Annotated in this window: 47 protein-coding genes and 1 pseudogene (1 of these 48 running past the window's edge); 12 read left to right on the top strand and 36 right to left on the bottom strand. The window is 50.6% G+C overall.

All coding sequences use genetic code 11. The features are described from left to right. Positions 1–771, top strand: partial view of a glutamate-1-semialdehyde 2,1-aminomutase gene (locus ACFORK_RS27275; protein WP_379205089.1) — the 3' portion only. 549 nt of this gene lie to the left of the window's left edge; the window shows 771 of its 1,320 coding nt (coding positions 550–1,320); the start codon falls outside the window, past its left edge; its stop codon occupies positions 769–771. 241 nt (positions 772–1,012) lie between these two features. On the opposite strand, the gene ACFORK_RS27270 is transcribed toward ACFORK_RS27275, so the two are convergent. From ACFORK_RS27270 to ACFORK_RS27230, 9 genes are all read right to left on the bottom strand, one after another. Next, entirely contained in the window at positions 1,013–1,630 is a 618-nt protein-coding gene (locus ACFORK_RS27270; RefSeq protein ID WP_379205087.1) for a hypothetical protein, read from the bottom strand. Between the two features lie 166 nt (positions 1,631–1,796). Continuing rightward, positions 1,797–2,348 (bottom strand): peptide deformylase, encoded by a 552-nt coding sequence (gene def, locus ACFORK_RS27265; protein WP_379205131.1) that lies wholly within the window; start codon positions 2,346–2,348, stop codon positions 1,797–1,799. A 101-nt stretch (positions 2,349–2,449) separates the two neighbouring features. Continuing rightward, positions 2,450–3,742 carry a stalk domain-containing protein gene (locus ACFORK_RS27260; RefSeq protein ID WP_379205085.1) on the bottom strand — a complete coding sequence of 431 codons (1,293 nt, stop codon included), beginning with the start codon at positions 3,740–3,742 and terminating at the stop codon, positions 2,450–2,452. 110 nt (positions 3,743–3,852) lie between these two features. After that, on the bottom strand, positions 3,853–4,143 hold the full coding sequence (locus ACFORK_RS27255; protein ID WP_379205083.1) for a hypothetical protein: 291 nt from the start codon (positions 4,141–4,143) through the stop codon (positions 3,853–3,855). Between the two features lie 19 nt (positions 4,144–4,162). Beyond that, entirely contained in the window at positions 4,163–5,047 is an 885-nt protein-coding gene (locus ACFORK_RS27250) for an inositol monophosphatase family protein (protein WP_379205129.1), read from the bottom strand. Positions 5,048–5,230: 183 nt separating this feature from the next. Continuing rightward, positions 5,231–6,238, bottom strand: a complete 1,008-nt coding sequence (uvsE, locus tag ACFORK_RS27245) for a UV DNA damage repair endonuclease UvsE (RefSeq protein WP_379205081.1) — start codon at positions 6,236–6,238, stop codon at positions 5,231–5,233. Further along, positions 6,235–6,552 (bottom strand): hypothetical protein, encoded by a 318-nt coding sequence (locus tag ACFORK_RS27240; protein WP_066374462.1) that lies wholly within the window; start codon positions 6,550–6,552, stop codon positions 6,235–6,237. The genes uvsE and ACFORK_RS27240 overlap by 4 nt, the downstream gene beginning before the upstream one ends. Before the next feature lie 55 nt (positions 6,553–6,607). Further along, on the bottom strand, positions 6,608–7,699 hold the full coding sequence (locus ACFORK_RS27235; RefSeq protein ID WP_379205078.1) for a D-alanine--D-alanine ligase: 1,092 nt from the start codon (positions 7,697–7,699) through the stop codon (positions 6,608–6,610). A 22-nt stretch (positions 7,700–7,721) separates the two neighbouring features. Next, a complete protein-coding gene (locus ACFORK_RS27230) occupies positions 7,722–8,744 on the bottom strand; it encodes an amidase domain-containing protein (protein WP_379205076.1) in 1,023 nt (340 codons plus the stop codon). A 234-nt stretch (positions 8,745–8,978) separates the two neighbouring features. Here ACFORK_RS27230 and acnA point away from each other — a divergent pair, with 234 nt between their 5' ends. Then, positions 8,979–11,720 carry an aconitate hydratase AcnA gene (gene acnA / locus ACFORK_RS27225; protein ID WP_379205074.1) on the top strand — a complete coding sequence of 914 codons (2,742 nt, stop codon included), beginning with the start codon at positions 8,979–8,981 and terminating at the stop codon, positions 11,718–11,720. 120 nt (positions 11,721–11,840) lie between these two features. Continuing rightward, complete coding sequence (locus tag ACFORK_RS27220) at positions 11,841–12,116, top strand: pentapeptide repeat-containing protein (RefSeq protein ID WP_379205072.1); 276 nt, start codon at positions 11,841–11,843, stop codon at positions 12,114–12,116. 837 nt (positions 12,117–12,953) lie between these two features. Here ACFORK_RS27220 and ACFORK_RS27215 read toward each other — a convergent pair. Continuing rightward, positions 12,954–13,697: an IclR family transcriptional regulator gene (locus ACFORK_RS27215; protein WP_379205069.1), complete on the bottom strand. Its 744-nt coding sequence runs from the start codon at positions 13,695–13,697 to the stop codon at positions 12,954–12,956. 263 nt (positions 13,698–13,960) lie between these two features. Between ACFORK_RS27215 and ACFORK_RS27210 the strand changes: the two genes are divergently transcribed. Next, complete coding sequence (locus ACFORK_RS27210) at positions 13,961–15,001, top strand: alpha/beta hydrolase (RefSeq protein WP_379205067.1); 1,041 nt, start codon at positions 13,961–13,963, stop codon at positions 14,999–15,001. Between the two features lie 655 nt (positions 15,002–15,656). Beyond that, positions 15,657–17,054: a Fe-Mn family superoxide dismutase gene (locus ACFORK_RS27205; RefSeq protein WP_379205064.1), complete on the top strand. Its 1,398-nt coding sequence runs from the start codon at positions 15,657–15,659 to the stop codon at positions 17,052–17,054. A 443-nt stretch (positions 17,055–17,497) separates the two neighbouring features. On the opposite strand, the gene folE is transcribed toward ACFORK_RS27205, so the two are convergent. The 4 genes and pseudogenes from folE to ACFORK_RS27185 all read right to left on the bottom strand — a co-directional run bounded on the left by folE (position 17,498) and on the right by ACFORK_RS27185 (position 20,366). Beyond that, entirely contained in the window at positions 17,498–18,091 is a 594-nt protein-coding gene (folE, locus tag ACFORK_RS27200) for a GTP cyclohydrolase I FolE (RefSeq protein WP_379205059.1), read from the bottom strand. Positions 18,092–18,145: 54 nt separating this feature from the next. Continuing rightward, positions 18,146–18,400, bottom strand: coding sequence for a YneF family protein (locus tag ACFORK_RS27195; RefSeq protein ID WP_379205057.1), 255 nt, complete (start codon positions 18,398–18,400; stop codon positions 18,146–18,148). A 129-nt stretch (positions 18,401–18,529) separates the two neighbouring features. Further along, a pseudogene (gene queG / locus ACFORK_RS27190) lies at positions 18,530–19,699 on the bottom strand (tRNA epoxyqueuosine(34) reductase QueG); the annotation flags it as partial. Between the two features lie 247 nt (positions 19,700–19,946). Beyond that, positions 19,947–20,366 carry a GNAT family N-acetyltransferase gene (locus tag ACFORK_RS27185; RefSeq protein WP_379205054.1) on the bottom strand — a complete coding sequence of 140 codons (420 nt, stop codon included), beginning with the start codon at positions 20,364–20,366 and terminating at the stop codon, positions 19,947–19,949. A gap of 446 nt (positions 20,367–20,812) precedes the next feature. On the opposite strand from ACFORK_RS27185, the gene ACFORK_RS27180 reads away from it, so the two are divergent. Beyond that, positions 20,813–21,421, top strand: coding sequence for a superoxide dismutase (locus ACFORK_RS27180; RefSeq protein WP_175372152.1), 609 nt, complete (start codon positions 20,813–20,815; stop codon positions 21,419–21,421). A 308-nt stretch (positions 21,422–21,729) separates the two neighbouring features. Here the strand turns inward: ACFORK_RS27180 and mutY are convergent, their stop codons facing one another. Together mutY and acpS are read right to left on the bottom strand one after the other, a co-directional pair. Continuing rightward, positions 21,730–22,998: an A/G-specific adenine glycosylase gene (mutY, locus tag ACFORK_RS27175; RefSeq protein WP_379205051.1), complete on the bottom strand. Its 1,269-nt coding sequence runs from the start codon at positions 22,996–22,998 to the stop codon at positions 21,730–21,732. Positions 22,999–23,035: 37 nt separating this feature from the next. Next, complete coding sequence (acpS, locus tag ACFORK_RS27170) at positions 23,036–23,428, bottom strand: holo-ACP synthase (RefSeq protein ID WP_379205049.1); 393 nt, start codon at positions 23,426–23,428, stop codon at positions 23,036–23,038. 262 nt (positions 23,429–23,690) lie between these two features. Between acpS and ACFORK_RS27165 the strand changes: the two genes are divergently transcribed. After that, positions 23,691–24,524, top strand: coding sequence for an alpha/beta hydrolase (locus ACFORK_RS27165; RefSeq protein WP_379205047.1), 834 nt, complete (start codon positions 23,691–23,693; stop codon positions 24,522–24,524). Between the two features lie 160 nt (positions 24,525–24,684). Here the strand turns inward: ACFORK_RS27165 and nadE are convergent, their stop codons facing one another. From nadE to ACFORK_RS27150, 3 genes are all read right to left on the bottom strand, one after another. Further along, on the bottom strand, positions 24,685–25,494 hold the full coding sequence (gene nadE, locus ACFORK_RS27160) for an ammonia-dependent NAD(+) synthetase (RefSeq protein WP_379205045.1): 810 nt from the start codon (positions 25,492–25,494) through the stop codon (positions 24,685–24,687). 249 nt (positions 25,495–25,743) lie between these two features. Further along, on the bottom strand, positions 25,744–26,178 hold the full coding sequence (locus tag ACFORK_RS27155; RefSeq protein WP_379205042.1) for a BrxA/BrxB family bacilliredoxin: 435 nt from the start codon (positions 26,176–26,178) through the stop codon (positions 25,744–25,746). A 122-nt stretch (positions 26,179–26,300) separates the two neighbouring features. Further along, on the bottom strand, positions 26,301–28,061 hold the full coding sequence (locus tag ACFORK_RS27150; RefSeq protein WP_379205040.1) for a two-component system sensor histidine kinase NtrB: 1,761 nt from the start codon (positions 28,059–28,061) through the stop codon (positions 26,301–26,303). A 176-nt stretch (positions 28,062–28,237) separates the two neighbouring features. Here ACFORK_RS27150 and ACFORK_RS27145 point away from each other — a divergent pair, with 176 nt between their 5' ends. Next, positions 28,238–29,506: a BaiN/RdsA family NAD(P)/FAD-dependent oxidoreductase gene (locus tag ACFORK_RS27145; protein ID WP_379205038.1), complete on the top strand. Its 1,269-nt coding sequence runs from the start codon at positions 28,238–28,240 to the stop codon at positions 29,504–29,506. A gap of 182 nt (positions 29,507–29,688) precedes the next feature. Here the strand turns inward: ACFORK_RS27145 and ACFORK_RS27140 are convergent, their stop codons facing one another. The 8 genes from ACFORK_RS27140 to ACFORK_RS27105 form a co-directional block, all read right to left on the bottom strand. After that, positions 29,689–30,948, bottom strand: coding sequence for an ABC transporter permease (locus ACFORK_RS27140; RefSeq protein ID WP_379205036.1), 1,260 nt, complete (start codon positions 30,946–30,948; stop codon positions 29,689–29,691). After that, positions 30,945–31,703: an ABC transporter ATP-binding protein gene (locus tag ACFORK_RS27135; RefSeq protein WP_379205034.1), complete on the bottom strand. Its 759-nt coding sequence runs from the start codon at positions 31,701–31,703 to the stop codon at positions 30,945–30,947. Before ACFORK_RS27135 ends, ACFORK_RS27140 begins: the two co-directional genes overlap by 4 nt. A 229-nt stretch (positions 31,704–31,932) precedes the next feature. Then, positions 31,933–33,231 (bottom strand): alpha-glucosidase/alpha-galactosidase, encoded by a 1,299-nt coding sequence (melA, locus tag ACFORK_RS27130; RefSeq protein ID WP_379205032.1) that lies wholly within the window; start codon positions 33,229–33,231, stop codon positions 31,933–31,935. Between the two features lie 76 nt (positions 33,232–33,307). After that, positions 33,308–34,192: a carbohydrate ABC transporter permease gene (locus ACFORK_RS27125; protein ID WP_379205029.1), complete on the bottom strand. Its 885-nt coding sequence runs from the start codon at positions 34,190–34,192 to the stop codon at positions 33,308–33,310. 16 nt (positions 34,193–34,208) lie between these two features. Further along, complete coding sequence (locus ACFORK_RS27120) at positions 34,209–35,159, bottom strand: ABC transporter permease (protein WP_379205027.1); 951 nt, start codon at positions 35,157–35,159, stop codon at positions 34,209–34,211. Then, positions 35,141–36,820 (bottom strand): extracellular solute-binding protein, encoded by a 1,680-nt coding sequence (locus ACFORK_RS27115; RefSeq protein WP_379205025.1) that lies wholly within the window; start codon positions 36,818–36,820, stop codon positions 35,141–35,143. Before ACFORK_RS27115 ends, ACFORK_RS27120 begins: the two co-directional genes overlap by 19 nt. A gap of 205 nt (positions 36,821–37,025) precedes the next feature. Then, positions 37,026–38,051 (bottom strand): response regulator transcription factor, encoded by a 1,026-nt coding sequence (locus ACFORK_RS27110; protein ID WP_379205023.1) that lies wholly within the window; start codon positions 38,049–38,051, stop codon positions 37,026–37,028. After that, a complete protein-coding gene (locus ACFORK_RS27105; RefSeq protein ID WP_379205021.1) occupies positions 38,044–39,840 on the bottom strand; it encodes a sensor histidine kinase in 1,797 nt (598 codons plus the stop codon). Before ACFORK_RS27105 ends, ACFORK_RS27110 begins: the two co-directional genes overlap by 8 nt. Before the next feature lie 291 nt (positions 39,841–40,131). Here ACFORK_RS27105 and ACFORK_RS27100 point away from each other — a divergent pair, with 291 nt between their 5' ends. After that, positions 40,132–40,599 (top strand): MarR family winged helix-turn-helix transcriptional regulator, encoded by a 468-nt coding sequence (locus ACFORK_RS27100; RefSeq protein ID WP_066374506.1) that lies wholly within the window; start codon positions 40,132–40,134, stop codon positions 40,597–40,599. A gap of 729 nt (positions 40,600–41,328) precedes the next feature. Here ACFORK_RS27100 and ACFORK_RS27095 read toward each other — a convergent pair. From ACFORK_RS27095 to ACFORK_RS27085, 3 genes are all read right to left on the bottom strand, one after another. Then, positions 41,329–42,828, bottom strand: a complete 1,500-nt coding sequence (locus ACFORK_RS27095) for an MDR family MFS transporter (protein ID WP_379205127.1) — start codon at positions 42,826–42,828, stop codon at positions 41,329–41,331. A gap of 29 nt (positions 42,829–42,857) precedes the next feature. Beyond that, on the bottom strand, positions 42,858–43,421 hold the full coding sequence (locus ACFORK_RS27090) for a GNAT family N-acetyltransferase (protein ID WP_379205018.1): 564 nt from the start codon (positions 43,419–43,421) through the stop codon (positions 42,858–42,860). Positions 43,422–43,588: 167 nt separating this feature from the next. Further along, complete coding sequence (locus ACFORK_RS27085; RefSeq protein ID WP_379205015.1) at positions 43,589–43,888, bottom strand: hypothetical protein; 300 nt, start codon at positions 43,886–43,888, stop codon at positions 43,589–43,591. Positions 43,889–44,111: 223 nt separating this feature from the next. Between ACFORK_RS27085 and ACFORK_RS27080 the strand changes: the two genes are divergently transcribed. After that, positions 44,112–44,591 (top strand): GAF domain-containing protein, encoded by a 480-nt coding sequence (locus tag ACFORK_RS27080; protein ID WP_379205013.1) that lies wholly within the window; start codon positions 44,112–44,114, stop codon positions 44,589–44,591. Positions 44,592–44,686: 95 nt separating this feature from the next. On the opposite strand, the gene ACFORK_RS27075 is transcribed toward ACFORK_RS27080, so the two are convergent. The 3 genes from ACFORK_RS27075 to ACFORK_RS27065 form a co-directional block, all read right to left on the bottom strand. Then, a complete protein-coding gene (locus ACFORK_RS27075; protein ID WP_379205011.1) occupies positions 44,687–47,119 on the bottom strand; it encodes a glycogen/starch/alpha-glucan phosphorylase in 2,433 nt (810 codons plus the stop codon). Between the two features lie 76 nt (positions 47,120–47,195). After that, a complete protein-coding gene (gene glgD / locus ACFORK_RS27070) occupies positions 47,196–48,299 on the bottom strand; it encodes a glucose-1-phosphate adenylyltransferase subunit GlgD (RefSeq protein ID WP_379205009.1) in 1,104 nt (367 codons plus the stop codon). A gap of 24 nt (positions 48,300–48,323) precedes the next feature. Further along, positions 48,324–49,487 carry a glucose-1-phosphate adenylyltransferase gene (locus ACFORK_RS27065; protein WP_379205007.1) on the bottom strand — a complete coding sequence of 388 codons (1,164 nt, stop codon included), beginning with the start codon at positions 49,485–49,487 and terminating at the stop codon, positions 48,324–48,326. Positions 49,488–49,951: 464 nt separating this feature from the next. Between ACFORK_RS27065 and ACFORK_RS27060 the strand changes: the two genes are divergently transcribed. After that, the gene (locus ACFORK_RS27060; RefSeq protein ID WP_379205005.1) at positions 49,952–50,638 is read left to right on the top strand and encodes a response regulator transcription factor; all 687 of its coding nucleotides are present in this window, start codon (positions 49,952–49,954) and stop codon (positions 50,636–50,638) included. Then, complete coding sequence (locus ACFORK_RS27055) at positions 50,635–52,269, top strand: sensor histidine kinase (RefSeq protein ID WP_379205003.1); 1,635 nt, start codon at positions 50,635–50,637, stop codon at positions 52,267–52,269. Before ACFORK_RS27060 ends, ACFORK_RS27055 begins: the two co-directional genes overlap by 4 nt. A gap of 1,008 nt (positions 52,270–53,277) precedes the next feature. On the opposite strand, the gene ACFORK_RS27050 is transcribed toward ACFORK_RS27055, so the two are convergent. From ACFORK_RS27050 to ACFORK_RS27040, 3 genes are all read right to left on the bottom strand, one after another. Then, complete coding sequence (locus tag ACFORK_RS27050; protein ID WP_379205001.1) at positions 53,278–54,258, bottom strand: glycosyltransferase family 2 protein; 981 nt, start codon at positions 54,256–54,258, stop codon at positions 53,278–53,280. 93 nt (positions 54,259–54,351) lie between these two features. After that, a complete protein-coding gene (locus tag ACFORK_RS27045; protein WP_379204999.1) occupies positions 54,352–56,631 on the bottom strand; it encodes an ArnT family glycosyltransferase in 2,280 nt (759 codons plus the stop codon). Positions 56,632–57,306: 675 nt separating this feature from the next. Further along, on the bottom strand, positions 57,307–57,671 hold a 365-nt coding region (locus ACFORK_RS27040; protein ID WP_379204997.1), incomplete at its 5' end, for an IS3 family transposase.

The raw sequence follows: 57,671 nt of genomic DNA, 5'->3' as shown, positions 1-57,671 counted from the left end.
TTCAATGATCTGGACGGACTGCGCGAAGCCCTTGCGACCTGGGGTGACGATGTGGCCGCCGTTATGGTCGAACCGATTGTCGGCAATTTCGGTATGGTCATGCCGAAGCCAGGCTTCCTGGAAGGACTGTGCAAGCAGGCCCATGACAATGGCTCGCTCGTCATCTACGACGAAGTAATCACGGCTTTCCGCTTCCATTACGGCTCTACCCAAACCTATGCCGGCCTCGATAATCATGAAGAGATCACACCTGACTTGACGGCGCTTGGCAAAATCATCGGCGGTGGCCTGCCAATCGGTGCTTATGGTGGACGCAAGCATATCATGGAGCAGGTAGCTCCACTCGGTCCTGCTTACCAAGCAGGGACAATGGCGGGGAATCCAGCTTCCATCTCAGCTGGCATCGCCTGTCTTGAAGTGTTAAGCGCGGAAGGCGTCTATGAAGAAATGGAGCGCCTTGCCATCCGTCTAACTGAGGGCCTGCAGGCTTCGGCGGACCGCCATGGTATTCCGCTGACGATTAACCGTATCCGTGGTGCGTTCTCGACTCATTTTTGCAATCACCCGGTCACCGATTACGAAGAAGCGCAAGATACGGACGGAGAAATGTTCGCCAGCTTCTTCCGGCACATGCTGAACCGCGGCATTAATCTCGCGCCATCCAAGTATGAGGCCTGGTTCCTGACCACCGCCCATACCGATGCCGATATCGATGCTACCCTGGAAGCTGCCGAAGCCTCCTTTGCCGCCATGGCAGCGGGTGATCTGTAAGAAGCTTCATCAGTACGTGAAACTCATATAAGCCATAATATTAAAAGCCGCTGGGAACATTTCGTTCCCCAGCGGCTTTTTTAAAATATAAGAATTTATGTATTCCACGCTATAAATTATCCTTCTATTCCTCGCTGAAACGGATACCGTCCCTTAGAGGACGGCAAAGCCGTTTCTATTTGGATTAAATACTACCGTCCAGTTCCCAGCCCGCCTGCTACCTTATCCTCCTTCGGGTTAATCAGACGGAGGGATAAAAATCCACCTGACGGTTCAGATTGATTTCCCTGAGTTTACGCTCCAGGAACATCGCCTCCGGCACCAGTGAGAACACTACTCCGTTCAGTTCATTCGGCAGCGCAGGGATGACAACAAACTGGAGCTGGGCATGGGTTCCGCCGCCTCTACTTCCATGCCTTTGCACTGTATACTCCGAGTCACCGATAACAGCCAACGTCAAGTTGGGCTGGAGCTGCACATCCTCGGCTTCTTCTTGGCGATATTTAATCTCTACCGTAACGAGACTATAGCTTGCATACTGCATCGCATGGGTCAAACTATATTCGCATTGATCTTGTGTCGATTTTTGCATAATTGGCAGTACACCCAGCACTTCTTCCTCTTCCGGCCAATGAACGGGCTGGACCCTTTCATTCAGCCCGCTCAGAAGCATCGCAACCTGCTCTAATTTCAGACCAAACTGCTCCGCGAAGACTTGCATCTGCTCAGGAGCGGGAATGGTCCATTTCCCTCCAGCTAGCTCTCTCCGCCTCTGCACCAGTCCCAGAATATGCTCATCTATAGTTCTGACTTCCTCATTGTAATGATTCGGTATTGCCCGGAATTCACTCCAGCCCATGGCCACAACCTCCTTGTCTCAGTCATAATAATGACAGTATAGCATATTGCAACCCAGTATTTGGAATACCGTTTCATCACAAAAAAATGGCTTTCATCCCCCTGCAAGGAAGGACGAAAGCCATTCTTTTTACGCGCTTTTGTCAAAAATAAGCCTACCTGGTAGCCTACTCATACAGACTGTGGATCTCCACACCCTGTGGAAGCTTGAACGGGTTCTCTTTGTTAATCCGGTCATAGAACATGATGCCATCCAGATGATCCATCTCATGCTGGACCACGATTGCGTGATAGCCTTTGTAGCGGGCAACAATCTCTTTGCCGCTGGCATCATAACCTTTGACCTTCACAGACTCATATCTCGGCACAAAGCCGTGTACTGGACGATCTACTGACAGACAGCCCTCACTCTCAGGCAAATACACCATAGCCATGGAATGGCTGATGATCTTGGGATTCACCCAAATTTGCTCTACTGTGCGCCCTTTCTCATCGGTTGCAAGCATGACGAATATCCGCTTTGACAGCCCAATTTGATTGGCAGAAAGCCCCACACCGGAACGTAGCTTGTATTTAGCCGCAGTTTCCGGATTCTGGCTGTTCTTCAGGAACTGCATCATGCATTGCATCGCCTCACGATCGGCTTCCTGCAAAGGAAGCTCCACCGGCTGAGTCACCTCACGAAGCACTGGATCTCCTTCCCGAACAATATCGTCCATCCGAATAATATAGTCGGCAGTAAATTTTGCATTAGACAACAATTTCATCCACCTTTTCCTTACGGGCTTGATTTAGATATATATAAGTACTGTATGCATCCTTACGGATTTATGAAAGCCGTCCGCAGCTGGCCGCTGTAATTCACTTCAAATCCAAGGCCGGTAGCTAATGCAGCTAATGGAAGATAAGTTTTGTCTTCCTTGCCAACCTTCTGGAGAAAAGCAGGGGTATCAATCGCTACATCCTGCCCATTAACCTTAATCGTCTTCGATCCAATCGTAACGACAACCGTTCTGTCACCCAATAGAATCGTTGCACTCGCTGTTTTATTATCCCATTTCCCGGATGCCCCTACAGCATTCAGGATATCCTTCAGAGCCAGGAAGTTCTGACCGTTCTTGAGTATAGGCTTGCTCGGGGTATTCAATTCCACACCCTTCACCACAATATTCATAGGTGCAACTGCGGCAGTCGTAGCGGCTACCGTTGGTGTACGGTATGCACCCCACTGCAGTTCTGCGAACACTGTAGCGATCTTCTCGTACCCTAGCTGTGTCGGGTGAAAGTCCGGTGTGTCACCACTGATAATATGGGTCAATGAGAATTCCGCACCAGCAAACTGCTTGGCTACATGAGCGACCAGCACCGGTGCACTGCTCTGACTGGCTGTACCTGCCACAGCTTCAGCAGCGGCTGTGAGGCGGTCTGCTGCACTCATCAGTTTCGTGTAGGACTGACCAACGGCAATCTTGGGTGCCGGCTGATACTGATCGGCAAGGAGAATCTTAGCCCCCGGATTCACCACCCGGATATTCTCCAGAATGACCTTCAGATTGGCACTGTAATCGGCCAATTTCTGATCAAGCTGTGTCTCAAATTCCGCATCTGTCAGTTCCTTGACCTTCAAGAACAAGCTGCTTAAGTCATTCCCGCCGATTGTAATCGTGATAAGATTCGCTGCGGCGAGTTCCTTGGCCGCTTGCGGGATCTCTGCTGCGAAGGTAGCGATTCTAGGATCAGGAAGACCTGCCTGAATTGCCTCCGGTGTGCTGACCGTCCCCGCTTTGAGCGCCTCTGTATAGTGACTCAGGCCCGCAGTAGTTAGTCCGAGGATACCGTAATTGGCGAGAGTGCTCCGGCCATGATACCAGCCCTGCTCTAACAATCTCTCCGCATATCCATAAGGCTTCACGTTCGGGTTCGTCATTCCCGGCTCATATCCGGCCGTTATGGAGTCTCCCAATGCCACGATGCGGAAGGTTTCCTGTCCGTTCCCTTGCGCTGCAGCTGCCTCTCCGGCAGCGTGTACTGACCCGGCAGCCCCTGCCCATAGTGATAGCAGCAGCAGACTACCCATACCAGCAGCTGTTATCTTCTTCCAAACTTTCAGCATCGTATTCCTCCCTATTTCGTTCTGACTCTATTCTACCATCCCCGGTACCCACGCAAAAGAGCGGTCCCCCGTTAAACGAAGAACCGCTCTTTAGTAAGAAGATAGCTATTCTATTGCTGTTTCCTGTCGGGATTTGAACTCTGTTTGTTAGCAGAGCTACTCGTTGGACCCGATGGTTCTCCAGCGCGCTCCATATACTTATCATAACGGTCATCCAATTCTCGGCCAATCTTGCGATAACGCCTTGTCTCCTCCACAATGGGGTCCAGCGTAGTCTGGATACGAATCTCATACTTGGGTGAGATTTGCCGAAGTTCCTTAGCAGAGCGTTCACTCTGCTCCATCTCGCCATCTTCCAGCAGTTCACTCAGCTTGCGCTCCAAATCCTCATTGCCGCTCATGGTCTTATTGGATTCCTCCTTATGACTGATATCCTGTAGCTTCCCCAGCTGTCAGCGAAGCAATCAACGCATCATGAATACGGCCATTGCTCGCCACAACATGGCGAGTACCGATATCATAAGCGTGCCCACGAGTATCCGTGACCTTACCACCAGATTCCAAGACAAGCAGCACACCGGCCGCGCAATCCCATGGGTTAAGCCCCACTTCCCAGTAAGCATCGACTCTGCCTGCTGCCACGTAGGCAAGATGCAGTGCTGCCGAGCCACCGGCACGTATGCCCCTGATCTGCGGCAGCAGCTGCTGCAGACCGGCCATGTTCGCTGGCTGCGCAAACTCGCGATCCGGCGGGAAGCCCATGGCTAGCAAGCTGCCGGCCAGTTCATTCTCTTCCGAGACGGAAGCGCGAATCCCGTGTATATATGCGCCCTTGCCTTTTTCAGCGACGAACATTTCATCACGGGTCGGATCATAAATCACGCCAACGGTCAGTTCTCCCCGAACGGCCAGTGCAATCGACACACAGTAAAACGGAAAGCCGTGTACAAAGTTAGTGGTGCCGTCCACCGGATCCACAATCCACAGATATTCATGCTCACGCGCTTCTTCAAGAGCAGCAGCGGCGGCGGCAGCCCCCGGCTCTACTCCCTCTTCACCAAGGATGGCATGGTCCGGATAATGAGTCAGGATCAGCCTGCGGATCATCTGCTCCACGCCCTTGTCCACTTCTGTGACCAGATCCTGCGCAGAGGTTTTGGTACCAAGCTCTTTCACCTGGCCCTGTCTGCTCTTGATCCATTCTCCTGCCTTGGCGGCAGCATTAATGGCTACGGCCGTGTGTCCCTTGCTGGTTACGACATAGGGTTCCCGTTCATTTCGGCTATTAGGATTTAAAGGATTCATCATTTCACTCCGCTTTCTTGAACATAATCGTCATTTCCGGGCCGGAATCCCCTGCACTAAAAGTATAGCTAACGGCAAGAGACTTCCCGGGCATTTGGTTTTAACCAACGTACCTTATTTCCGGAGACTTATCAAGTCATGGGCAGGCCTGTGTTCCGGCTATATCACCCGGTTTATCACTGTTTATGGTTCAATATTAACGCTGGCCCCGTCTAATACAGTTATTCTGTGGTCAGCCTCTGCGGCTTCCTTCATAGCTTCCATCAGTCCAAAAAGCGCGCCGTCTTTCAGCTTGGCTTCAATCATCACATCCACAGCAGGTGTATCGGCAGCGATGCGCTGCAAGAAGGCAAGCAGCGGCACAGGCTCTACCCCGTCGGCATGACTGCGCGGATCGGAGGGACTACGAGGACTCGACACATGAATTTTGGGCGGCAAATGCTCCCCAGGAAGTACATCCTTCAGGGCAAGCGGTGTCTGCCAGGTCTTCAGAATGTCGGGCCACAGTTCCCACGGGAGTTCCCCTTCATTGTTCACCCACTGATGGTGAATATCCAGCACCATGGGAAGTCCGAGATGCTGGCTGACTGCCAGTGTCTCCTTGGCGTTGAAGGTCTTATCGTCATTTTCCAGTGTGATACGTTCCTGCAGTTCCAATGGAAGGTCGCGGAAATGATCTTCAAACCGTGCTGCCGCCGTAGGCTTGTCCCCATAGGCTCCACCGATGTGAATGTTGTTCTTGGACGTTGCCGGCAGCCCCATCGCATGCAGCATATCGGTATGATGCTGGAGATCCCGGATGGAATTCACCAGCACCTCTGGCCGCGGCGTACTCAGTACCGTGAAATGATCCGGATGAAAGGATACCCTCATCCCATGACCTTTCACATAGTCTCCTACTTCAGCGAACGCATCCGCCAGCGCCGCCAGCGGCTTCCAATCCTGGAGATCAGGATGCGTTGCCAGCGGGACCAGCTTCGAGGTCATCCGGTATAATTTGATATCGGAACCATTGTTATGTTTCAGCAGACGCAGCGTATTGTGCAAATTCGTTCGAGTAATGCTCTCTAGGCGGGCAAGTGCCGCTTCGCGATCTTCCAGCTTTTTAAATGAAGCCATTGTCATCGTCTTGGAGGGTGAACAATCGGGAATAACTGTGGACATCGCCACATATCCAAACCGTACAATCATTTCTCTTCTCCAAAGAACATTTCATAAGCGAGCGCAGTCTGCACCCTTGATTCTTCCTCATTCAGTTTACGGACGAGATCCATCTCCACCGCAGTGACCTCATGTCCCTGAAAATTGATCTCGGCGATGGAAGCTGAAATTTTGACAATCGCTACAGCAACATTCTCCGGGGTGTAGGCGATGACCTTTTGCCCGGTCGGATAGACGCGAAATCCTTGCTTTACCATCTTGGTGCGACCATACTCCAGCAGCTCATAAAGTTCTTGTTCACTTTTGAATTTGCATACCGAATTGAATTCTGATTGAAAGCCCATCCTTCTTTCTCCTCTCCGGCCGGGATGATCCCGCCTGGCGCTTGGCCATCTGGTATTATTCGTTGTCGTATTTCAGGTTTTGCTTGAAATTGTAGCGCTCCAGCGCCAACTCAATCATACGATCCAGCAGCGCTCTATAGGATACGCCGGTCTCACGCCACAGCAGCGGATACATACTGAAAGGCGTGAAGCCCGGCATCGTGTTCACTTCATTGATCATAATTTTGCCGTCAGACCTACGCACGAAGAAGTCCGCCCGCGTAATCCCACTTCCTTCAATAGCCTTGAAGGCCACCAGCGCCGAATCTCTGAGTCGGTCAGCAATATCGGGATCAACCGGTGCCGGAATCAGCATTTGTGACTTGCCGTCAATGTATTTGGCAGCATAATCATAATATTCACCGGAAGAAACAATTTCACCCGGAACGGAGGCTTCAGGCTCTTCGTTACCCAGCACGCCAACCTCCAGCTCACGAGCATCCACGAATTCTTCAATAATGACCTTCGTATCATACCGGAAAGCATACTCGATAGCCTTGATCAGACTTTCCTGATCTTCCGCTTTGGAAATGCCCACGCTAGACCCAAGATTGGCTGGCTTAACGAACACTGGGTAGCCCAGCTTATCCTCCACATCCACAATCAGCTCATGACTTCTGCTTTTCCACGAGCTGACGTTGAAATAGCAGTACTCACACTGGTCCAGTCCGGCTTCAGCGAACAGCTTCTTCATCACGACCTTGTCCATGCCCGCCGCCGAGGCCAAAACTCCAGCCCCGATATAAGGAATGTTCGCAATCTCGAACAGGCCCTGGATCGTCCCATCTTCCCCATAGGTGCCGTGCAGCATTGGGAACATCACGTCCACCGCTGACGCCTCGCCGGAAAGACCGCTGAATATAGCGCTCATCGCAGTGCCTGAATCAGAAGACGCCTCAGCAAGCTTAAGGTGCTCAATCTGCGCAAAAGGCGCTGTCAGCGTCTCGCCTACCTTCCACAATCCCTGCTTCGTAATATAAAAAGGTAGAATCTCATATTTATCGTAATCAAAAGCATTCATGACTGCAAAAGCCGTCTGCAGCGACACCTCATGCTCACCGGATTTGCCGCCGTATACCAGACCAACGGTCAATTTTGCATTCCCCATACTTCAATAACCTCTTTCCGAATTATAAATAGTCATTAATATGAAAAAAACGGTAGGCCGTCTTGTCGGTCCACGCATAGGAATCGCGATAATCCCAATACCGATGGCGGCTGCTGACCGTACGTGCATTCACCAGCGGCATGCCGCCCGCATCGAGCGCCGTAACGAACGTACTGTGCTGGTAGCGACCATTGCCGTCCCAGTCATAGAAGATAACATCTCCCGGCTGAAGCTGCTCTGCCCGCTCTACCTCTTCAGCACGCAGGCCGCTGCTGCGGCTGGCGCCCAAATAACGCTGCAGGCTGTCCGACACAGCCCAACTGAAGCTCCACCATTCCTGGCTTCCAGTGTACCCTTTGTACCACCAGCCCGTTTCTCTTTTACCAGTATAGTTGAAAGGCGCCCCCCCTGCAAAGAGACATTGGGAGACATAATTCGTGCAATCCACTTCGAAGTTTTCGTATTCCGGGTTCCCTTCCTTCCACCAACGATCAGCGTAAGCTACAGCTGCCTCACGGTTGTAACGAATCTCTTTAGAGCCGGAATTTCCCCCTAGTATATTCTTGTTAAGGAGCGGCTGCGAGGGCTGGGCGGCAGGCAGAACCTCACCCCACTTGGAGACTCTCCCATCCGGTTCCGCTTCGATATATTGTTTGGCATTCCTCTCTAGAATACGCCGCTCCACTGCAGCAATCTCCCAACTCCCGTCCTGCACAAAAATCAAGCGCTCTGACTCTACCGCATCCTCACGATGCCTCATGCCACCTTTCTCGTAATAAAGTGCACTGTGCAGCACCACCTCTGCAATGACTTCACTCGGAGATTGATGCACGACTTTTAAGGTCTTGACCCCTGTCTCTCCACGCAACGGTGTGATGCCTCTGCCGGCATACCATTCCGCCAACCTGCGGGAGCGTTCTCCCTGCTGTATCCGAAAGCGCTGATCTCTCACCACTGAAAACCGTGGCAGAGCCCCCGGCTCCACTCGGTCTTTGTTCAGCTCATCCACATAGACATACAGACTTCGTTTCCAATCCTGCTCCATTCTACTCCCGCCCCTTCTCCCCTATTTGGCTGCTGTCCTATGTATATGAAGGAAAATGCGCTCCTATACAGATCTACTCCATTTCGCACTTGGTTACAGGGGGGAGAAATCGGGCGGTATTCCCATCAAAAAGGAGGAAAAAAAACTTTACTCCCCTCCTTGTAAACGTTATACTTAAAGGAGATGCAATATATGAAATGGAGTTTCAACAGATGAAACAAGGAGGCGCATTTAATGCCAAGCAAGGATCATTTTTCGCTGGCCCGTACTCTGGAGTCGGGCGGCAAAACGTATCGCTACTACGACCTTAATTCCCTTCAACAACAAGGACTGGGCGACATTTCTTCCCTGCCTTTTTCCATCAAAGTATTGCTTGAGGCTGCAGTTCGACAATTCGACGGACGAGCAATCACGGAAGAGCATGTGAAGCAGCTGGCCGGCTGGGCTGGCGGTATTGACCGGAACAAAGAAATCCCTTTTATCCCTGCTCGGATCGTACTGCAGGACTTCACCGGTGTACCGGTAGTCGTAGACCTGGCAGCCATGCGGGATACTGTTAAAAAAGCCGGCGGCGATCCCAAGAAGATCAATCCGCTCGTACCGGTAGACCTGGTCATCGACCACTCTGTTATGGTTGATGCCTTCGGCACACCTGATGCCTTGGAATACAATATGAACGTTGAATTCCAGCGTAATGAAGAGCGCTACCGCTTCCTGCGCTGGGCGCAGACGGCATTCAATAACTTCCGCGCGGTTCCTCCTGCAACAGGGATTGTCCATCAGGTGAATCTGGAGTATCTGGCTTCTGTAGCCGCTACGAAGACCCAAGATGGCGAAACCGTAGTTTATCCGGATTCTCTTGTAGGAACGGACTCCCACACTACCATGATCAATGGTCTTGGTGTAGTGGGCTGGGGCGTTGGTGGTATTGAGGCTGAAGCTGGTATGCTCGGTCAACCGCTTTATTTCGTTACACCAGATGTTGTGGGCTTCAAGCTTACCGGTAGTCTCGTAGAAGGCGCTACTGCAACTGACCTGGCATTGACTGTAACCGAGATGCTCCGTAAAAAGGGCGTAGTCGGCAAATTCGTAGAATTCTACGGCCCTGGCCTGGCGAACATCAGTCTCGCAGACCGCGCTACGGTAGCCAACATGGCTCCAGAATACGGTGCAACGATCGGTTTCTTCCCTGTCGATGATGAGACACTGACTTACCTCCGCAGCACCGGTCGTCCTGATGATCTGGTGGCACTGGTGGAATCCTACTATAAAGCACAAGGCATGTTCCGCACCGCAGAAACACCAGACCCTCAGTTCAGCGATGTCATTGAACTAGATCTGGCTTCGGTTGTACCAAGCTTGGCCGGACCAAAACGTCCGCAAGACCGTGTGGAACTGACGAATATGAAAGAAAGCTTTGAGAGCATTATCCGCACCCCTGTAGACAAGGGTGGATATGGCCTCAGCGACGAAAAAATCAACCAGGTTGTGGACATACAGCATAAGAACGGCTCGACTAGCAAGCTGCGCACTGGTGCAGTTGTAATCGCAGCGATCACTAGCTGTACGAACACTTCCAACCCAAGCGTTATGTTAGGTGCGGGACTCTTGGCGAAGAAAGCCGTGGAACGCGGTCTGACCAAGCCGGGCTACGTTAAGAGCAGCTTGACCCCAGGCTCACTGGTAGTTACAGAGTACCTGCAAAAAGCAGATCTGCTGAAACCGCTGGAATCCCTTGGCTTCCACGTAGCTGGATATGGTTGTGCAACCTGTATCGGTAACTCCGGTCCACTGCCGGATGAAGTCAGCGAAGCAATTGCCGACAACGATATGACGGTAGCCGCTGTTATTTCGGGTAACCGGAACTTTGAAGGCCGTGTCCATGCTCAGGTTAAAGCTAACTATCTGGCTTCCCCTCCGCTGGTTGTTGCTTACGCGCTGGCAGGTACGGTGGACATTGATCTGCAAAATGAGCCGCTGGGATACGATCCACAAGGCGAGCCTGTCTTCCTGAAGGATATCTGGCCTACTTCCGCGGAAATCCGCGAAGCGATCGGCCTCTCCTTGAGCCCGGAAATGTTCCGTCGTAAATACGAAAATGTATTCACCGCGAACGAACGCTGGAATTCGATTCCAGTTCCAGAAGGCGAACTGTATGAGTGGGACGACAACTCCACCTACATTCAGAACCCTCCGTTCTTCGAGAATCTGGCCGATGGCCTTGGTGATATCGATAATATTAACAACGCACGCGTTCTGGCGCTGCTGGGCGACTCTGTTACAACAGACCATATCTCTCCAGCAGGTAACATCTCTACGAACGGTCCGGCAGGCGAGTACCTGCGCGATCACGGCGTAGAACGTGCAGACTTCAACTCCTACGGCTCACGCCGTGGTAACCATGAAGTGATGATGCGCGGAACGTTCGCCAACATTCGTATCCGCAACGCCGTTGCTCCTGGTACAGAAGGCGGGGTAACTACCTTCTTACCAAGCGAAGAGGTTATGTCTATCTATGACGCTTCCATGCTGTATCAGTCCGCTGGACAGAATCTCGTTGTCATTGCCGGAAAAGAGTACGGCACAGGCAGCTCCCGCGACTGGGCCGCCAAAGGCACCTTGCTGCTGGGCGTCAAAGCCGTCATCGCTGAGAGCTTTGAGCGGATTCACCGCAGCAACCTTGTCGGCATGGGCGTACTGCCATTGCAATTCCAGCAAGGTCAAAGCTGGAGCAGCCTGGGCTTGACCGGACGCGAGACCTTCAACATTACCGGCCTTGACAACAATGTACTACCAGGGCAAGAGTTGACCGTCACCGCTACCCGCGAAGACGGCACCCACTTTGAATTCCCTGTCAACGCACGTCTCGACAGTACCGTAGATATCGACTACTACCGCAATGGCGGCATTCTGCAAACTGTACTCCGCCAGATGCTGGCCGATGCAACTACAGACAGCGCCCTTCCGGTTGAATAACCTGAACGTTTAAACAGAGGATGTCCCTTGAGCCATAGGCGCTGGGGACATCCTTTTTTGTATGATTGGACGTGAAATGATTGGGGTTGGGGTTGGGGTTGGGGTTGGGGTTGGGGGATCGTGGCTCCGTTGTTCGTAGTTCATGGATCGTGGATCGTAGCTAGTGGATCGTCGTTCCGTGGATCGTCGTTCCGTGGATCGTCGTTCCGTGGATCGTCGTTCCGTGGATCGTCGTTCCGTGGATCGTCGTTAACAGAGAGCTCATATAGATCGTGGAACGCGGATCGTAGCCCGTGGATCATCGATCGTAGTTCGTGGATCGTTGATTGTAGCTTGCAGCTCAGCGTTTCGTGGCTCGTTGTTAACAGAGAGCTTATAAGTAGTATTGAAGTGTAATTAATGGCATTTTTGTACCTTAAATTCTCTGCAGCTAAGGGTTAGTGGAGATTAAGTGCAAAATTGTACCTTAAATCTTCCAGAATACCCCGTCCAGCGTGCTTTTTCGAAAATTAAGATACAATAACGCCCTTATTTCCCTCATTTGCCTATATTGAAGAAAAATAAGGTACAAAAATGCCCTTAGTTGGGGAGGTGACTCTTTTTTCTCAATGTTAAGACGACTGGTGAAGGGGAAATTGACTGCTTTTAGTGGTTGAAATCTATCGATAGTCTATGTTCGGGCGCTGGCTTTCCTATGACAGCTTTCAGGCGACCGCTTTCTCTCAATCCTGCAGTTCCTAACTTCCACATCCGCTCGTTCGCTCATCTTCGTTTTTGGTTAATTTCTTTTGTTCGGCTTGTATACTTTCTGTTTTCTGCTTTCTGGTTTCTGCTTTCCAAACCGAAGGTAGTCGCTCATAAGAGAGACAAAAAGGTTGTTCCAAAACACTTGGAACAACCTTTTCATGTGCTGCCGCAGATATCGAACGCGGCAGGGTGCAGTCTGAGCCAGCCGCGGTGCGCCTAGGCAGGCCAGACATCAGGCGCTGACCGCGATGCGCCTAGGCTGGCGCAGACACCAGGCGCTGACCGCGATACACCTAGCTGGCGCAGACAGCAGACGCTGGACGCGGTGCGCCTAGCTGGCGCAGACAGCAGACGCTGGACGCGATGCGCCTAGGCAGGCCAGACATTAGGCGCTGACCGCGCTTATGCGGGCAGCTAGAGCTTCTGCGCGGCTAGCGCCTCCCAGAGGCGCTGCCAGCTTGCAGGGCTTGATGCTGCCGCCACAGCTTATGGCAGCATCAAGCCCATCTCCGCCGCCGTCTCATGGAGGACGGCGGCATAATCCAGCAGCGTCTCCTCCGAGAGACGGCTGACTGGCCCGGACACGGACAGCGCGGCTACGACAGTGCCGCTGCGTCCCACCACTGGCACGGCTACCGCCGCCGCGCCAGGCTCGCGCTCCTCGAAGCTCGTCGCGTAGCCCAACTTCATAACCTCCTGGAGCTGATGCTTATAGGCATCACGCTCCACATAGTCGGGCCAGCCGGGGCCCTCCAGCAGCGACTGCAGCACCTCCGGCGGCGCATAGGCCGCCAGCACCTTGCTGGAAGCGCCGACTGACAGGGGCAGTCGAGCGCCAATCTGAGCCACCCGGCGGATGGCCTGCTGGCTCTGCACAGCCTGAATACGCACGCGCTCCAGACCGTCGCGCAAGTACAAGCTGACCGTCTCGCCCAGCCGGTCCCGCAGCCGCTCCATAGCCGGTAGCAGCAGAGCTGCCGACTCATCGTACGCTGGGAGATGAGTCGATAGCTCCCACACGCGAATGCCAAGACGGTATTTCTCCGTCGCCGCATTACGAGTCAGGAACCCTTTTTCCTCCAGTGTTGTCAGCAGTCGATGTACCGTACTTTTATGTAGACCAATCTGCCCTGCGATCTCTGTCAATCCCAGTTCGTTCTCCTTCGTAAAGCAGAGCAATATATCAAGCGCCCGTTCTACGGCACGCACCGTCAGTTTGCGGTCCTCCACCTTAATCTCCCCTTTTGTTTCATTAAATGAAACTCGGTTACATTATTAAATATATCAATTCTATCTTAGAGCAAAACCCTACGGAAATCCAGCACATTCAGCACACGGAAAAGGCTGGGTTCCACTTTACAGTTGCATTACAAAACCGTTGATTTCATTGACTTTGATAAATCATGATCATACGATATATATAAGTAGAAAGACGCTAATACGTAAGACTTTTCACACTTGTATCTGTCATAAAGATTAGGAGGGTGACCATCATGGATTTGACTACAGCCCGTACCGGCACGCCGGTCCCCCGCCAGCCTATAGAACGCAAACCTGATACGCCGCCAACATTGTCACTGGGTATGATTCGCCTTAAACATGTTATTGTAGCATTACTACTTTCGGTGTTCTTCTTTTTCGTGTTCTGCTTCATCTCGCTGCATGGCTATATTGCTTGGGTGTTGTCCAATCCTACAGTTGCCCCCCTCTATTCCAACCCTTTGATCGCCAAGGGTCTGAAATATGAGGATGTAACCTTCCCGGCACTGGATAATAGTCGCATCATGCAAGGCTGGTACATTCCCGCTGAAGGGTCTACTAAGACCATCGTGTTTAGCCATGGCTATGGCGCCAATCGCGAGGAATCCTGGGTGCCTATGTATGATCTTGCGCATTACGCCCATCGCCTGAACTTTAATGTTGTCATGTTCGATTATGGATTTGCTTCACAGGTCAACAAGGATATCGCTACTGGTGGTAAAAAAGAATCCCAACAGCTTCTAGGTGCCATTCAATTCGCCAAGGAGAAAGGCGCGCAGCAGATTGTCGTCTGGGGCTTCTCCATGGGAGCTGGAACAGCTCTCCAAGCAGGACTGGTTACGAAGGATGTCGATGCCATGATTCTCGATAGCACCTTCCTACTGGAGCCGGACACGCTGTATCATAATATCAAACAAAATATAAATCTGCCGCGCCATCCCTCTCTGGAAATTATGGAGCTGCTGTTCCCAGTGCTGAACGGAACTGGCCTGAATCAGATTCCCTACGCCAAAGTAAAATCAGAGGATTATCCGTTCCCGATCCTGTTCATGCACGGAACCAAGGATGACAAGGCGCCTTATCCGATTGCCGAGGAGCTTGCCGCGAACCAGAGTAACCCTTACTCTGAATCCTGGATTGTAGAGGGCAGCCACCATGAATTACTGTTCCGGGAGCATCCACGCGAATACTTACGTCGGGTATCTGCATTCCTGGGCAACGTACAGTTGGCGGAAGCAAAAGAGATTGAGCAATCCACCGTTGTAAAACCTTAGCTATTTTCATAGCTCAGATTATTGCCAGCGTTGGCTTGCATTTTATTCATAGCATTAATGTTTCATAGACTATCTTAGTCATGCTATAAACCTTCCGTTATCCACCCATAAATGTTACGTAAGCCTTCTTCCCGGATATGCAGAAATGCTGCCGGCAGGAGGCTTTTCTTTTGTGTGAGATTAGCCAGGGTTAGCCAGACGCATTACAGACTTACCATTTTGCAGAATACTCAAATTCTGAAACTCAACAAAGGTAGACCAATCTGAATCACCTCACTCTAACCATTCCCCAAAAAGAACCCCCTTCAAGATCTTCTCCTGGCTGTTCTCCGAAATCTCCTTCACACTCTTCTTCAAGTCATCTCCAAGCTCTTTCCAAACTCTTCACGCTCTTCTCCCGGTGCCTTCAAACTCTCCTTCACACTCTCCTTCAAGTCATCTCCAAGCTCTTCTTCAGACTCTTTTTCATATTATTTCCAAACTTTCCCTCTAGTTCTCCTCCTGATGCCTCCAAGCTCTCCCCATATTCTCTCATGTTCTCCGTTCTCCCATCATTCCACCTTAAATATTTGCCGCTCCGCCAAGCTCATAAGCTGTCTACTCTACTCATATAAATGTATCGGTGAAGTCATATCACGGGAGGTTTGAACAGGTAATGCTATATGTATACGGACCGATGCTGCCAGTACGCATTCTGGAAGAAATCGTATTTTGGAAGACTCAGGAGAAGGAGCATACCGAGGTTATCAAGGCCATCGTTCCCAATCTGGAACAACCCTATGTGAAACTGCTCGATGAATGGGCTGTTGTTTTCGGAGCTACCGAGGAAGCTGCCAGACATCTGTTGGAGTCTGCTCTTTCTACTCCGGCTCATGGGAATCAATGGGCTTTGATCAACGAGACTGAACAGCTACTACGTGTAGCCAGTGCACAATCTACCGAATTTATAAGACAGCTCTATGCCATTATGGAGGGCAGTGCTGCAGTCAAGGCCGTTCCACTGGCAACCGTCGTCCTGCTACATATCATCCGCGAATCGGAATACTTCCTAGCCGTCCTGCAGACTTTGAATGCGCCGGGGCAACTTGAGGGATTGATGCGCGAGTATGCGCTGAGCGGCTTGGCAGCTCCAGAAGAGCGGTTAGCAGAACAGGATTTTCTCGCGGAAAATAACTATTCAGCAGAGCAGAGCGAGTATGTGCTGAGCGGCTTAACAGATTCCGAGGAACGGCCAAGAGAGCAGGATTTTCTCGCGGAAAACAACTATTCAGCGGAACAGGCTGAGTATGTGCTGAGCGACTTAGCTGATTCGGAGCAACGGTCAGCAGAACAGGATTTTGCAGCAGAAAATGACTATGCAGTGGAGCAAGGTTATTTTGCAGGACAGGATAGTCCGTATTCGCTACAGGAGTCACGCGAACTATCTGCTGTTCCGATTGGTGGCCACCGTCTACCGCCTCTGCCTTATGCATACAACGCGCTAGAACCCTATATTGATGAGAAAACGATGCGGATTCACCACGACAAACACCATCAAAGCTACGTGGATGGCCTGAACACTGCCGAAACCAAACTAGCCCAAGCCCGTAAAAGCGGTAATTTCGACCTGGTGAAGCATTGGGAACGGGAGCTGGCCTTTAACGGGGCTGGACACTACCTGCACACCATCTTCTGGAACGTAATGTCTCCACAGGGCGGCGGGCGTCCAACCGGACCACTAATGGATGCCATTGAGCAAAGCTTCGGTAGCTACGACAGCTTCAAGCAGCAGTTCAGCCAAGCAGCTAATAAGGTAGAAGGTGGTGGCTGGGCCATCCTTGTGTGGAGTCCACGCAGCCATAGACTGGAGATTTTAACCGCCGAGAAGCACCAAAATCTGTCCCAATGGGATGTCATTCCGCTGCTTGTCTTGGATGTATGGGAGCATGCTTACTATCTGAAGCACCAAAACAAGCGTGACGACTATATCAAGGACTGGTGGAACGTGGTGAACTGGCCTTACGTATCCGAGCGCTTCGATGCCGCCAGCAAACTGGCTTGGCAGCCTTATTAAGGAGTAGGTTGGTTGTGTTCCAATCTGTTTTGGAGCGCGAGCTACTCATTTCCAATTCGAATCTGCTAGATTTCTGCACACGATGCCTCATTCTCTTCAGAACAAAAGCAAATAGGAGCATTTTTGCACCTTAATTCTGATCAAAATGCACTTTATCGGCAATTAGTGGCAAAATTGTACCTTAAATAAGCTAGATACACCTCCAGAAGAGATATATTGTAAAATTAAGGTACAAAAATGCACTTAATTACCACTAAATTGAATTTCCCCAAGAAATAAGATACAAATTTGCCCTTATTTCAAAATCTTTGCTCAAACCTCAACCTGTATCGATATTAGAGAGCGTTTTATATAATGCGTGCCTCTAGGCACTCCAGCGATCAAAAAAAGGACCTGCCCGCCATCGAAATGGCCGGTAGGTCCTTTTTTAATACTTAGCTGTATTATTCCTTGATCAGCGCCAGGAACTCAGCACGGGCCGCGGCATCCTCACGGAAGATTCCCCGTGTTGCCATCGTTACCGTCTTGCTTCCCGGCTTCTTCACGCCACGGGCACACATACACAGATGTTCCCCCTCCACCACGACCATCACGCCGTGGGGATTCAGCACCTCTGTCATAATGTCCGCGATCTGCGCCGTTATGCGTTCTTGCACCTGCAAGCGGCGACTGACGGCTTCGACGAGCCGGGCCAGCTTGCTAAGTCCTGCTATTCTCCCGCTCGGCACATATCCGATATGCACTTTGCCGAAGAAAGGGGCCATGTGATGCTCACACTGGCTGTAGTAGACGATATCTTTGACGATCACTAGCTCTTCATGTGACTCGTCAAAGCTAACGCCGAGCGCCTCACGGGGATCCACTGAGTATCCGCCGAAGATCTCCTCATACATCCGTGTAACGCGCGCCGGGGTTTCCAGCAAACCCTCACGGGCCGTATCTTCCCCGATTAATTCCAATATTTTCTCAACGTGATACTCTATTTGTTCACGGTGTTTCGATACATTGCTGTTTACGTAGTCCTTGATGCCCCCCATGCACAACCTCTCCCTTCCGCACCTGCGCGAAAATCTATCTATACCGGACTTCGGTTATCTGCCCTTGCGATTTCCGCCTTTACCAGGACCAGAACGTCCCGGCGGCTGCAGATTATTGCCCTTCATCATCTGCTGAGCTCGCTGCATTTGCTTGCTGTTCAGATTGTACCCCATTTGTTTCGCTACCTTTTGCAACATTTCCGGATCATTCTGCATCGTTGTCATTTGTCTGCGCAGATAGTATACACCGATGAAAAATCCACCGATCAGACCCACGACTAACGTAATAATTGGTAATGCTATAGTCATCCTAAGTCCACCTCTATTGCTTTTGTCTACGCCATTAGGCACGCGAGTATATCATAGCATTTCAACAAGTGGACAGCAATTGGAAAAATCGATATTTCCGTCTCATCATTCGCCCTGTCCCTGCCCGCCCCGCAGCTTCTCCTGGGCCCGGCCCAGCATCTCAAGCACCGTCTCATGCTGCTCAGTCTCCAGTGCCTGATCCACAGCCGCTAGCGCCTCTTCTCCACCGATACGTGACAGCGCCCAGGCAGCGGTTCCACGCATCTCCGGTCGCGGCTCCCTCAGCAGTATCTCACACAGCTTCGGAACAGCAGCGGTCTCTTTGAAGTTCCCTAGCGCGATGATCGCATTGCGCTGAATCGGCTTTTTACCTCGCCATGCTGCCGAACTGCTGCCGAATTTCTCCTTGAACTCTCTGTTGCTGAGATCCAGAATCGGCATAAGCAGCGGCTTAACGACCTCGGGATCGGGTTGCAGCTGCGGACGGTGGTTCCAGTTCTTGCCGCGGTTTTTCGGACAGACAATCTGGCATGTATCACAACCATACAGTCGGTTTCCGATCTTGGTCATATAGTCATCGCTCAGGAAGCCCTTGGTCTGTGTCAGATAAGAAATACAGGCCTGCGCGTTGAGTTGACCAGGACCAACAAGCGCTCCCGTAGGACAAGCATCAATACACTTGGTGCATTCTCCGCACCCTTCCTGAACCGGCTCGTCCGGAGGGAATGGGATGTTCGTGACCATCTCTCCAAGGAAAATCCATGACCCCCACTTGGGCGAGATAATTGAGCAGTTCTTCCCGCTGAAGCCAATTCCGGCGCGCTCCGCCACCGCACGATCCACCAGTACACCGGTATCGACCATGCTGTCCATTACGGCATCCGGTACCCGCGCGCGGATAAAGTCTTCGAGGTTCGCCAGCGCTTCACGCAGCACGTGGTGATAATCTTGTCCCCAAGAGGCGCGAGCTAGGATGCCCCGGCGAGCACCCGGCTCCGACTTTGGCGGATTCTCCATTTTGGAAGGATACGCAACTGAAATGGAAATAATGGATTCCGGCTTATCGCCGGATTGCAGTGCCGGAATCGTTCTTTTATCGAGATCAGGCTCTTCAAATCCAGACTCAAAGCCCTTCTCCCTGTGCCGCTGAAGTATATTTTTCAAGTAAAGAAAAGGCTCTGCGGTGGTGAACCCCACATCATCAATTCCAAGTGACGACGCAGCCTCCTTGATCTCTGCCTTAAGCTCTTCCCATTTGGAGGGCGGTGGGGCATAGGAGGTCTCGGGCATTCTGTGCATATCCGCATCCTCCTTTGATATTTTTTTAAAGGGAGCTGCTGTCCCCAATAATCGACAAAATTCTTGATACCAGGGTCCGGCAGCATTCGTGATTATTTGTGCCTTCAGACCATTATAACAATAGAAAAGCATATCTCCCAGTCCTTTGCAAAGGACCCTCGAAGATATGCTTCAGTATAATGAAACAACTATCGTTCTCTATTCTAGGTAAATGTTTCCGCTTACGCAGCAGCTGATATCAAGTCGGTTAACCAACAATGCTCAGCTTCCGTACGGATTTGAAGATTTGGTTCTCACCATAGCCCATAGCTTCATACAATGGCAACGCAAACGAATTATGCTCGTCCACAGCGACAAAAATACCGCTGACCTTGCGTGCCTGAAACCGGTGCTCCATAGCCGTTACCAAACTTCTGCCGACTCCTTTGCGGCGATAATCGGGATGTACAGCTATACGGAAATAACAGCCGTGATTCTTCTCGATCGTGCCAATAAGAGCGCCCACAATCTCTCCTTCGTCCTCAGCAACTACTATGAGATCGGAATCCCATGAAAGCTGTCTGGAGAAAGGCTCAATGGTGTTCTCGAAACACTCATCCGATAGCGCGGTCTGCAGCAGTTCAGTTACTGAGCTTACGTCGCTTAATTGAAAGGAACGAACGTGCATTCTTTAAAATCTCCCTTTTCTATGGCTTATGATTTTACAAAAAGAAGGAGTTCCCATAACAGTGTGGAGACGAAAAAAGCAACAAAAACCGAGGAATACCTGCTTTTAAATCTATTAAAGCACATAATTCTCGCTATATCACCAATTTTCTTTGGAAAGCGCTTTATATCAAGCGCTTACAAAGTATTAGTTTACATTACTTCTTTATTAAGGAAATATTCTAGGAATAAAAGGGGCTTCACTGCGGAATCCTATCTCTTTGACACAGCGTTTACAAATGAAAGTTGAGGTGTTCAAGGGTGATACTTAGTAAACATTTTTGTTTATTTAGTGTTGCATTATTGTTCCAGATGCTGTTTAATGATAGTAGTCAGACGGGTACATATCCCCATAGGTTATATTGGGATAACCTATTACAAACAACTAATATCAGGAGGGATTTTTCCATGGCATTTCAATTACCGGCACTTCCTTACGCGAACAACGCACTAGAACCACACATCGACGCTTTGACGATGGAAATTCACCACGACCGGCACCATAATACGTATGTGACGAACCTGAACGCTGCTTTGGAAAAAGCACCTGAACTGGAAGGCAAAAGCATCGAAGAGCTTCTGACCGACCTGAACGCTATTCCTGAAGGCATCCGTACTGCCGTTCGCAACAATGGCGGCGGACATGCTAACCATACTTTGTTCTGGGAAGTTATCGGACCAAACGGCGGTGGCGCACCAACTGGCGCACTAGCTTCCGCAATCGATAGCGAGCTTGGCGGTTTCGACAAGTTCAAAGAAGATTTCGCAGCAGCAGCAACTACCCGCTTCGGCAGCGGCTGGGCTTGGCTCGTTGTTAAAGACGGCAAGCTGGCAGTTACAAGCACGCCTAACCAAGACAACCCAATCAGCGAAGGTGCAACTCCAATCCTTGGTCTGGATGTATGGGAGCATGCTTACTACCTGAACTACCAAAACAAACGCCCAGATTACATCAAAGCGTTCTGGAACGTAGTAAACTGGGAAGAAGTTGGCAAACGCTACGAAAGCGCTAAGTAAGACGCTTTAACTCTGCTGCCTTTTGAACGGCAGCATCCGGTTTCTACTATAGAGACAGCAAAAAAAGGTATCTCCTTTGGCCTCAGGACCAGGGAGATACCTTCTTTGTGTTGATATTCGGTAATTAATACTGTGCTATCCGCAAACAAACTAATGGCAACAGTCTGCGGATGGCAGATCTGTTGCCATTATGGCTGAGTGAATAGGCGGCCAGGTTGAGACGGGTCAGACTGTTCGCAACTGAGCGCTAAACTTCTCTACCTGACTCGGGTAAGTCAGGATCGAGCATCTTTATGCCCTGCCTAACACTACTCTTGTCCTGTCTGCTCCTGCTCATCAAAATAGCTGTTCAGCAGCTTCAGGAACACGTTCGGAAAGGCATAGTTTGCCATGTCCGCACGGTTGATCCAGCGGACGGCCCCCCGGTCGGCGGGATCGCCACTGCCGTCGTCAAAGAGCTCTACAGGTGCGCTGCCATCCGACAGCAGCGCACCACCCGCAGCGGCTTCTGCAGCTGCGGCGCCGTACACCGCCCGGCCTTCTGCCGCCAGCGGTAAGGTCTCTTCTTCCCTGCAGCGGTACACCTGCAGGGTCCACACGATATGGCTGAACACATGTTCAGCAGCCATCCAGTGCCCTTCCGGCCGGGCAGAGATCCCGGCCGACTGCAGGGACCGGCGCAGCCGGTCCTGCGCCGCGGCCTCCGGCAGCGGCGTGCGGGGCGCGCCGCCCTCCACAGGCGGCGCCGGCCAGTGCGGCAGCTCCCACATGCGGGCGAGAAGCCCGCTGGATGGTCGCTGCCGGATCAGCACTCGGCCCGCGTGGGCACCGCGGCCCTCCACCAGAGCCGCCAGCCGCTCTTCCGGACGCGGCGGCTTGGCCTTGGTCTTCACGGGTAGCTCGGTCTCGCAGCCCGCAAGCCGCCCGGCGCAATGCTCCATCACCGGGCAGGTAAGGCAGCGCGGGGATTTCGGGGTGCAGACCAGTGCACCCAGCTCCATGAGTGCCTGGTTGAAGCTCGAGGCTTCTCCCTCCGGGATCAGCTCTCTGACCAGTCCCTCCATTTTTACCCGTGTAGGTCCTTTAGCAATATCGTCCCGAATCAGGAAATAGCGGGACAACACACGCATAACATTGCCGTCGACAGCCGGCTCCGGCCGGTTAAAGGCAATACTGAGAATAGCTCCTGCAGTATAGGGGCCCACACCCTTCAGTCCGAACACCGCGTCACGATCATTTGGCACCTGTCCACCGTATAGCTCCTTCACCTGCTTGGCAGCATGCTGAATGTTGCGGGCACGGGAATAATAACCGAGACCCTCCCAGCATTTCAATACATCCTCTTCGGGTGCATCAGCCAACGATTCCACCGTTGGAAACCGTTCGATAAAACGTTGGAAATAAGGAATTACTGTATCCACCCGCGTCTGCTGCAGCATGATTTCAGAAATCCAGATATAATACGGATTGCGATGGCGGCGCCACGGCAGATCCCGTTTCTCACGCTGATACCACTCCAGCAAATGGCGGCTGAAAAATATCTTGGCCTCCTGCTGTTGTTGCTCTTGCTGTATCATGTTCTATTCTCCTTATTCTTGTGTATTCATAGCTCTCTTATGGAGATTCCACTACCGCAAAAGCCGAGGCAAATTCCCGGGTATGGGTGATCGTCAAGTGTATGGTGTAGCCCGTGCCTTCCGGCAAGTCCAGTCTCGCCCAAGCCTCCGCACTCAGTGTGACCACCGGCTTGCCTAGTCCGTCCGGCAGGATCTCGATATCCTGAAAACCAACCTGACCACCGATTCCGCAGCCTAGAGCCTTCACAACAGCTTCCTTGGCCGCGAAGCGTCCGGCTGCAAACTCTCCAGCCTTGCCGCCCCGTCGCTCTGCCAGAACCTGCTCCTTCTCCGTCAAAATCCGCTGCAGCAACTTCGCACCTATCCCCTTTTGTATCATTGCCGTGATTCGCTCAATCTCCAGAAGATCATGTCCGATACCGTATATCAATATTTCACGCTCCTTGTAGACGTGTATCCCCGATTGCTTCATTTAATGGTATTATTAATGGTAAGAACTTCTTGTAGAACCGTTTGTTGAACAGTTTATTGAACATATACCGATATAATAGAAGTGACCATAAATTTACTAACCATACTAAACCCTTCTGTATCTTAAAAGAAAAATCGGTCGAAGTCCATTCTGCACCCGCCAATTGGCTACAACCGCTTTACGATAAACGCCATTTTGTATAGAAAAGAGGGATCGCCCTATGAACCGCAGCTTCGAAATTCCAGCTGGAAATGACGCCCTGCTTCGCTGCTCCCGTTTTCCTGCCCGTAGCACGCCCAAGAGCCTCATTGTCATTGTACACGGTTATAAAGGGTTCAAGGATTGGGGGATGTTTCCCTATCTCGCCAATGCACTCAGCCAAGAGCATGAAGTCGTTACCTTCAATTTCTCACACTCAGGAATCGGAGAGGATCTTCACAATTTTACCGAGCTCGATAAATTTGCGCGTAACACCTTCAGCCGCGAGCTCAAAGACATGGAGATCCTGCTCTCATATCTGAATCAGCATCCTGATTTGGGCAGCCTTCCAGTCTTCCTCCTGGGACACAGCCGGGGAGGAGCGGACGCTCTGCTCTACGCGTTGGATCATCCGGAAGGAATCACAGGGGTCATCTCGTGGAATGGTGTGACCCAGCCTGCAGATTTGTACTCGCCAGATCAGAAACAAGATATGCTACAGCATGGCCGGGCCTATATCCTAAACGGCCGCACAGGTCAGCAAATGCCGCTAGATGCAGTGCTTCTGGAAGATCTGGAGCAGCATAAAGCACGCTATCAAATCCTGGAGCGGATGAAGGAAACTGCTTTCCCAGCCGTCTTGATTCAGGGTACGCGTGATGGTGAACATTTACGGCACGGTTCTGCCCAGTTGAACGCGATCCGTCCCGATATCGACTGGGTACAAATTCCGGAAGGGAATCATACCTTCGGTACAGTACATCCTTTTACAGGACCCACCCCACAGCTAGAGCAGGCTATTGCTGCCTCTGAAGCTTTTATTGACCGTACACTTGCTTACCTGACTGGACAATAACTGTCGCTTCCCGCTGTTCTGCCGGTCGGTTCGCAGTTGCCCCTTGATGCTGTTCCTCCTGGCATGACCCTCATCAAAACGCCAAGAACCGCCGCGGACTCTGCGTTGTTTCACAGAGATCCTCGCGGCGGTTCTCGAGATCAGGTATGCTTTTGCTTGATTATATGCCTGGGATTACATTGCGCTTGTGCGCTGTTCTACGATAGTAGCTCTCCAGCTTCTCTGCGACTTCAGGACGAACCTGCTTACCTTCCAGATAATCGCTGTTGTCATCATAGCTAATGCCAAGCTCCGTCTCGTCCGTCTGTCCAGGCCAAAGTCCGGCCGTAGGTGCCTTGGTGATTATTTCTTCCGGCACACCGATATAGGTAGCCACTTGCCGCACCTGACGTTTGTTCAAGGTAGAGAGTGGTGTAATATCTACAGCCCCGTCACCCCATTTAGTATAGAACCCGGTAATCGCCTCGGAGGCATGATCCGTGCCAACGACAAGCAGATTTTTCTCAAAGGAAAGGGCGTATTGCATTACCATCCGTGTTCTGGCCTTCACATTGCCCTTACCCTGATGGGTCATATGACGGTGATCGCCAAGCGCCTTCATGCCATGCTCCACTTCAAGCGCAATTTCGTTCACGGCTTCCTCGATATTGGTCTCCACTGTATGCTTCAGATCAAAAGCCTTGGCAACAGCATAACTGTGATCAATATCCTCTTGTTCCCCATAAGGCTGGAATACACCAAGGGTCACATACTCTTTGCCTTCCTGCTCCGACAGCTCGTCCGTTGCCCGCTTGCACAGACCCGCGGCCACCGCACTGTCTATTCCGCCACTGATGGCGATTAGCAGCCCTTTGGCGCCCGCCTGTAGCACATATTTTTTTAGAAAATCTACTCTCTTCTGAACCTCTGCCTCTACATCAATTGTTGGTTTGACACCGAGGTCGGCAATAATCTCTTCCTGCAAACTCACAAACTACACCCCGCTTCATCAGTCTGAAATGGTTCCACCACCATCATACCACCATAATTATGGAACCTGAACACTTCCAAACCTATTTTGTCCCAAACATGGAGGGAACATCAGCCCGAAAGTATGTATTTCTATTTTGAAAAATCCCGCATGCAGCCGGAATGTCCGGCGCAGCGAGATTATATGGACGATATAAGCTGAACTTAAGAATGATAGCTTAGATTCTTAAGTTCACTTTAGAGCTATGATTTATTGGCAGAGACGATTGAATACTTCCTTCAGCTCATCAGCAATTTCAGTCGCAGAACGATCTTCGACCGAGTGACGCTCGATGAAGTGAACCAGTTCTCCATCCTTCATCAGTGCGATAGAAGGCGAGGACGGCGGATATGGAGCGAAATACTCACGAGCTTTAGCTGTGGCTTCCTTCTCCTGACCGGCGAATACTGTGAACAGGTGATCCGGCACAATCTCATTCTGCAAAGCTTGGGCTACGCCTGGACGGCATTGGCCAGCAGCGCATCCGCATACGGAATTGATAACTACGAGCGCTGTACCCTTAGCATTCGGAAGCGCCGCTTCCACTGCTTCAGGAGTCAACAACTCCTCGAATCCGATGCCTGTCAGATCGTCACGCATAGGCTGGATTGAATCTCTCATATATTGGCTAAAAGACATGGACATTTCTCAGCACTCTCCTTTGCACTTTAGCTGCTTGTCAGATGATATCACAACAGCACTTACTAACTTTATTATACATCCATACTCTGTGAAAGCAAGGGATGTGCAAGGTCCTTCGGCACTCTTCATCTTACGGAAGCTTCCTTGCTCTCTGTAATGACATACTCCGCTGCCTCTGCGCGCACGGCAGGAAAGGATACCGTGAACACTGTTCCCTTACCTTCCTCCGAATCGACGAGAATCATACCGTTATGCCGCTCGACAATGCTGAGGCACAGCGATAGCCCAAGGCCCGTCCCCTGACTTTTTGTCGTAAAAAAAGGAACAAACAACTGCTCACGCTGACTTTCCGAAATTCCGCTTCCTGTATCTCGTACGATAAGTTCGACATGATCCTGCACAGTCCGCGTTTCCAGTGTCAGTACCCCCTTAGGGCCCATGGCCTCCATTGCGTTGCGGCCGAGGTTGAGGATCAATTGCTTGATCTCCCGGACATTCAGATCCAGCAGGGGTAACGAGGGACTCAGCTTCAATTCAACACTTTGGCCACGCAGATTGGCGTCTGCCCAGAGCAAGGGACTTAGATCATCAATAATTTCATGCAGGAGGACATTCTCCTTGTGCGAAATACGACTCTGGGCAAGTGACAGAAAGTCATTGATGATACTGTTGGCACGATCCAACTCCTCCATCACGATCTGATAATAGGAATCCAGCTCCGATGTACTCTTCTCTCTCATTAGCTGGAGAAAACCACGCACCACCGCCATGGGGTTACGGATTTCATGAGTGATGCCCGCGGCCATTTGGCCTACCAGGGTCAGCCGCTCCACATTGTCCAGTTCACTCCGCATTTTCTCTTCCTCGGTCATATCCTGAACGATCAGCACCACTCCGCCGGAAAGCCCAGATAGCGGGGGAGCTAGAGGGGCTATAAATATGTGATAGACTCTTGCTTTATGAATGAGTCTCACGCTGGAACGCTCTTGGGTCCGGATGCTGTCACGCAAGCGTGCAAAAGCCTCTTCGTCTACATCCTCCCTGAACAATCGACAGGCAGTTTGCGACATAATACTGGCTTTAGTGATATCGGGATAATGGCTGCGGATCAGTTCCAGCATATAATCGTTGATTCCGGTGATCGTTCCATTCTCATCCAGAGACATAATGCTGAGTGGCATGATATTGGTAATCTGCTGGAGCTTCTCCGACTCCCATTGAAACTTTTCGGTGAAATCCTTCATACGTTCCTTGAGCTTAACTCTCCCCCACGTCACTTCTACAAAATAAACGAATACTGCCCCCAGAATGATGGCAATAAACACATACAGGGTAAGAATAAGCGCTTCCATAGTATCTCCGGAATTGCCAAAGTGCCGCTCATATTTGTCTTGTCCCCCCAGAATCGGCACGATTGCCACGAATAACATACTTGGGAGCAGCACCATCCAGAGCAGGCCGATTTTCTCCACGACCGTCCCCTTCTTGAAGAGATTGGACATACCAAACAGCAATGGGTATAGCAGAACAGATGAATTCAGCAGCAGCGGACTTAGGCTGTCCGGCTTGGAGAAGAGAATATTACAGAGCAGAAATAAGAGGGATAGACGGAGTCCTGAACGGAAGCTGCCGTATAATATGCCTATAAAGGCTGGTAAAATTCCAAGATTGAGATAGGTAACTCCGAATAAGGAAGTGGACAATAACGAGCAAAGCGTAACACTCAGCGCGCATGCTATCATTAAGAAAGACTGGTCATCCGGGAATTTGCCGCTCCTGCGAGTGAAATGGCTCTGATCCAGCCACCATTGAAAGAGAAATAGAAAGGAGCTCGCAGCCGATATTTGCAATAAAATATCCTTAACCGCACCAGTAATTGAAATCACTCCTCAAGTTGGACAAATAACCCTGCACCTTTAGATTAAAGCATAACCGCGCTTTTCTGACAATTGTAAATCGACAAATAATGTCAGGGCTGGTGACATCAAAGTCGAAAATGGTATGATGCCGATAGAAGAACGATAGACACAACCTCTGTTTTGACATGTAAAGGAGTAAATTCATGCGTAACTACGATGTAATTGTGATTGGTGGCGGCTCATCCGGGCTGATGGCCAGCGTGGCTGCAGCCGAGCACGGAGCGTCCGTTCTACTGGTCGACAAAGGCTCTAAGCTAGGTCGAAAGCTTGGTATTTCGGGCGGTGGACGCTGCAACGTGACCAATATTAAGGAGAATGCCGATCTGATTGCCCATATTCCGGGTAACGGACGTTTTTTGTACAGCGCCTTCGACCATTTTAACAACAGGGATATTATCGCTTTCTTTGAAGGCCTTGGCATTCCTTTAAAAGAAGAGGATAACGGGCGCATGTTCCCCGTTTCCGATAAAGCTTCAAGCGTTGTCTCGGCCCTAATCAGCAAGGTCAAGAGCCTCGGCGTACAGATTCTGACCGATAGTCCAGTTCGTGAGGTGTTGTACGAGAACGGAACGGTCAAAGGCGTCCGTCTGATGTCCGGCGCAGTGCACCATTCTTCGGCGGTGATCGTCGCTACAGGGGGCAAGTCAGTACCGCAGACCGGTTCCACGGGGGACGGATATCCCTGGGCCATAGCTGCCGGACACACCATTACGGAGCTATTCCCGACAGAGGTACCGATCCTCTCGCGCGAGGAATGGATCAAATCAGGAGACCTGCAAGGCCTGTCCCTGCGTGATGTAACGCTGACGGTCTGGAATCCTAAGGGGAAGAAGGTTATCGCCCATCGCGGGGATATGATCTTCACCCATTTTGGCCTGTCCGGACCGATTGCCCTGCGCTGTAGCCAGTTTCTACGCCAGGTGAAGAACAAATTCGGGGTGGATACGGTGGAAATGTCCGTCGACCTGTTCCCTGATCTTCACCCGCAAGAACTGGAAGCCCAGATTCAGAACAAGTTAGAACAGGAGCCGAAAAAAGCGATCCGCAATTCCCTCAAGGGACTGCTGCCTGAGCGCATGATCCCACTCCTCCTGTCCAAAGCAGGACTGGATGGGGATATTACCGGTCACAGCCTGCCCAAGAATGGCCTGCTAGCGTTGACCGGCCTCCTGAAACGGATGCCGATCATGGTCCATGGCACCCGTTCCATTGAGGAAGCCTTTGTGACTGGAGGCGGCGTCAATCTGAAGGAGATCGAGCCCAAAACGATGGAATCCCGCATCATGCCTGGCCTATTCTTCTGCGGCGAAGTGCTGGATATCCACGGTTATACAGGCGGCTATAACATTACTGCTGCGTTCTCGACGGGCTATACGGCCGGCAAGCATGCCGCTGAGGCCGGGAAGATCTAGCAGCTGGCCGACACAAGTAATGCCACAAGTGGCGCCTCAATGGTAATATTAATGGCCTGAACTATTAGTGGCCTAAATTATAAAGCTGCTACACAAAAACAGCGTGACGGAGCGATATCCGTTACGCTGTTTTTATTTCACAAGCACTTTGATCTCAGTTAAGTCCTAACTGCCCTTCCGGCTCACGAACTGAGTCGAAAGGTGTTAAATATGCGTGCAATTATGATACCCGCCAGACTGCCGACAGGAATGAATAGTAGCAGCCCCCACCAGGCATAGAGCTGCAGGCAGATCACACCCGCGCAGAAAACAGAAAACGGAATGAGCAGAATAGGCACTGCCTTGGTACCGGCCCCATTCTTCTGCTCCTTGGTAAAGGGCAATATCCCTACAAAATCATCACCCGAAAATAAGGACCAGAAGGAGTGCAGCCAATAGGCCATCAGCGAATTCAGCACGATAAATACCAGCCACTTCAGAACAGAGGGGACGATAAATATAGCTACTCCTGTTACCCCGGCGAACGACAGGTACAGCTTCATATGCGCCGGATTCCGTACCAGCGCTTTAATCGCAGCGGCTGCGAAGCGGCTCTCGACTTGCTTTGATCTCAGCAGCGGCTGGGATCTGCGGAAGATCCATGGCTTGTGCCGAGTCGGGCGCGGCTTATCCATCACACCGCGCAGCAGCAGGCTCGCTATATTCATACGCTGCTTGTAATCCTCGCGCACATCATTCATGAACGTGCCGCGCAGCAGGAAGCGCCGCTGAACGGCTGTAGTCGTGGCAGCCGCAAAAACTCCGGCAACCGTCAGCAGAGAGCCTGGAAGGTCGTGCCACAGGATAGACATCTGAAGGTAGAAACCGCAGGGAAGGACAATGGCCGGGATCTGCCACAGCCATTTCCGCCACCCTTGGTGATGTACCCTCACCAGATGCCCCAGCAGCTTGACGCACCAACTCGCGACGATCGTCAAGATCAGTAGTACAACAGCTGCTGACACAGGCAGATGATAACTGCGTATGATAAAGGGCAACATGACCAGATATACTGCACATATCTTCAGCGTGGTCACTCCTAGACTATACAACAGGCCGCGCAGCATAATAGCCTTGATCCAACGCTGCCGCTGACGGAGAAACAGCAGATCTCCCTCCTGCATAAACAGCAGTAAGCCTCCCCTACTTATCAGCAGCGCCAGCAACGCAGGGACGACCGGAAAAGGTATTGCTGTACTCCACGCGGGAAGAGGCTCGACCCAATATCCATAATAGATCCGTCCTCCCAGCAGGAGGCCGGGGATAATGAGATAGAGTAGAACCGTCCAATCTGCAGCGGTACGAATAATCCTCCATTGCTCGCGCCAATGCGAGAGCAGCCGTCTGCGGAAGAGCCGCCGTGCCGTCGGGAAAGCATAGGATGAACGACTTGGCCCGCTCATGCCAGTTCGTCGAAGCAATCAAACAACGACGCCTCCGGTAATCCGGCCTGCGCGCGGATATCCTCCAGTGTTCCTGTTGCTGCCATTTTACCGCCGGAGATCAGCACGAAATCATCGCAGATTTTCTCCGCAGTATCCAGGACATGCGTGGACATCAACACTCCCGCACCGCGTACCCGCTCCGCTTCCAGCAGCCGCAGAAAGTCTTTCGTGGCCCTTGGGTCCAGACCAATGAACGGCTCGTCCACAATGTAAATGTCTGGCTGCACCAGGAACCCGAGCATCAGCATCATTTTTTGCTTCATCCCTTTGGAGAATCCCGCCGGCAGGTCATTGCGCACATGCTCCATACTGAACTGCTTCAGCAGCCTTTCCGCCGTCTCCTGAAACTGACCGTAATCCAGTCCATAAGCAGCAGCAGCTAAATCCAGATGCTCCCACAGTGTCAGATCCTCATAGAAAACCGGCTGCTCCGGTACGTACGCATACGAATTATTCGCCCCGCCGATCGCAACCTTGGACTTGGCATGCTTCAACAGGCCCAGCAGTGTCTTGATGGTTGTACTTTTACCCGCCCCGTTCGGCCCAATCAACCCCAGCAGCTGCCCACGCCGGACCTGAAAGGAAATATCGAAGATCCGGGGATCGCCCGCCTCATAACCGGCTTCTTCAATCTCAACGTCCAATACAATTTCATCGCCTGTCTCTGTGATATCCTTCGTATCGCCTACCTGTGCAGCTCCGGTCTCTTCCATCCTGCCCATCTCCTAATTTGGGTTATTGAAATGCCTGATCCCTCTAATATGTAAACGCAGAATCTGCCTCTTTGTCTCCTGCCATTGGTTAACTTTTATTCCCATAATTCTAGATATACGGGAAATTCCCCTTTAAAGTTCATGAAAAAGTAAAAAAACCTTCCCCCGCAGAGCATCTGCAGAAGAAGGCCTTTTATTTCATAAATCCCTGCTTGTACAGGATTGCTTTCTATATGAATTCCGGGAGGAACTCCGCGCTCGCTTCCAGCATTTCATCGATCAGAGACCGAATCTGATCCAGCGAGAGCTCGGCGGCAGTATGCGGGTCAAGCATCGCCGCATGGTAAATATGCTCGCGCTTGCGGGTCAGGATCGCTTCAACCGCCAACAATTGCATATTAACATTGGTCCGGTTGAGACCTGCACATTGCGGCGGCAAATCCTCTACTTTGCAAGGGGTGATCCCTTGGCCATCCACGAGGCAAGGCACCTCTACAACCGCATCCTGCGGGAGATTGCCAATCAGCCCCCCGGTATTGAGTACATTCCCAGCAATCTTAAACGGTACATCGGTCTCCATAGCCTCGATAATATAAGACGCATACTCATGGGTCCGTGAATGAGATACATCTGGGTTATTGACGAGAGAATCCATGACCTCCTGCCAATATTCAGCCTTGCTGTCACCCCAAGTCAGATACCAGTCTGTCGTGATGTTGTACTGCTCAAGCAGCTCCGGCTGGCCACTTTTGATAAAGTACGGCATGTATTCCGCACTGTGCATGCTGGATTCCGTCACATAGTAACCGAAGGATTTCATGATCTCATATCGTACCATATCATCATGCGGGGCTGGACGCTCTGCAGCACGGCGGCGAATCTCAGGATACAAATCCTCACCATTTCGCGTAATTTCCAGCAGCCAGGCCTGGTGGTTGATCCCGGCAATCCGGTAGCGGACATTGTCCGTAGGCAAGTCTAGTCCTTCCAGCAGCTCTTTGGCACATACCTGCACACTGTGGCATAATCCTACACTCTTGATCTTTGAACCTCGCAGCACTGCTCCCGTTACGATCGCCATCGGGTTCGTATAGTTCAGGAACCACGCATTCGGACACAGCTCCTCCATATCCCGCGTGAATTCCAGCATGGCGTATGCGGCCCGCAGACCGCGAAGAATGCCCCCCACACCTAGCGTATCCGCAACGGTCTGCTTCAGTCCATATTTATGCGGAATCTCAAAATCACTCTTAATCGTAGGTTCATACTGCCCAACAGAGATGGCATTGATGACATAATCGGCCCCCCGTAGCGCCTCTCTACGATCTGTATAAGCAGTCACTTGGGCGCGTCCGCCCAGATTGCGGCTGAGATTCTTCAGCATTTTCTCGGAATTGAACAGCTTTTCATGGTCAATATCATGCAGGGCAATTTCCACATCTGCTAGAGCCGGAGTAGTCATACAGTCACCCAGTACGTTTTTGCTGAAAATAGTGCTTCCTGCACCAATGAAGGCAATTTTGGTCATGAGGTCTTCCTCCACTTTCTGTTTATAAATTTTGATAAATTCGATTTTATAAAGGCTAATTTAGTTCACTATTTCGTTACCCCTTTACGCTTCCCATCACAATACCCTGGCTGAAATATTTCTGCAGGAAAGGATAGACGAGCATAACAGGCAGCATTGCCACAAATACTTGCGCCGCCCGTGAGGTCCGGTCTGAAATGGCCGCCCATTGGGCCAAATCGGCCACGTTGATCAGGCTCATATCCCGATTAACGATAATCGTCTGCAAATATGTCTGCAGCGGATAATTTGCGGGATTGTTCATGAGGATCAGTCCCTCGAACCAGGAATTCCAATGCGTTACGATGCAAAAAAGGGTTAATGTCGCAATCGCCGGGGCAGATAATGGCACAGCTATTCTCCAAAGCGACTGCCACACCCCACTCCCGTCAATCCGCGCAGCTTCCTCAATCTCCGGCGGGATATTCTTGAAGAAGTTGAGCAGCAGGATGACGTTGAAGATGGGTACAGCCGCTGGCAATATAAGTGCCCAGAACGTATCCAGGATACCTGTCGCCCGAATCGTCATATACCAGGGAATCAATCCACCGCTGAACAGCATCGTAATAATGAAATACCATACGTACCAATTGCGGAAGCGGAAGGTGCTGCGCTCCTTGGACAACGGGTAGGCGACGAGTATGGTCAGCACCATATTGATCGGGACGCCGACCAGTACTCTTTTTACTGAAACTAGAAAGGCTTGCACGAATTCCGGCTTCCCGACCACAAAGCGATAAGAATCCAGATTGAACTCCACCGGCCACAGGCTGACCTTTCCGGCATTTACTGCCGTGCTTGAACTGAACGAGATCGCCAGCACATTAATTAGCGGCAGCAGACATGCCAACCCAAGCAGAATCAGAAAGGTGTAATTCAGAATGAGAAAGACGCGTCGTCCAGGGCTATTATGTCTATTCATAGGTCTCCCCCCTTCTTTAGAAAATCTTGTACCCGGCAAAGCGATAGGCCAATAGATAGGAGGTTCCTATCATGATCAGTGACACTACGGATTTGAACAGTCCCACTGCAGTAGCGACACCATAATTGGCATCCTGCATCCCGATTCTGAACACCAACGTATCAATGATGTCTCCGCTAGGGTACACCTGGGCGCTGTACAGATTGAAGATTTGGTCAAACCCCGCATTCAGCACGTTGCCAAGGCTCAGCACAGTCATCAGAATAATGATCGGGAGCATACCAGGTAGCGTCACATAAAGCGTCTGCTTCCAGCGGCCAGCCCCATCTATCGAGGCGGCTTCGTATAAAGCCGGATTAATCCCCGTTAGTGCCGCAAGGAACACGATCGTTCCATAACCGAATTCCTTCCAGGTATCCGTCAGCACCATGGTGTACGGGAACCATTTTACATCGCCCAAAAAGAACACAGGTTTGATGTGAAAGAAGCTAAGCAGGCTGTTGATTACTCCTGTTGAAGGCGACAAAATATCAATCAGAATCCCGCTCAGAATGATCCAGCTCAGAAAGTGAGGGAAATAGATGATCGTCTGAATGCCGCGCTGAAACCAGCGAACCCTTACCTCGTTCAGCAGCAGCGTTACCACTACTGGCACCAGGATTCCCGCAATAATCTTCATTAGCGCGATAAATACCGTGTTCCATAGCACCTGATAAATGCCTGGAATATTCAGCATGTATTCAAAATTGCTCCAGCCCACCCAAGGCGAATGCAGAATCCCTTTAGCCGGACGATAGCGTTGAAAAGCCATCATAATCCCGGCCATCGGAATATAGCTGTAAATGAACACCAGCAGAAATCCTGGAAGGATCATTAGATGATAGGGTAGCTCACGCCAGTTAGACCCCCGTATTTTTGTGCTTGATACTTGCGGCTTCCCGGTTTTTCCTATCGTGACTTGTTCCATTCATTCACCTCTTTTGTAATGGCGCTGCCGCCAAGAGACTTCCAGTTCTCCACAAAGCGGTCAAATTGATTGAGGTCCCCGCCCATAACAATTTGCGTGAAGGTTTCGAGCTGCTGCTTTTGCAGGGTAGCGTTATGCTCAGTCATCCCGTTCGTAGGTGCGCCGAAGAACAGATCATTTTGCAGCGTGTTATTCTTCGAATAGTTCTCGAGTACAGAGAGTGAGCCCTTCTCACCATACATATTCAGAACACCAAAGTAATTGTTGTCACCGCCCTGCGCCTTGACCGAGCTATCGTAATACCCCTTCTCCTCCGGATTCAGCTTGGAAGGGTCTTTAGTCTTCAAAGCATCCGTGACATGTAAATAAGCATCCAGATTCTTGCGCGGGGCTTCTCCGTATAACAGGGCATAGTTGAACAATGCAGTCCCTTTCTCGGCATCCGTATTGTAGACATCCGGTTCTGCAGTTTCGCCCCATAGTTTCTCCAGTGCCAGATTCAGGAGTTTGACCGCAGCTTCTGGATGCTCCGCACCCTTCTTCACGACGTAGTATGAATTAATCGCAAAAGGCACCTGTGCCTTCGCCGGCTCCCCCGTCGCAGATGGAAGCGATACAGCAATCCAATCCGCCTTCGGATCAGCGATCTTGCTATCCTGAAGCCAACCGGCACCTGTATTCCAGAAGTATCCGTACAGCATGCCCACCTTGCCTGCCACGGCATCCTGGTTCACTTTACTCGGGTCCTTCGTTCCGAACTCCTTATCAAGCAAGCCATCCTTGTACATGCTCTGAAGGGACGCGAGCGCGGTTTTGACCTCCGGCTGAATGCTGCCGAAAGCAAGCTCTCCTTCTTTGTCGACCCAAATATTCGGATAAGCTCCATACCCGTTAAAGAACCCTTCTGCTGCGGCAAAATAAGCCCCGGCATCCTTATCAGCGATATCCTTGTTAAGTCCAAGTCCATACGTATCCTGCTTGCCGTTCTGATCAGGATCGTTAAAGGTGAATGCTTTCGCTACAGCGATAAGCTCATCCATCGTCTTCGGTACATCGAGACCGAGGTTCTTCAACCAGTCGGCCCTGATCCACAGCACATCGGCTTGACCAAGCCCTGAACCCATCATCGGAAGGGCATACAGCTTATCTTGGAACGTCGCTGATTTCAGCGCATTGCCCCCGTCCTCTGAGAGAATCTTTTGCGTAAATTCAGAAGCAGTACTGGAATAATATGAAGTTAATTCTTCTATTTGCTCATCTTCTACCAGGCGCTTTAGCTGGGCCGCATTCACTTTCATAATATCGGGCAGCTGGTCTGACGCGATGGCGATATTCAGCTTTTGATCATATTGGGCTGTCGGCGTCGTCCAGTCATAGTTGATTTTGATCCCCAGTTCCTTCTCGTAGGCACGGCTCCAAACGTTGTTCTGAAGCGACTCCCCTTCACTAAAGGTCATTCCATCCGAGATTGCGCGGACAGCTGTAACGGTAATAGCAGGTTCATATTTACCCAGTGGATCAACATTCTCTGCTTGCGGCTTTGATTCTTCGGGAGCACTTTTATTGCTTGTGACCTCGTTATTGTTGCCCGCACATGCCGTAGCTCCGAACATTAATGCCATCACTGTAACTCCGGTTACTAGCAGTTTTGCTTTCCCCACACGGACATCCCCTTTTTGTGTTTATGATAAGTACACTGTGATTATAGCAAGCGTTTACAAAAATGAGTGACAGGCTACCATTCTCGCCTTGTATGATTTTTTTGTGCAATAAACGATAAAGGCCTCTTTTAAAAATCATCCACCTAAAAAAAGAAAAAAAACCACGTAAGAGACCATGGTTTTGTTAAGGTTAAACAGATAAAGGTTAGGACGGAGTAGCTGTTTGTTTGAACTCACTGGGCAGCAGCCCTGTCGCATCTTTAAACATTCGGCTGAAGTACCGCTGGTCCGTAAACCCACATTGTTCGGCAATCCAGTAAATGGGTTGGTTAGTGTAACGGAGCAGTTGTTTGGCTCGCTCAATGCTAACCCATTGCATATAGGACGTGAATGACATCCGCATAACCTCTTTAAAGGATATACTAAAATAGCTTTGGCTTAAATTCACTTCTTTGGCCAGCCCCGATTGCTTCAGCGGTTCCTCCCGGTCTTCCAGAATCAGACTGACAGCACGGATAATCGATACCAGAACCTCCTCATTGTAGCCGGAAGCACGCAGCCACTTTTGCAAGTGTTGACGCTGAGCCGCTAATCGGGATACGTTGTGGTTACCTGAACCACTCTCCGGCAAGAGCTCGTTCTTTTCAAATCGGGGAAACGTTTGATGGACAAAATCATACCAATTCCCTGCTGCCGTCTGCAGCTCCATCCCATTATTCTTCGCTTGCATGTAATCCATCAGGCGCTCAAACCCCTCATCTTGAAACACCCATGTAAGTTTGTGCATTTCTTGATTTAACATCGCTGCCGTCATCTCGAGCGCTGCTTCAAAAGCCTGTGGATCAGCCTCTGCCTGATTGACAGCAGCAGCGATTCGGCCCAGCAGAGCATTCAGGTCTTGATCCTCCAGCTGTGTTTTGACAATATAATCGATGGCGCCTAGACGAAGAGCTTGCTGAATATAATTAAAATCCTGGTGACAGGTTAAAATAACCGCCTTTATCGGCGACCCGATCTCATTCAAATGTTCGATGAGTTCAAGTCCCGACATCCCCGGCATCGTAATATCCGTTACCAGCAGGCGAATGGAATGGGTTTGCATGAACTCCAAAGCCTTCTCGGCACTGGCTGCTTCCCCGACAATCCGAATGCCGTGCTGCTTCCAGGGAAGCATAACCCGCAAGCCTTTACGGACCAGACCTTCATCATCGACGATGAGAGCTTCAATCATTCTGTACCCTCTCCTCCCTGATCACAGTAGGTAGCTTCATTACAATTGAGGTCCCCGCACCCGGATAACTTTCCACAATCCATTCTGCGGATTCGCCGTAGTACACCTCAAGCATTTTGCGTACATATCGCAGACCGATCCCTAGACCAGACCCTTGATCAATCCGTTCTTCACTTAACATCTCTCCAAGCTTTTCCGCCGGAATGCCGGAGCCGTTATCGCGCACCTCAATCATAAGCGTATCCGAGTCTTCCAACACAGCAAGCACAGAAATCTCACCCTCATCTTGATTAAAAGCATGATATAGAGCGTTTTCAACAAGGGGTTGCAGAATAAATCTCGGCACCTGTATGTCCAAAAGCTCTTCTGGAACTTGAATGTCCACGTTAAATATATGGTCATAGCGTATATTTTGCAATTCAATGTAATCTTTCAAGGCGGCAATTTCGGCCCTTAATTCTACAATAATATTCTGCTTGCCGAGATTATAATGCAGCACTCTTGTAAATATCGTCACTAGCCGCGCTATATTGGTCTGACCCTGCATACGGGCCAGCCATTGAATCGTATTCAAGGTGTTATGCAGAAAATGAGGATTGATCTGCACCAGCAATTTCTCCACCTCGAGCTTGCCTCGCCGCTTCTCTTTTTCCTCTACATCTGTAATCAGCTCATGTATGCGGTTTCGCATCTCTGTAATATTGGAAAGAATATGGTTGAATTCAACCAGTCCGGTATCCGTAAAAGGCTCAGCAACACGCTGCTGTCTGAAATTCAAAATTTCATGATTCACCATGCGCAAAGGACGGTATACCATTCGCCAGACGCCCCAGGCCAGAGACACGCCAAACAAAAGCGACAAGAACGAGAACAGAATAAACTGCGAAATCCATTTGTTGATCTCATGCTTGTAGTTCTTCATAGGTACGAACTGATACAACTTCCAGCCATGTTGCCCCTCCGCTTCAAAAGCTTTATAGCCAGCGGGCAGCGGATGCGCCTCGGTTATAGTTACCGATGAGGATTCCGGCAAGTTGCTAAACAGAAGTTCGCCATGATCATTCATCAGTGTGTAATAGAGGTCATCCCCCGGAGAACGGCCTGAGGTATCGGCAAATTGATCGCTGAAGCCAACCACCTTAATCTCAATATATACATAGAGCGGCGGCCTCGGAGAATTCTCCAGCTTTCGTATCAATGAAAATACGAGATTATTATCCGTTCGGGTAAGCGTGCGGTAAGGGCCGTAATAGGAGAAATTACGCTGCTGAAATAACAATTTCAAGCGCTCCGGCTGGAATCCGGCAAGATCGGGTGAATTCGGAAACATCACCTTCTGACTAGAATCTGGAGAATAGAAGAACATGGCACCTAGATTAGGATTGGAAAAGTTGACATTGGCCATGGACGATGAGATGTTCCTGTACAGCGTAGATCGTTCATAAGGAACTGTACTGTCCAAAAAACGTACAACATCACGGCCAATACCGCCCTCTATATCGAGGAGCTGGGATACCCGTTCCATTTCCTCGATTTTTCGTTCCAGCTCTTCTTTTTGCCATATCACGCTATTCTGCAAATCCTGATCGATCTTCTGCGTCTGTACCGTGTAAATCCAGCGGTAAGAGATAAAACCAATAACAACAATCGGAAATATGGCTGCCAGCACCAGCACGAAGGCCAGCCGCCCCCGCAGTGACCGGAAATTGAAGTAGGTTCTGTTCGATTGAAGCAAGACAACACTCCCTTTTTCTGTCCGCAAGCCAAGCTGATCGCTCAAACGTGTCACAAGTGAAACGCCTTCATATTCCCTCCATTATACCGTCCTATCCCTGCAGAACAACCAGAAAATCTTTGCTTCATTGCTGAAAACGAAGCAAAAATAGAGCGATTTTAAAAATTGTTTGATTTTTAATAATTAAAAGTGTGCTCATTGTGACAAATCACATGTTCTTCTGAGTTTCTTTAACGTATTGTAAAGTTATCTCAGGATCGCTGCACAGGTGACCCTAGCAATACAGGCATTGACATCATACCGTGCGACGCGTTCACACGATTAACTTATAGAGGGTGGAGAAGCATGATACAATCTTATGAACGTGATACTCAATTAACACTGCATTTGTACCGGGTATTCGCCAAATCTTTCAAAAGCATCAACGAGCATGCCGTTACTGGTAGCAAAATCGAAGGCTTCAATCCTACAGCCTTCGCCGTCATGGAGGTTCTATACTATAAAGGGCCGCAGCCCATCCAACAGATCGGCGCCAAGCTTCTGCTGCAAAGCGGCAACGTCACCTACGTCATCGACAAGCTTGAGGAACGCGGCTACTTGCAGCGCAAGCCTTGCCCAAGCGACCGACGGGTGATTTTCGCCGAACTGACGGCTGAGGGCGAACGCTTGATGAACGAGATGTATCCGAAGTATTCGGAGAGACTGCATCTGGCGTTCAGCGGGCTGAGCGACGAAGAGAAGGAGCAGATGATCGTACTGCTCAAGAAGATGGGATTACAGGCTGAGAAGCTGTCTCCACTCCCGCGCAAGTAAGAGAGTGATCCGCATAGCTGCACTCGGCCACGATGAGGTTTTCATCAAAGTGTACTAAATAAAATGTACTTCCGAGAACAGAACAAAAGGCTCTCATCCTTCCAGCGTTTGCGAAGGATGAGAGCCTTTTGCCAAGCTCTAAAGTTAGTTTCTAGGGTAAAGAACGAAGTTAGTTTTTGAAGGTACAGAACGAAGGATGATGAATTAAGGAACGCAGCTTCCACTCCTTAATTCAGGTATATAAACAATAAGGACACTGTATAAAGCGAAAATAATATGTACACAGAAGACCAGGCATGATTATGGTGAAGATAGGGCTTTAGGACGCTAATCTGCCATCCTCTTAATCCCTCTTCTTAACAGTGAGAAAATGGTCATTTTCCTCAACTAAGAGCATTTTTGCACCTTATTTTTTGAAAATATAGATAAAAGGAGGAAATAAGGTCATTATTGTACCTTATTTTCGAAAAACTACGCTGAAAGTGCTATTTCCAAAGAATTAAGATACATTTTTGCCTTTAATTCCTACTTTCCCTTGACTATAGAATAATTAAGATACAAAAATGCCGTTAATTGCACCCCTTACCCTAACTGGCTCTTCCCATGAAAATTAAGGTGCGATTCTGCATTTGATCAACTTCTCCCATTCGTACTGTCTGTCTGTATCGAGCTACCGAGACAAACTCTACGCTTTACGGCTTTACGGCTTTACGCCTTACGCATTACACCTTATGCCTTCTTCAATGCCGTTCCTTCCTCTGAATCAGAAGGCACTCCGCTGCGGAGCCCAAAGCTGAAGAGCAAGGATAAGACGGAAATCACAGCCATCACGATAAACAGTGAGTGAAGACCACCTTCAAGTGCGCCACGGAGAGTAGTCCAGGCTTCTCCTGATAAGGAGCTTCCGCTATGAGGGTTCAGTAATTGGTTAATATCGCCCCCGGCGTTCTCCCCGCCCGGCTGTTTGGACAGCAGGCTGTTAATCTTCAAATTAAGCCACGAACCAAAAATCGCAACACCGACCGTCTGTCCCAGTGAACGGGTAAATGTATTCAAGGCTGTAGAAGCTCCGCGCTGTTCATGCCCTACTGAGGATTGGGCAATGATGGTGAACACGATCGAAGCAAAGCCGAAACCAATCCCGGCTACGGTCATCAGAATCAACAGTAGCGCTTGCGATGAATGCCCCGCAAGGAAAATTAACCCTACTACGCCTGCTGCTATGAAAAAGGTGCCGATGAGACCTGCCCGGCGGGCACCAGCGCGGAGAATCATTCGACCACCCGCGAAAGAACCGAACACCCAGGCTACGGACAAGGGCGCCAGCACTACTCCGGAAATCGTTGCACTTTGGCCCTTCACACCCTGTACCCAAAGCGGGATATACGTAGAGAGCCCGATAATAAGCATACTGACCAGTACATTAGCTACTGTGGATACGGAAATGTTCCGGATACGAAACAACCCCAGCGGAAGCATAGGCTCAGCCACACGTCGTTCTACCATAACGAACACAATTAGCAGGATTACAGATGCCCCTAAGATGGAGAGCAGCAGCGGCGAAGACCAAGGCAGATTCTGACCACCGACTGTAAGCCCAAAGAGCAGCGCACTCATCCCGGCGGCAAACAGCAGCACGCCTGCGACATCAATATGTGCTTTCCGGCGCGTTTTCCCTTCCTTTAGATAACGCGCGATGAATACAATAGATAGCAGGCCAAAGGGCAAATTGAATACAAATACCCAGCGCCAGCTTAAATAATCGACAACATACCCGCCAAGGAGCGGACCAATCAACGAGGAAATCCCCCAGACAGAACTTAGTAGTCCTTGTTTTTTGGCTCGCTCTTCAAGGCTGTAGATATCGCCCATAATCGTAAAGGTCATTGGGATCAGTGCCCCGGCACCAATCCCCTGAATGGCTCTGAACACAATCAGTTGTTCCATACTTTGCGAAATCCCGCACAACAACGAGCCTAGCAAAAAGACCGCGGCACCGCCGATAAAGACAGGTTTGCGGCCAAACAGATCACTGATCTTGCCAAAAATCGGCGTCGTGACCGCCATCGCCAGCAAATATGCAGTGAAAATCCAGCTCAGCCACTGTATTCCCTGAAAATCGCCCACAATGGCTGGTCCTGCCGGTCCAGTTACCGTTCCTTCAATCGCTGCTAAAAAGGTAGCCAGCAGCACCCCGATCAAGATTAGCTTGCGTTCCTTCTCTCCCATTCCACTCAATGCTTCCAAACCTTCTCTCTCTAATAATCTCCTTGCCAGTCCTGACGTAGCAAGGCGTACAAAACGATATCCTGATATCCTGCGGTAGTATGGCGATATTGCCGCAGCAGGCCTTCCCGCTGAAAGCCGAGTGAGGATACTAAGCCTGCCGCCTTGTCGTTCTCCGGATGACACAAGGCCTCAATTCGGTTCAGCCCTAAAGTCTCAAAACCGTAACCCAATACGAGCCCGAGTGCTTCCTTCATGTAGCCTTGTCCCCAGTACGCTGGTGACAGATCGCATCCGATCTCGCCGCGGTAAGCACCGGCCAGCTGCCAGTAATTGAAGCCGCAGCTGCCGATAACTTGTCCGCCGGGCAGCACGATGCACCAGCGCTTGCTCTCTTCCTCCTGCGCCATTTGCAGCAGGAGTGCCACAAGTTCCCGGGTTTCCTCCACAGAGGCTAGCGGTGGAGCCCCCAGCCAGCGAGCCACACTGTGATCACTCCAGATGGCATGTAGTGCAGTCGCGTCATCTATGGACAACGCCCGCAGCCTCACTCTGGTTCCGACTAACTCAGGCGTCTCCTCATTGTGTGACTCCACGCTCTCGCCTCCTCAACTTTACTTATTATACATCAATTTGCAGACTTCTCTTGCAGAAGAGAGGGCATATCCATGAAAATGCTGTATTGCACACAAAAACAGCGTATATAATCAGGCAGCAACTAATGCCCAACTATAGACGCCTATGATTATTATACTTTATCAGATTAATCTGTACTTCCTACCGCCTTAACCGGCCTCAGCACTTCCGTGTAAAGAACCCCCAGCTTGTCCTGTATGGCCTTAAACTCTTCAATACCCGTGCCTGTGATGCTGTAGGCATCATCATGGGCGGTCAGGAAATTCTCTTGAGTCAACCGTTCCAGCTCCTGCTTTACTTCACGCTCAGCCACCCGGTATCCTAATTTCTCCAGCTCAGGCTGCATCCCTGCAATCGTCAGGTCCCTCTCATGTGCAAAATAGAGCATGTGAATTCCTATGAACAAGTTCTGTACATCGGCGCGCATATTCCACTCCTTCCGGCCATGAGCCTTCGATATTTATAAATGCATTACCCTTATGGTAAGCAGCGGAAACATTACCCAGTCACTTTTCAGTCCCAAGACACCGACTTGGTCAAGATTTCATGCCTCATCAGGTTAAGACTTGACGTACCTTTCCGGCTGTACTATGTTGATAGATACAGTTATAGAATTATACTGACCCAAAGGTACAGGAAGGTGATACTTTATGTTTCAGGCTATGCCTTATGATGGAACACGCAGCGAGCAATTCGAGATGGTTCTGACTCAGCTCGTGGCACTCATCAAAGACGAACCGAGTGCGATGGCCAATCTGGCCAATGCCTCAGCACTGCTTAAACACGCTCTGCCGGATACCAACTGGGCCGGTTTCTACTTATTCGATGGCAAAGAGCTGGTACTGGGACCCTTCCAGGGCTTGCCCGCTTGTATCCGTATTCCGCTGGGCCGCGGAGTATGCGGTACGGCTGCAACGGAGCGTCGCACGTTAGTCGTGGACGATGTCCATACCTTCCCAGGGCATATTGCCTGTGACGCTGCCTCCAACAGCGAGATCGTGGTTCCACTGATCAAAGGTGACGAACTACTCGGTGTTCTGGATATCGACAGTCCGCTCAAGGATCGTTTTGATGACGAAGAGCGTCGTTTTCTGGAACGGTTCGCAGCGATCATCGTCGAAGCTATCTAAGGCCTATCGTCTCATTAAGAAACACAACAAGAACGGCTGCACCCTCCCTACCGAGAGGCGCAGCCGTTCTTTTGTTTACTTATCGATTATTGCAACTAGAGCAGCACAGGATGAATGTTCCAAATCTCGGACGCATAACGGCTAATGGTATTGTCACTGGAGAATTTACCGGAATGGCCGATGTTGATGATCGATTTCTTGATCCACTCTTTACGATTGCGGTAAGCCAGGTCAATCTCGACCTGGGTCTCTACATAGCTAGCAAAATCCTTGAGGACGAAAAACTCATCATTGTTATCCAGCAACGAATGATAGATGGTCTCAAATTCCTGAGTGTGATTGCAGAATGGCCCTGGTGTAATCAACTGGTCCAGCACCTCTTTGACCCTGCCGTCACCGCTGTAGACATCACGGGCGTTATAACCGCCATGCTGGTAATAATCAAGCACCTGCTCCGCCCGCAAGCCGAACAGGAACATATTGTTGTCGCCCACCATTTCATGCATCTCCACGTTGGCCCCGTCCATCGTCCCGATCGTTAACGCACCATTCATCATGAATTTCATGTTGCCGGTACCGGACGCTTCCTTGCTTGCCGTAGAAATCTGTTCACTGACATCCGCAGCGGGAATGATCTTCTCCGCCAGGGAAACCGAGTAATTTTCCAGGAAGAAAATCTTCACCTTGCCTTTGATATCAGGATCATTGTTGACGACATCTGCCACGGTATTAATCAGCTTGATAATCCGCTTCGCCAGATGATAGCTTGGCGCAGCCTTGGCTCCGAAGATGAAAGTACGCGGTACCATATCCATCGATGGATTGTCTTTGATCTGATTGTAAAGATGGATGATATGCAGGATATTCAGCAGTTGACGTTTATAGGCATGCAGCCGCTTCACCTGGACATCGAAGATGGAATCTGGATCTACCCAGACACCATGCTTGCTGTGGATATAATCAGCGAGACGGAGCTTGTTGCGGCGTTTGATGCCAGCGATTTGCTCCTGGAAGGAGACATCCTCGCCGTATTTGATCAGCCCGATCATCTCTTGCGGATGATGCATCCAGCGCGTACCGATGGAGTCATTGATCAGACTGGCCAGCTCAGGGTTGGCATGCAGCAGCCAGCGCCGGTGGGTAATCCCGTTTGTTTTATTGTTAAAACGATGCGGATACATCTCGTTGAACAACCGCATTTCACGCTTTTTCAGAATTTCCGTGTGCAGCGCCGCCACCCCATTCACACTGTGGCTGGCGACAATCGCCAAATGAGCCATCCGCACCTGATCATCGTGAATAATTGCCATCTGCGCGATACGGTCCTGATCGCCAGGATAGCGGCTCATCAGCTCACCGCAGAAGCGGGCATTGATCTCCTCGATAATGAGGAAGATGCGCGGCAGCAATTCTTTTACCATCTGCAGCGGCCATCTCTCCAATGCCTCGCTCAGAATAGTGTGGTTCGTGTAAGAGACCATTCGGGTCGTCATATCCCACGCCTGATCCCAGCCAAGCCCCTTCTCATCCATCAGAATTCGCATTAGCTCCGGGATCACCAGCGTGGGATGTGTATCGTTGATATGAAGGGCCACCTTGTTCGGCAGCTCCTCATAGGGCAGATCCAGCTTCCCGAAGGTTCGCAGAATACTTTGCAGCCCTGCGCTACACATGAAGTATTGCTGCTTCAGCCGCAGCAGCTTGCCTTCATACTGCGTATCATCCGGGTATAAGAATTCCGAGATGGATTCAACAGATCGTTTGTATTCCAGATATTTGTGATAGTCCGTTCCGCCTAACACGCCGAGTGTCCGGGACGGCTGCGTAATCGACTCTGCGCTCCAGTTACGCAGTGTGTTCACATGCCTGTGATCAGCCCCGATAACGGGAATATCGTAAGGCACCGCCCGCACAGCTTCGTAATCTTTATGCGTAAAGATCAATTCTCCATCCCTGGCATCCGTCTCTACCTGTCCCCAGAAACGCACCTCCACGGCCTTGTCTTCACGGCGCACTTCCCACACGTTATCCTTCTGCAGCCAGTAATCGGGCAGTTCTACCTGATACCCGTCAACAATCTTCTGCTCGAATAGGCCATATTTGTATCGTATCCCGCACCCATGCCCCGCATATTGCAGGGAAGCCAGCGAGTCCAGGAAGCAAGCCGCCAGACGCCCGAGACCACCATTGCCGAGGCCCGCATCCGCTTCCTCCTCTTCAACATCCTGAAGGGTAAAGCCGAGATCAGCCAGTCCCTCACGCACAATGTTCAGTACACCCATATTCAGCAGGTTATTGCCAAGAAGTCTGCCGATCAGAAATTCCATCGAAAAATAGTAGACCTGCTTATCCTTATCGGCCTTGTACTTCTGGTTCGTATCTGCCCAATTGCTGCCTGCGCGTTCGCGGATCATGCTGCCCAAAATATTGTAGACATCGGCAGTTGAAGCTTCTGCGAGCGGTTTGCCCAAATTTCCGATGAGTCTCTCGCGGAACACTTGTTTGAAGGTTTCTTTATCGTTAAACAACAGTAGGTTCCTCCTAACAATGCTTTTTTAGTAGAACAACCGACAGACAACAACCGGATCTCCCGGCTTCCTTCTGCTAAATCTTGCTGCTCTTGGCAATAACGAACGGACGTTTATGATCTCCGACAAGAATACGTTCCCTGCTGAGATGGACGTCCTTATCCATAATGACATTTTCGATGACGGCATCCTCTTCGATCACACATTTCTGCATAATGACCGAGTTGATAATCCTTGCCCCTTTTCGGACCTGAACGCCCCGGAAAATAATGCTGTTCTCCACCGTGCCGCCAATAATGCAGCCGTTAGCTACCAGAGAATTGCTAACATTTGCGCTCTCCAAATAACGGGTTGGTGCTTCATATTTGATCTTCGTCTGGACCGGATTCTCCCGGAACAGGCTGAAGTAATTGTCCTGCTGGAGCAATTCCAGACTGTTCTTGTAATAGCTCTCCAAAGAATTGATAACAGCATGATAACCGTGGTATTCATAGGCGGCAATCTTGAGCTTGTGGCGCTGCTTCTGGATAACATCCCGGAAGAAATAACTCTCCCCATGGGCGATGCAGTATTCAACCTTCTCCAGGAACAACTCTTTTTCCATAATAAAAATTTCAAGATAGAGGTTGGGGTGGTCTTTCTCGTGGTGAATTTCTATGACATTCTGATCTTCATCGCATTCGATGCGTCTGCACAAATCATGCTCCGGCTGGAGATGCTCGATCTTCTTATAGACAAGCGTAACATCGGCGCCTTTGTCGAGATGATAGCGATAAAGATCCTCAAGGTCGATCGTATTGACGTGCTGGCTGCCCGAGAACACGATGTATTTAGCGGAGGCGCGCTTGAAGAAATCCAGATTGTTGTGGTAGTGTTGGAGGTCACCTAGGGAGGTGTCAGTCGGATCGTTCCAGTCCGGAGGCAAAATAAACAGTCCGCCATGCTTGCGGTTCATATCCCATGACTTTCCGTCGCCCAGATGGTCCATCAGCGATCGGTATTTGCGGCGGACGAACAGCCCGACACTTTCCAGCTCCGCACGCATCATATTGGAAAGCACAAAGTCAATCAGGCGGTAGCGGCTGGCAAAAGGCACGGCTGCGCCGCAGCGGAAATAGGTTAGCTCATTCAGTTTGTCGAGCTCATGATCCAGATTGATTACACCCATCAATTGCTTCATCGGGTTCCACCGTCCTCTACATGGTTATATGGTTTTGGCTGCAACGGAAATACGTTTTTTGCTTCTATCGTCGACCAGCAGAATTTCTTCCTCATTCTCCCGCTGGGTGCCAATCTCCATATAATCCTCAATCACCGTGTTCTCGCTGATGATTGCCTTGTGTATCCGTACGTTCTTACCGATCTTGACCTTCGGCATGATCACCGAATCTGTGATTAAACTGCCCTCACCAATCTCCACGCCGTAAAAGAGCACCGAGTGCTTAACCTCACCATATACAATGCAGCCCTCGTTAATAATGCTGCCGGAGACATTGGCTCCAGGGGCCACATATTGAGCCGGTTGGTTCGGATTGCGGGTAAAGATGCGCCAGCCAGGATCATTGAGATTGAGCGGCGGATCATCACTGAGCAGGTCCATGTTCGCTTCCCAGAGGCTGGTCACAGTGCCCACATCCCGCCAGTAGCCTTCAAATGGATAGGCATAGAGCGACTGGCCGTCCTCCAGCATCAGGGGAATGATGTCCTTGCCGAAATCATGGGAGGAATCAGCGTTTTCCCCATCCTCCAGCAGATGCTGCCGAAGCACTTCCCATTTGAAAATATATACACCCATTGAAGCAAGTGTGCTTTTGGGCTCCGCAGGCTTCTCCTCAAACTCGTAAATTTTGAGATCATCCTCCGTGTTAAGTATGCCAAAACGGCTTGCTTCCTCCAGTGGAACGTCAATCACCGAGATCGTGCAATCGGCTCCCCGCTCCTTGTGGTATTGAAGCATCGCGTTGTAGTCCATTTTATAAATGTGGTCACCCGAGAGAATCAGCACATGCTCAGGGTCAAATTGATCCACAAATTTGAGATTGCGGTAAATCGCATCCGCCGTCCCCCTATACCAACTGCTTCCGTTCTCCCGCTCATGCGGCGGCAACACAAACACCCCGCCGTTCTTGCGGTTCAAATCCCAGTCACTGCCTATGCCAATATAAGAGTGCAGTACAAGCGGTTCATATTGCGTGAGCACCCCCACCGTGTCAATCCCTGAATTGGAGCAGTTGCTCAAAGGAAAATCAATAATGCGATAGGTTCCTCCAAAATAAACAGCGGGCTTGGCAAGTGATTTGGTCAATCCCTTCAACCTTTTCCCTTGGCCTCCTGCCAATAGCATGGCTACCATTTCTTTTTTCTTCATGGAAGAGCCTCCCTTGACTTATGGGTATCAAAGCTTCTGCAGTAAACAAGGTTGAGTGATTAAGAAGTGGAATGGATAGAATGACGATGAAATCAAAATTCCAGAAAGAAGTGAAACAGAAAGAAATGAGCTAGATAGGAACTTAGACAAGGTTACAAACGGGGAAACGGAGTCGTTCAAATGGCCTACCTTGACTGGAGAGGGCTCTCCATACCGGGTAAGTTATTCTTATTGTAAATTGTTCGATAGCCTGCCGTCAAAACCCTTTCTCACAGGAATTAAAAATAAGAAACTATAACCCTATTGGCTATTAAGCACATGAATTTCTTATCCTATTGATTAAACATTATGCAGCACATTGAGGAATTCAGTCTTCCTTAGGGCATAGCAGCATGTGCCGCATCTTCAGCAAACGTTCAAAAAGTTGTGGCATAATAGAGTATCAGAATGTTGGAGGGATCGGAATGAAAGCTACCCCAGGCGTCAGGCTGCTGCTTGTTGATGATGAACCGCATATTCTGCAGTTTCTGGAACTTGGTTTGATCAATGAAGGTTTTGAAGTACGAACGGCTCCTGATGGGTTGACCGCTATTGCTGAAGCCGCTGATTTCAAGCCGCATGTAGCTATCCTGGATGTCATGATGCCGGGAATGGACGGTTTCGAGGTGTGCCACTATCTGCGTTCAGAAGAGAATGATATCGCGGTAATTATGCTGACCGCCAAAGACGAAGTCGATGACCGGGTCAAAGGGCTGTCTATTGGTGCGGACGACTATATGATCAAACCGTTCAGCTTCGAGGAGCTGCTGGCAAGAATACAGGCCCGGCTGCGCAACCAGTTCCCTGGCCTGCTGGGCGAAGTACGTCTTGGTCCTTTCCGTATTGACGGAAGGGGCAAGGAAATTCGTTTTCGCGGCGAGGTGCTGGAGCTGTCACCCACCGAATATGAACTGCTGCAATATCTTGTAATGAACCATGGTCTCGTTCTCAGCAAACCCATGATTTTGGACAAAGTATGGGGGTATGATTTTGGCGGAGAGGAGAATATCGTAGAGGTGTATATCCGTTCCCTGCGTGAAAAGCTGGGCGATAAAGAACATCGGATTATCCGTACTCTGCGCGGTGCCGGCTACCGGGTGGATCTGGAATGACCGGGCCATCGCGTAAGAGGGGCAATATTGGAGTGGCAGCAAGTGGACAAAGCAGACTTCGCACGATATGGGATCGTTTTGCGCCCCGTTCTCTCCGCAAACAGTTGCTCTCCATTTCGCTGCTGATCCTGTCCTTGCTGCTGCTGCTGATTGGTGTGCTGCAATATATCCTGATGCGTAACTTCACCTATACGAACAGGGCGGAAGCTATGGAAACCCAGCTGCGGTCCGTTCCGCGTGAGTTTTTCTTTAATTTCCTGAATTATTCGTTGCGAGATGAGGCCGGTACAAACAAGCCTAATGAGAATTTTGGCGGCGGGAGCGGCGGCCGCTTCGATACCAACGTTCCGGGCGGGGGCATGATATCCGGACCCGGCAATCCCCGTTACGGTACAGGGCGGCCGCTGTTGCTGGACGCCCATGCGACTCTTGCCATCTACAGTTCGGATGGCACTTTCAAGGATTTTCAGCAGGACACACTGTCTACGGCGGCCGCTCCCAGATTAACCAACGAAGAGTATCAGGAATTGATGAGGCGGACACCCGATCAGGCCACGGGCAAATATAAGCTGATCAACGCCGAAGACGGCAGCGAGCATCTGGCTGTCTTCATGAATTTGGGCAGGCCAGGAAATACAAGGCTGCTGCTGCAAATGACAGTGGAAACGGGCCCACTGAAGGATGTCATCCTCCAGCAACTGCTCATCTTTGCTGCCTTGTCCCTGGCAGCTTTGCTGGCCGGCTTGTTCTTGTATCTGCCCGCGCTGCGAAAGACGCTTGTCCCCCTGTCCAATATGGGGGACGCCGCACAGCGCATCGATGCCGGTAACCTGGATGTGCGGTTCCCGGTATCTCAGGGGCAGATGGAGATCGACAAGCTGTCCCGGTCGTTCAACGCGATGCTTGAGCGTCTGGAGATCTCCTTCCGCAACGAGCGGGAAGCCAAAGAGCAGATGCGGCGCTTCGCCGCTGATGCGTCTCATGAGCTACGGACTCCCTTGACCTCCATCCACGGCTTTCTGGAGGTTCTGCTGCGCGGCGCTGCCGACAACAGTGAGCAGCTGTACAGCGCGCTTAACAGCATGCACGGGGAATCGAAGCGGATCAACAAGCTGGTGGAGGACCTGCTGCTGCTGGCCCGTATGGATGGCGCACCGCAGCTGCGCCTGGCAGATCTTGAGCTCGGCGGCATCCTGGAGGAGATGAAGCCCGGTCTGCCCGTGCTGGCCGGGAACCGCCGGGTCAGCTTCGATATCTCCTACGGCATCCATGGCCTCTATGATGCCGATAAAATCAAACAGGTGATCCTGAACCTGTTCCACAATGCAGTGCAGCATACGGATGACCAGGAGGGCGTCATCCGCATCTCGCTGCATGCCGAGGGGCCGCGGGCCGAGCTGACCGTGAGCGACAATGGCTCCGGCATTACTGCCGAGCATCTGCCCCGCGTCTTCGACCGCTTCTACCGCAGCGACTCCTCCCGGACCCGCAAATACGGAGGGTCCGGGCTGGGCCTATCGATCTCGAAGTCCATCGTCGAAGCCCATGGCGGGGACATCAACGTCACCAGTATTCCGGGTGTAGAAACAGTCTTCAAGGTGTCTCTTCCTTGTGTGCAAGGAATGTCTTAATAGTAGGCATGCACGTTATAATAGCAAGCACCGGACAGGCGCCGGAACTTGCTATTTTTGTTGTCTACTCCGAATTAAAGAACGCTGAGAACCCGCTTCATATTTTGCACAGGTAGGCTTCATAAATATCTTTCTGAAAAAGCATTTACTACTCGTTATGCAACCTTACTCGTAAGCATAGCCCCTATCCATCCAACATTGGTTATCTCTGAGAATCTGAAATTCAAGGTATTAGACCCGAAAGATGATCGGATGAATTTGAATCATACACCGATCCTGTCTTAATAGATTAAGAGAATAAGGAATGTATCCGCGTTCCGTTAGAAGGGATTTTGACTCTATTTTACGTGGAAGGCAAATGGCTTGTGCAGGGAAATAAGTTTGGCAAAGCTGCTTTTCAAAAACAACTATAAATAAACTGTGTTTATAGTTGGGGATCGGTTGGGGGGTTGGGGATCGGTTGCGGACTGGTTGGGGATCGGCTGTAGTCGAGATTTAGTCAAATTCAACACCTATAACGGGATTTTCTCCTGTTAATTCGCCGTCACACCAGAAAGCATATTCAATAACTGGAATTTCTCCAGTTATTATTGGCCTTGAGCGGTCATATCAGCGAATTACAGATAATTAACAGGAGAAATTCCTGTTAAAAAATAAAAAACAGGATTTCTCTCCGAATTAACTGGAGAAAATCCTGTTACTGAAGCGGGAATGCCCACCGATGGAGATGGTATACTTGTCACGTTTATCAGGAAAGTCCTGTTACCGAAATGGGGATGCCCGCAGCCCAAACATTCGCTGCAAGAGCATCCCCTATTTTAGTAAAACGAATAACGAAGCAACAAAGATCTTCTAGTCCATCACCTGGAAGACGCTTCCTTCCTTCCTTCCTTCCTTCCTTTCTTTCTGCCTTTCTTTATCCGTTTCCTACTCCCTTACTTTCTCCCCTACTTCCCTTCTTTCTCCCTTTCTTACTTTATTCCGTTCTCCTTACTTCCTTCCGGAACGTTATTTGTTCAACTGAATCTTGCGTTTCTCCTGAACAGCCTGTGATGGGCCTCCGTATACTTCCTCCACGATATACAGTGGACGCCCTTTGGTCTCATCGTAAATGCGGCCCACGTACTCGCCGAGAATACCGAGCATGACCAGTACGAACCCGTTGAACGTCAAGCTGATGCCGATCATTGATGCCCAACCTTTAACCACTGAATCTGTGAAAATAGCCAGGTACAGCACATACATCAAGTAGAAGAAACCAGCAGCTGACAGTACCCCGCCCAGATACCCTGCCAGCTTCAGCGGCTTGTACGAGAAAGAAGTGATTCCGTCCAGGGACAGCTTGATCATGCGCTTCAACGGGTATTTGGTCTCACCAGCAAGGCGTTCGTCGCGCTCGTATTCAATAGCTTTCTGCCGGAAGCCGACCCAACTGACGAGTCCGCGTACAAAACGATTTTTCTCGGGCAGACGTTTTAGCTGATCACAAACCTTACGGTCAATAAGGCGAAAATCACCCGTATCTACCGGGATCGATATATCAGTAGAATAGCGAAGTACCCGGTAAAAGAGGCTTGCCGTCCATTTTTTGAACAACGATTCCCCATGTCGCTTCACCCGTTTGGCGTACACCACATCGTAGCCCACTTTCCACTCTTCTATCATCTCCAAAATTAGCTCCGGCGGGTCCTGAAGATCCGCGTCAATAATCACAATCGCATCGCCCTGGGCATAATCCATGCCTGCCGTAATCGCCACCTGATGCCCAAAGTTGCGGGACAGGTCGATCAAGCGGACGCTCTCATCCCAGTGGCTGTACTCCTCAATCATTTCTGCGCAATGGTCAGTGCTGCCATCATTCACGAAAAGAAGCTCGTACGACTCGCCCGTTGTGCCCATTACTTTTTTGATTCGCCGGTACGTCTCCTGAATGACTGCTTCCTCGTTAAACATCGGTATGATAATGGAATAGCGTATAGTTACACTCATGGACGCTACCTCCTTTACTGGGAAATGGTCAAGCACGCCCGGTACCTCACAGACCACAGCGTGCTTGCCTTGTTATGGTTAAAAGCCATTCTGTTACTTCAAGGTGACCTCGTATAGGGTTCCGGTGTTGGCGGCTGTACCTGCTCCCTGCCAGTCCGCCGCGGGTACCTCGGTTCCATTCTCGGTAATCCAGGTTGTAAGTTCGCTATTTCCGCCACGACCGCCGCCTATCCCGCCGCCGGAAATGAGGAAATATTTCACCTTCCCACTCTCTACCAATGCCTTCAGAGAGTCGGGCGTGTAGACCTGGTCAGAGGCATTAAATCCGTTAAGAATTACTACGGAAGCATTTTTATCAATGATATAAGGTCCGGCTGTCCCATAATCCATTGTCGCGAACAAGTATTGTTCGCCGGAATTATGCTCCTCCAGATAAGTCAGCAAAGCTTCGTTGACTCCTTCACTACCGCGCTCACCGAAGCCGCCCTTACCACCTCCAAAGTTGCCCGGAACACCACCGAAGTTGTCTGCACCGCCGCCGAAATTACCCGCGCCACCACCAAAATTGCCTGCACCGCCACCAAAATTACCCGCGCCGCCACCGAAGTTACCTGCGCTACCACCGAAGTTACCCGGAACACCACCAAAGTTGCCCGCAGCGTCACCTATTGCATTTGGATCGTTGCCACCGGGAATGAAACCAGCGTTCATGCGCATACCGCCCGGGCCGGAGTTGCTATCAGGTCCCGCTGCCGGGGTCATGCTGTTGGAACCATAGGCAATCGGCGTTACTGCCCAGTAGAGGGGACCGATCAACAGCACCAGCAGCCCGGCAACCGCCGTTGTATGCACGAATGATTGCTCTCTGCCTTTGAAAATAACGAGCAACAGGGTCGCTAGGATGCCCGCAGCCAAAATCCCGATGGACCAGCCGCTACCGATGGTGCTGTCATAAGGGTGTAGAATATACCACTGCAAGGCCATCGTGGCCAATATGGCTACCGGAAGCAGCCAGGAGCGCCAGCCGGAGTGCTCACGGTACTGACTCCATAATTGTTTCCAGCCTGCGCCGGCCAATGCAGCAATCGGCGGAGCCATCATGATCAGGTAATACTGGTGGAAGAACCCGGCGATGCTGAAGAAGCCCATTACTGGCACCAGCCATGCCAACCAGAAAATTGCCTCTTTATGCTGCTGCGTGAAGTTTCTTCTACGCAGACTAGCGAACAGCCCAATACAAGCAACCGCTACAAGCGGCAGCAGCCAGCTAGCCTGGCCAGACAGGTCGGACTGGAATAGCCGCAGCGGTCCGGGCGTACCTGTGTGGAACATCCCACCACCGCCGCCGAATCCGCCTTGACCTCGCTGGCCCCGATCCCGTTGTTGCCCTTCGGGGTCCATGCTGCCTATTCCACGGGCGCCATTCGCCCCACGTCCGCCCATGCCGCCCATCCCGGACCTGCCGCCGTCCGTCCCGAACGCGTTGCCATTGCCTCCGTCAGGCACTTCACCGTTCCATGCAGGCATCCCGTTACCGTTCATGTTAGGCACGCCACCGCCACCAAACGCAGCACCGGTGCTGCGATCCCCCGTTAGCCGGGAGACGCCGTTATACCCAAACGCCAGATTGAGCACGGAATTGGTACCACTGCTTCCGATAAAGGGACGCTTATCCGCCGGGATAGCATCGACGATTACCGCCCAGGACAATGAAACCACAAGCATGACTGCTGTGCTTGCTGCCAGCACACTTGTCTTTCGCTTCCAGCCCACCTTGGCTGCCAGCAGATAGAACAGGATGAATGCCGGAAGCACCATGTAAGCCTGCAGCATCTTTTCATTGAATCCGACCCCAATCAACGCGAAAGCGGCAAGAAGACTGCCCATACGATTACTCTTAGTCCCTTTAAAAAGAAACCAGACTGCCAGCAGCAGCGTGAATACCAGCATCGCATCAATATTGTTCGTGCGGCTAACCGCCGCAGCTACCGGCGTCGAAGCCATCACCAGTGCGGCAATACGTGCTGCGTTAATACCATAGGTTGGCTTGACCAGCAGATACACTAACAGAACTGAGCCAACACCCGCCAGCGCCTGCGGCAAAATCACACTCCAGCCATGCAGCCCGAAGATCAGGGCAAAGAGGCTCTGAATCCAGAATGTTACCGGCGGCTTATCCACCGTTACCGAACCTGCCGAATCCAGGGAAGCAAAAAAGAAATTATGAAAGCTCTGCAGCATGCTCCCTACGGCTGTTGTGTAATAGGTATTAACATAATGATCATTCCAAATGCCATAGCCATACAGAAATGCTGCCAGGAGCAGAATAAAAGGCAAAACTAGATCCGGTCCCTGCTTTTTGATCGTTGACATACGTCCCCCACACTCCCATCGCTCTTGAACTTCATCTTGCGGTATATCGCTACTTCGTTTCGATGTTCCTTGTTCCGCAGATGTAGTATCGCATCCGTACCTTAATGGACAATGAGTGCTGGCTGAATGTTTGCTGAATAACATTTTCAGGGACGTTGCAACGTTGGCAATATCTGAACAACTACATTGACTGCACACTGCAATGACTGCACACTGCAATGACTGCAATAGTTGCAATAGTTGCAATAGCAGAACGCAAAAAAGCCCCACTGCCCTTTTTCGGGCGAGCGGAGCTTCTTTGCTAATATTTTTATTCCTCTGTATCTATAAGCCGAACAAAAGCGAAGATGAGAGAACGACGAAGTCTGGAGCTGTGGGCGCAAAGCGCTTCCCTGAAAGCTTTCCACAGGAAAGCTAGCACCGGAACATAGACTATCGACAATTTTCAACCACTAGAAGCGTAGAGGCGGGATATTCCCCCTGACCTGTCGTCTAAACCGTGAAAAAGAGGGGCTTTTTCCCAACTAACAGCATTTTTGCACCTTATTTTTCTTCAATATAGGTGAATTAAGGAAATAAGGTCATTATTGTATCTTAATTTTCGAAAAAGCACGCTGGACGGGGGATTCTGGCAAATTTAAGGTACAATTGGACCTCTGTCAAGAAAGTGGACAGTCACGCAACGGATTTTTTATTAAATTGCTGTGCAAAGCGAGCGGGAGAAAGATACCCTAGCGCGCCATGTATTCGTTTGCGGTTGTAGTAAAATTCAATGTACTGAAAAATGGCATTGTAAGCCTCTTCCTTGTTTTTGAAACGGGGGTTACAGTAAATGAGCTCTTTCTTTAAAATACTGTGCCAAGACTCGATGCAGGCGTTATCGTAACAGTTTCCTTTGCGACTCATACTGGATTCCATCTCGTAGCTTTTCAGTTGTTCGACATAATCCTTAGAAGTATATTGAGAACCTCGGTCGGAGTGGTGCAAGAGCTCTTTGCCTGGTCGCTTCGCTGCGTAAGCAGCCCGAAGGGCGTCCAAAA

The organism is Paenibacillus sp. GCM10012306 (genome assembly GCF_042649265.1).
Classification (GTDB): domain Bacteria; phylum Bacillota; class Bacilli; order Paenibacillales; family Paenibacillaceae; genus Paenibacillus_AQ.
The sequence above is the reverse complement of the archived record's forward strand: the minus strand, read 5'-3'. Positions and strand labels throughout refer to the sequence as shown.

What these genes read in the sequence shown, in the direction of transcription:
- ACFORK_RS27270 (WP_379205087.1), bottom strand. Translation starts at nt 1,630, where the DNA reads ATGGGCTGGAGTGAATTCCGGGCAATACCGAATCATTACAATGAGGAA.
- def (WP_379205131.1), bottom strand. Translation starts at nt 2,348, where the DNA reads ATGGACGATATTGTTCGGGAAGGAGATCCAGTGCTTCGTGAGGTGACT.
- ACFORK_RS27260 (WP_379205085.1), bottom strand. Translation starts at nt 3,742, where the DNA reads ATGCTGAAAGTTTGGAAGAAGATAACAGCTGCTGGTATGGGTAGTCTG.
- ACFORK_RS27255 (WP_379205083.1), bottom strand. Translation starts at nt 4,143, where the DNA reads ATGAGCGGCAATGAGGATTTGGAGCGCAAGCTGAGTGAACTGCTGGAA.
- ACFORK_RS27250 (WP_379205129.1), bottom strand. Translation starts at nt 5,047, where the DNA reads ATGAATCCTTTAAATCCTAATAGCCGAAATGAACGGGAACCCTATGTC.
- uvsE (WP_379205081.1), bottom strand. Translation starts at nt 6,238, where the DNA reads ATGATTGTACGGTTTGGATATGTGGCGATGTCCACAGTTATTCCCGAT.
- ACFORK_RS27240 (WP_066374462.1), bottom strand. Translation starts at nt 6,552, where the DNA reads ATGGGCTTTCAATCAGAATTCAATTCGGTATGCAAATTCAAAAGTGAA.
- ACFORK_RS27235 (WP_379205078.1), bottom strand. Translation starts at nt 7,699, where the DNA reads ATGGGGAATGCAAAATTGACCGTTGGTCTGGTATACGGCGGCAAATCC.
- ACFORK_RS27230 (WP_379205076.1), bottom strand. Translation starts at nt 8,744, where the DNA reads ATGGAGCAGGATTGGAAACGAAGTCTGTATGTCTATGTGGATGAGCTG.
- acnA (WP_379205074.1), top strand. Translation starts at nt 8,979, where the DNA reads ATGCCAAGCAAGGATCATTTTTCGCTGGCCCGTACTCTGGAGTCGGGC.
- ACFORK_RS27210 (WP_379205067.1), top strand. Translation starts at nt 13,961, where the DNA reads ATGGATTTGACTACAGCCCGTACCGGCACGCCGGTCCCCCGCCAGCCT.
- ACFORK_RS27205 (WP_379205064.1), top strand. Translation starts at nt 15,657, where the DNA reads ATGCTATATGTATACGGACCGATGCTGCCAGTACGCATTCTGGAAGAA.
- folE (WP_379205059.1), bottom strand. Translation starts at nt 18,091, where the DNA reads ATGGGGGGCATCAAGGACTACGTAAACAGCAATGTATCGAAACACCGT.
- ACFORK_RS27195 (WP_379205057.1), bottom strand. Translation starts at nt 18,400, where the DNA reads ATGACTATAGCATTACCAATTATTACGTTAGTCGTGGGTCTGATCGGT.
- ACFORK_RS27185 (WP_379205054.1), bottom strand. Translation starts at nt 20,366, where the DNA reads ATGCACGTTCGTTCCTTTCAATTAAGCGACGTAAGCTCAGTAACTGAA.
- ACFORK_RS27180 (WP_175372152.1), top strand. Translation starts at nt 20,813, where the DNA reads ATGGCATTTCAATTACCGGCACTTCCTTACGCGAACAACGCACTAGAA.
- mutY (WP_379205051.1), bottom strand. Translation starts at nt 22,998, where the DNA reads ATGATACAGCAAGAGCAACAACAGCAGGAGGCCAAGATATTTTTCAGC.
- ACFORK_RS27165 (WP_379205047.1), top strand. Translation starts at nt 23,691, where the DNA reads ATGAACCGCAGCTTCGAAATTCCAGCTGGAAATGACGCCCTGCTTCGC.
- ACFORK_RS27155 (WP_379205042.1), bottom strand. Translation starts at nt 26,178, where the DNA reads ATGTCCATGTCTTTTAGCCAATATATGAGAGATTCAATCCAGCCTATG.
- ACFORK_RS27145 (WP_379205038.1), top strand. Translation starts at nt 28,238, where the DNA reads ATGCGTAACTACGATGTAATTGTGATTGGTGGCGGCTCATCCGGGCTG.
- ACFORK_RS27140 (WP_379205036.1), bottom strand. Translation starts at nt 30,948, where the DNA reads ATGAGCGGGCCAAGTCGTTCATCCTATGCTTTCCCGACGGCACGGCGG.
- ACFORK_RS27135 (WP_379205034.1), bottom strand. Translation starts at nt 31,703, where the DNA reads ATGGAAGAGACCGGAGCTGCACAGGTAGGCGATACGAAGGATATCACA.
- melA (WP_379205032.1), bottom strand. Translation starts at nt 33,231, where the DNA reads ATGACCAAAATTGCCTTCATTGGTGCAGGAAGCACTATTTTCAGCAAA.
- ACFORK_RS27125 (WP_379205029.1), bottom strand. Translation starts at nt 34,192, where the DNA reads ATGAATAGACATAATAGCCCTGGACGACGCGTCTTTCTCATTCTGAAT.
- ACFORK_RS27120 (WP_379205027.1), bottom strand. Translation starts at nt 35,159, where the DNA reads ATGGAACAAGTCACGATAGGAAAAACCGGGAAGCCGCAAGTATCAAGC.
- ACFORK_RS27110 (WP_379205023.1), bottom strand. Translation starts at nt 38,051, where the DNA reads ATGATTGAAGCTCTCATCGTCGATGATGAAGGTCTGGTCCGTAAAGGC.
- ACFORK_RS27100 (WP_066374506.1), top strand. Translation starts at nt 40,132, where the DNA reads ATGATACAATCTTATGAACGTGATACTCAATTAACACTGCATTTGTAC.
- ACFORK_RS27095 (WP_379205127.1), bottom strand. Translation starts at nt 42,828, where the DNA reads ATGGGAGAGAAGGAACGCAAGCTAATCTTGATCGGGGTGCTGCTGGCT.
- ACFORK_RS27085 (WP_379205015.1), bottom strand. Translation starts at nt 43,888, where the DNA reads ATGCGCGCCGATGTACAGAACTTGTTCATAGGAATTCACATGCTCTAT.
- ACFORK_RS27080 (WP_379205013.1), top strand. Translation starts at nt 44,112, where the DNA reads ATGTTTCAGGCTATGCCTTATGATGGAACACGCAGCGAGCAATTCGAG.
- glgD (WP_379205009.1), bottom strand. Translation starts at nt 48,299, where the DNA reads ATGAAGCAATTGATGGGTGTAATCAATCTGGATCATGAGCTCGACAAA.
- ACFORK_RS27065 (WP_379205007.1), bottom strand. Translation starts at nt 49,487, where the DNA reads ATGAAGAAAAAAGAAATGGTAGCCATGCTATTGGCAGGAGGCCAAGGG.
- ACFORK_RS27060 (WP_379205005.1), top strand. Translation starts at nt 49,952, where the DNA reads ATGAAAGCTACCCCAGGCGTCAGGCTGCTGCTTGTTGATGATGAACCG.
- ACFORK_RS27055 (WP_379205003.1), top strand. Translation starts at nt 50,635, where the DNA reads ATGACCGGGCCATCGCGTAAGAGGGGCAATATTGGAGTGGCAGCAAGT.
- ACFORK_RS27050 (WP_379205001.1), bottom strand. Translation starts at nt 54,258, where the DNA reads ATGAGTGTAACTATACGCTATTCCATTATCATACCGATGTTTAACGAG.
- ACFORK_RS27045 (WP_379204999.1), bottom strand. Translation starts at nt 56,631, where the DNA reads ATGTCAACGATCAAAAAGCAGGGACCGGATCTAGTTTTGCCTTTTATT.